This window comes from Maribacter thermophilus, from assembly GCF_001020565.1.
GTDB classification, from domain to species: Bacteria; Bacteroidota; Bacteroidia; order Flavobacteriales; family Flavobacteriaceae; genus Maribacter; species Maribacter thermophilus.
The window spans coordinates 3,717,173-3,774,843 of record NZ_LDAS01000001.1 but is presented as its reverse complement, the minus strand read 5'-3'; the positions used below and the strand labels follow the sequence as shown (position 1 = coordinate 3,774,843).

Annotated in this window: 49 protein-coding genes (2 of these 49 running past the window's edge); 31 read left to right on the top strand and 18 right to left on the bottom strand. The window is 38.4% G+C overall.

Translation table 11 applies throughout. The features are described from left to right. From AB657_RS16410 to AB657_RS16390, 5 genes are all read right to left on the bottom strand, one after another. Window positions 1–397, bottom strand: partial view of an RNA-directed DNA polymerase gene (locus AB657_RS16410; RefSeq protein WP_047247490.1) — the start only. It extends 2,600 nt beyond the left edge of the window; 397 of the gene's 2,997 nt are visible here — the first part of the coding sequence; it begins with the start codon at window positions 395–397; its stop codon lies beyond the left edge, outside the window. Between the two features lie 221 nt (window positions 398–618). Then, window positions 619–3,726, bottom strand: coding sequence for a type I restriction endonuclease subunit R (locus AB657_RS16405; protein ID WP_047247489.1), 3,108 nt, complete (start codon window positions 3,724–3,726; stop codon window positions 619–621). A gap of 5 nt (window positions 3,727–3,731) precedes the next feature. Beyond that, complete coding sequence (locus tag AB657_RS16400) at window positions 3,732–4,892, bottom strand: restriction endonuclease subunit S (protein ID WP_047247488.1); 1,161 nt, start codon at window positions 4,890–4,892, stop codon at window positions 3,732–3,734. Then, window positions 4,889–6,436, bottom strand: a complete 1,548-nt coding sequence (locus tag AB657_RS16395; RefSeq protein WP_047247487.1) for a type I restriction-modification system subunit M — start codon at window positions 6,434–6,436, stop codon at window positions 4,889–4,891. Before AB657_RS16395 ends, AB657_RS16400 begins: the two co-directional genes overlap by 4 nt. Before the next feature lie 528 nt (window positions 6,437–6,964). Beyond that, complete coding sequence (locus AB657_RS16390; RefSeq protein WP_047247486.1) at window positions 6,965–7,558, bottom strand: hypothetical protein; 594 nt, start codon at window positions 7,556–7,558, stop codon at window positions 6,965–6,967. Between the two features lie 438 nt (window positions 7,559–7,996). Here AB657_RS16390 and AB657_RS16385 point away from each other — a divergent pair, with 438 nt between their 5' ends. The 6 genes from AB657_RS16385 (at window position 7,997) to AB657_RS16355 (ending at window position 14,020) form a co-directional block, all read left to right on the top strand. Beyond that, a complete protein-coding gene (locus tag AB657_RS16385; RefSeq protein WP_047247485.1) occupies window positions 7,997–8,398 on the top strand; it encodes a hypothetical protein in 402 nt (133 codons plus the stop codon). Window positions 8,399–8,568: 170 nt separating this feature from the next. Further along, the gene (locus tag AB657_RS16380) at window positions 8,569–9,369 is read left to right on the top strand and encodes an endonuclease/exonuclease/phosphatase family protein (RefSeq protein WP_047247484.1); all 801 of its coding nucleotides are present in this window, start codon (window positions 8,569–8,571) and stop codon (window positions 9,367–9,369) included. Between the two features lie 271 nt (window positions 9,370–9,640). Beyond that, window positions 9,641–11,266 carry an AMP-binding protein gene (locus AB657_RS16375; RefSeq protein ID WP_047247483.1) on the top strand — a complete coding sequence of 542 codons (1,626 nt, stop codon included), beginning with the start codon at window positions 9,641–9,643 and terminating at the stop codon, window positions 11,264–11,266. Between the two features lie 337 nt (window positions 11,267–11,603). Further along, a complete protein-coding gene (locus AB657_RS16365) occupies window positions 11,604–12,383 on the top strand; it encodes a copper resistance protein NlpE N-terminal domain-containing protein (protein ID WP_052958736.1) in 780 nt (259 codons plus the stop codon). A gap of 64 nt (window positions 12,384–12,447) precedes the next feature. Next, the gene (locus AB657_RS16360) at window positions 12,448–12,990 is read left to right on the top strand and encodes a GNAT family N-acetyltransferase (protein WP_047247481.1); all 543 of its coding nucleotides are present in this window, start codon (window positions 12,448–12,450) and stop codon (window positions 12,988–12,990) included. Between the two features lie 196 nt (window positions 12,991–13,186). Beyond that, entirely contained in the window at window positions 13,187–14,020 is an 834-nt protein-coding gene (locus tag AB657_RS16355; RefSeq protein ID WP_052958735.1) for a hypothetical protein, read from the top strand. 108 nt (window positions 14,021–14,128) lie between these two features. Here AB657_RS16355 and AB657_RS16350 read toward each other — a convergent pair whose 3' ends face one another. The 6 genes from AB657_RS16350 to AB657_RS16325 all read right to left on the bottom strand — a co-directional run bounded on the left by AB657_RS16350 (window position 14,129) and on the right by AB657_RS16325 (window position 23,218). Continuing rightward, on the bottom strand, window positions 14,129–15,316 hold the full coding sequence (locus AB657_RS16350) for an FN3 domain-containing metallophosphoesterase family protein (protein ID WP_052958734.1): 1,188 nt from the start codon (window positions 15,314–15,316) through the stop codon (window positions 14,129–14,131). Window positions 15,317–15,412: 96 nt separating this feature from the next. Next, window positions 15,413–16,270 (bottom strand): endonuclease/exonuclease/phosphatase family protein, encoded by an 858-nt coding sequence (locus tag AB657_RS16345; protein ID WP_084696448.1) that lies wholly within the window; start codon window positions 16,268–16,270, stop codon window positions 15,413–15,415. A gap of 20 nt (window positions 16,271–16,290) precedes the next feature. Then, window positions 16,291–18,024 carry a RagB/SusD family nutrient uptake outer membrane protein gene (locus tag AB657_RS16340; RefSeq protein WP_047247480.1) on the bottom strand — a complete coding sequence of 578 codons (1,734 nt, stop codon included), beginning with the start codon at window positions 18,022–18,024 and terminating at the stop codon, window positions 16,291–16,293. 11 nt (window positions 18,025–18,035) lie between these two features. Further along, window positions 18,036–21,533 (bottom strand): SusC/RagA family TonB-linked outer membrane protein, encoded by a 3,498-nt coding sequence (locus tag AB657_RS16335; RefSeq protein ID WP_052958732.1) that lies wholly within the window; start codon window positions 21,531–21,533, stop codon window positions 18,036–18,038. Between the two features lie 74 nt (window positions 21,534–21,607). Next, window positions 21,608–22,534, bottom strand: coding sequence for a FecR family protein (locus tag AB657_RS16330; RefSeq protein ID WP_047247479.1), 927 nt, complete (start codon window positions 22,532–22,534; stop codon window positions 21,608–21,610). 63 nt (window positions 22,535–22,597) lie between these two features. Then, window positions 22,598–23,218, bottom strand: a complete 621-nt coding sequence (locus tag AB657_RS16325) for an RNA polymerase sigma factor (protein ID WP_084696447.1) — start codon at window positions 23,216–23,218, stop codon at window positions 22,598–22,600. Between the two features lie 156 nt (window positions 23,219–23,374). Between AB657_RS16325 and AB657_RS16320 the strand changes: the two genes are divergently transcribed. The 5 genes from AB657_RS16320 (at window position 23,375) to AB657_RS16300 (ending at window position 26,772) form a co-directional block, all read left to right on the top strand. Beyond that, entirely contained in the window at window positions 23,375–24,346 is a 972-nt protein-coding gene (locus tag AB657_RS16320; RefSeq protein ID WP_047247477.1) for an NAD(P)-dependent alcohol dehydrogenase, read from the top strand. Between the two features lie 64 nt (window positions 24,347–24,410). Next, entirely contained in the window at window positions 24,411–24,755 is a 345-nt protein-coding gene (locus AB657_RS16315; protein ID WP_198146933.1) for a tRNA-binding protein, read from the top strand. A gap of 71 nt (window positions 24,756–24,826) precedes the next feature. Continuing rightward, window positions 24,827–25,411 (top strand): ASCH domain-containing protein, encoded by a 585-nt coding sequence (locus AB657_RS16310; RefSeq protein ID WP_047247476.1) that lies wholly within the window; start codon window positions 24,827–24,829, stop codon window positions 25,409–25,411. Window positions 25,412–25,550: 139 nt separating this feature from the next. Next, the gene (locus AB657_RS16305; protein ID WP_047247475.1) at window positions 25,551–25,934 is read left to right on the top strand and encodes a hypothetical protein; all 384 of its coding nucleotides are present in this window, start codon (window positions 25,551–25,553) and stop codon (window positions 25,932–25,934) included. A gap of 265 nt (window positions 25,935–26,199) precedes the next feature. Next, the gene (locus AB657_RS16300; RefSeq protein ID WP_047247474.1) at window positions 26,200–26,772 is read left to right on the top strand and encodes a hypothetical protein; all 573 of its coding nucleotides are present in this window, start codon (window positions 26,200–26,202) and stop codon (window positions 26,770–26,772) included. Between the two features lie 3 nt (window positions 26,773–26,775). On the opposite strand, the gene AB657_RS16295 is transcribed toward AB657_RS16300, so the two are convergent. The 5 genes from AB657_RS16295 to AB657_RS16275 form a co-directional block, all read right to left on the bottom strand. Beyond that, on the bottom strand, window positions 26,776–27,540 hold the full coding sequence (locus AB657_RS16295; RefSeq protein ID WP_047247473.1) for a helix-turn-helix domain-containing protein: 765 nt from the start codon (window positions 27,538–27,540) through the stop codon (window positions 26,776–26,778). A 118-nt stretch (window positions 27,541–27,658) separates the two neighbouring features. Further along, the gene (gene can, locus AB657_RS16290) at window positions 27,659–28,300 is read right to left on the bottom strand and encodes a carbonate dehydratase (RefSeq protein WP_047247472.1); all 642 of its coding nucleotides are present in this window, start codon (window positions 28,298–28,300) and stop codon (window positions 27,659–27,661) included. A 12-nt stretch (window positions 28,301–28,312) separates the two neighbouring features. Further along, entirely contained in the window at window positions 28,313–29,872 is a 1,560-nt protein-coding gene (locus tag AB657_RS16285; RefSeq protein WP_047247471.1) for a SulP family inorganic anion transporter, read from the bottom strand. Window positions 29,873–30,004: 132 nt separating this feature from the next. After that, a complete protein-coding gene (locus AB657_RS16280; RefSeq protein WP_047247470.1) occupies window positions 30,005–30,274 on the bottom strand; it encodes a hypothetical protein in 270 nt (89 codons plus the stop codon). A 249-nt stretch (window positions 30,275–30,523) separates the two neighbouring features. Beyond that, window positions 30,524–31,666 (bottom strand): MFS transporter, encoded by a 1,143-nt coding sequence (locus AB657_RS16275; RefSeq protein ID WP_047247469.1) that lies wholly within the window; start codon window positions 31,664–31,666, stop codon window positions 30,524–30,526. Window positions 31,667–31,928: 262 nt separating this feature from the next. Between AB657_RS16275 and AB657_RS16270 the strand changes: the two genes are divergently transcribed. The 4 genes from AB657_RS16270 to AB657_RS16255 all read left to right on the top strand — a co-directional run bounded on the left by AB657_RS16270 (window position 31,929) and on the right by AB657_RS16255 (window position 36,154). Further along, complete coding sequence (locus AB657_RS16270; RefSeq protein ID WP_047247468.1) at window positions 31,929–33,098, top strand: nSTAND1 domain-containing NTPase; 1,170 nt, start codon at window positions 31,929–31,931, stop codon at window positions 33,096–33,098. A gap of 258 nt (window positions 33,099–33,356) precedes the next feature. After that, window positions 33,357–34,007 (top strand): hypothetical protein, encoded by a 651-nt coding sequence (locus AB657_RS16265; protein ID WP_047247467.1) that lies wholly within the window; start codon window positions 33,357–33,359, stop codon window positions 34,005–34,007. A 389-nt stretch (window positions 34,008–34,396) separates the two neighbouring features. Further along, complete coding sequence (locus tag AB657_RS16260; protein WP_157491786.1) at window positions 34,397–34,573, top strand: hypothetical protein; 177 nt, start codon at window positions 34,397–34,399, stop codon at window positions 34,571–34,573. Between the two features lie 453 nt (window positions 34,574–35,026). Beyond that, entirely contained in the window at window positions 35,027–36,154 is a 1,128-nt protein-coding gene (locus AB657_RS16255; RefSeq protein WP_047247465.1) for an FG-GAP repeat domain-containing protein, read from the top strand. A gap of 66 nt (window positions 36,155–36,220) precedes the next feature. On the opposite strand, the gene AB657_RS16250 is transcribed toward AB657_RS16255, so the two are convergent. Then, window positions 36,221–37,120, bottom strand: coding sequence for a helix-turn-helix domain-containing protein (locus AB657_RS16250; protein ID WP_047247464.1), 900 nt, complete (start codon window positions 37,118–37,120; stop codon window positions 36,221–36,223). Window positions 37,121–37,345: 225 nt separating this feature from the next. On the opposite strand from AB657_RS16250, the gene AB657_RS16245 reads away from it, so the two are divergent. From AB657_RS16245 to AB657_RS16205, 9 genes are all read left to right on the top strand, one after another. Next, the gene (locus AB657_RS16245) at window positions 37,346–38,515 is read left to right on the top strand and encodes an efflux RND transporter periplasmic adaptor subunit (RefSeq protein WP_052958731.1); all 1,170 of its coding nucleotides are present in this window, start codon (window positions 37,346–37,348) and stop codon (window positions 38,513–38,515) included. A 14-nt stretch (window positions 38,516–38,529) separates the two neighbouring features. Then, a complete protein-coding gene (locus AB657_RS16240; RefSeq protein WP_047247463.1) occupies window positions 38,530–41,685 on the top strand; it encodes an efflux RND transporter permease subunit in 3,156 nt (1,051 codons plus the stop codon). Between the two features lie 10 nt (window positions 41,686–41,695). Next, window positions 41,696–43,105: an efflux transporter outer membrane subunit gene (locus tag AB657_RS16235; protein ID WP_047247462.1), complete on the top strand. Its 1,410-nt coding sequence runs from the start codon at window positions 41,696–41,698 to the stop codon at window positions 43,103–43,105. 26 nt (window positions 43,106–43,131) lie between these two features. Further along, the gene (locus AB657_RS16230; RefSeq protein ID WP_047247461.1) at window positions 43,132–44,445 is read left to right on the top strand and encodes an MATE family efflux transporter; all 1,314 of its coding nucleotides are present in this window, start codon (window positions 43,132–43,134) and stop codon (window positions 44,443–44,445) included. A 90-nt stretch (window positions 44,446–44,535) separates the two neighbouring features. Beyond that, window positions 44,536–45,207 (top strand): hypothetical protein, encoded by a 672-nt coding sequence (locus tag AB657_RS16225; RefSeq protein WP_157491784.1) that lies wholly within the window; start codon window positions 44,536–44,538, stop codon window positions 45,205–45,207. Between the two features lie 215 nt (window positions 45,208–45,422). Beyond that, on the top strand, window positions 45,423–45,986 hold the full coding sequence (locus AB657_RS16220; protein WP_047247459.1) for a hypothetical protein: 564 nt from the start codon (window positions 45,423–45,425) through the stop codon (window positions 45,984–45,986). Beyond that, window positions 45,983–46,426: a hypothetical protein gene (locus AB657_RS16215; RefSeq protein ID WP_047247458.1), complete on the top strand. Its 444-nt coding sequence runs from the start codon at window positions 45,983–45,985 to the stop codon at window positions 46,424–46,426. Before AB657_RS16220 ends, AB657_RS16215 begins: the two co-directional genes overlap by 4 nt. Before the next feature lie 307 nt (window positions 46,427–46,733). After that, window positions 46,734–47,495: a DUF6090 family protein gene (locus tag AB657_RS16210; RefSeq protein ID WP_047247457.1), complete on the top strand. Its 762-nt coding sequence runs from the start codon at window positions 46,734–46,736 to the stop codon at window positions 47,493–47,495. A 358-nt stretch (window positions 47,496–47,853) separates the two neighbouring features. Continuing rightward, window positions 47,854–48,918 (top strand): serine hydrolase domain-containing protein, encoded by a 1,065-nt coding sequence (locus AB657_RS16205; RefSeq protein WP_047247456.1) that lies wholly within the window; start codon window positions 47,854–47,856, stop codon window positions 48,916–48,918. 133 nt (window positions 48,919–49,051) lie between these two features. Here the strand turns inward: AB657_RS16205 and AB657_RS16200 are convergent, their stop codons facing one another. After that, the gene (locus AB657_RS16200; protein WP_157491782.1) at window positions 49,052–49,522 is read right to left on the bottom strand and encodes a hypothetical protein; all 471 of its coding nucleotides are present in this window, start codon (window positions 49,520–49,522) and stop codon (window positions 49,052–49,054) included. A 336-nt stretch (window positions 49,523–49,858) separates the two neighbouring features. Here AB657_RS16200 and AB657_RS16195 point away from each other — a divergent pair, with 336 nt between their 5' ends. The 7 genes from AB657_RS16195 to AB657_RS16165 form a co-directional block, all read left to right on the top strand. Beyond that, window positions 49,859–50,662, top strand: a complete 804-nt coding sequence (locus AB657_RS16195; RefSeq protein ID WP_047247454.1) for an SIR2 family protein — start codon at window positions 49,859–49,861, stop codon at window positions 50,660–50,662. A gap of 137 nt (window positions 50,663–50,799) precedes the next feature. Further along, on the top strand, window positions 50,800–53,067 hold the full coding sequence (locus tag AB657_RS16190; RefSeq protein WP_047247453.1) for an AAA family ATPase: 2,268 nt from the start codon (window positions 50,800–50,802) through the stop codon (window positions 53,065–53,067). Window positions 53,068–53,305: 238 nt separating this feature from the next. Beyond that, entirely contained in the window at window positions 53,306–53,881 is a 576-nt protein-coding gene (locus tag AB657_RS16185) for a DJ-1/PfpI family protein (protein WP_047247452.1), read from the top strand. Between the two features lie 191 nt (window positions 53,882–54,072). Then, window positions 54,073–54,510 (top strand): hypothetical protein, encoded by a 438-nt coding sequence (locus tag AB657_RS16180; RefSeq protein ID WP_047247451.1) that lies wholly within the window; start codon window positions 54,073–54,075, stop codon window positions 54,508–54,510. A gap of 168 nt (window positions 54,511–54,678) precedes the next feature. Beyond that, window positions 54,679–55,359 carry a hypothetical protein gene (locus AB657_RS16175; protein ID WP_047247450.1) on the top strand — a complete coding sequence of 227 codons (681 nt, stop codon included), beginning with the start codon at window positions 54,679–54,681 and terminating at the stop codon, window positions 55,357–55,359. Between the two features lie 119 nt (window positions 55,360–55,478). Continuing rightward, window positions 55,479–57,521, top strand: coding sequence for an amidohydrolase family protein (locus tag AB657_RS16170; protein ID WP_047247449.1), 2,043 nt, complete (start codon window positions 55,479–55,481; stop codon window positions 57,519–57,521). An 88-nt stretch (window positions 57,522–57,609) separates the two neighbouring features. Beyond that, window positions 57,610–57,671 carry the 5' portion of a hypothetical protein gene (locus AB657_RS16165; protein ID WP_047247448.1) on the top strand. The gene runs 859 nt beyond the window's last position, so 62 of the gene's 921 nt are visible here — the first part of the coding sequence; the start codon lies at window positions 57,610–57,612; its stop codon lies beyond the right edge, outside the window.

Here is a 57,671-nt window from a genome sequence, read left to right as displayed (position 1 = left end):
ACAATTTATGCAAAACATAACCTTCATTAGTAATCCACAGGATAGAAATAATGTGAAGTTCTACAGGCCCCTCAAAAAAGTAATTAACTTTTTTTAAATCATAATGAGTTGAACTAAAATTATTACTTATTACTAGTTGCTCTTCCGCTCTTAACGGAGAAAATCTCTTTGGAGCTGTGTAATAGCCAATTTCAGATAATAACTTTTTAAAATATTTCTTTTCTCCTTCTGGATTACTTAAAAACTTTGCTAAATCTTTAAGTTTTAGTTCAAAATCTTCTGAAGATTCAAAATGGGCAATTTGTTGTCTAAGTAGCAGCGAAAAGTTGTCATAGTACACATAACTTTTTAACTTTCTATAAGCAACTTCAACATCTTTAACCGTAAATTTTGGCATTTTTTGGTTTGGTTTTTTAGGTTCTTAAGCTCTATCAATAAATCTTTGCCATCATCATTGGCAAGCAACTACTCCACAATCTCCTCTCTAAAGGACTTATGTAAAATACCAAGGGGCAATAGGTGTTTTTCTAAAAGTATTATATTTTCTCTTTATTGTTAAATAAATACTCATAAACCCAATTTACCGAGTGTTGTCTTTTTATCGCTTCTATTTTCATACTACAACCGCCCTCCTACACCTTTAAATTTCTCTACAAAGGCTGCTATTTTTTGAAAAACATTTTGTTTTTTGGTTAAGTATTGTGGATTTAACGGACTCATTTTAGGCAAAATGGAATTTAACTCTGTACCATTTTCACTAGCATATTCTCGTTTTAACGAATGCATAATATAGCGTTTGGCTTCTTCTTCGTTTAAATTTTCATCGGTTATTAATTCTTTGGCTTCTTTTTGCTGTTTGCCTTGTGCGTATTTAAAGAAGGCATCAATAATGCTGGCTTTGTCGTTTATTTTATCTAAATCGGTAGCGTTAATAAAATCTATCACTAAACTTTCTTTAGCTCTATTACCAACACTGGCACGTATTATGCGTCTTATTTCTTCTACTAAATCTTCTTTGTTTGCCGTTTTTTTATGGTTATCAAAGATTAATTCTAGAATATAGTCTAAGTTTATTTCTTGCGATTTTAATAAGTCTACTTCAAACACCACATCGTCCCAATCAATATCAGATTCTTCTGATGCTTTGCCTTGTTTTTCGCGTCTTAACCAATCTCTAATATCGTTGTAAGTAGAGCGATAATCTTGTATGGCACGTTCTGTGGGCAACTCAATGTCTTTCATTATGGCTATTTCCTCATCCCTCACAAAGTGTTCTTCTTTAAAGGCTTCTACAGCTTCGGGGTCGTCTGCATCTATGGCTTGAAATGCTTTTAGATGCGTAAACTCATCATAGTTTTGAAGAATGTTCTCTACACGTAAATATTCACCAAACAGTTTTGAAAATTCTTTTTTGTCTTTTTCTGTGTGGATCTCTTCGGGGTTTGGAAATTTTTCTTTTAGCTCATTGATGACTTCTACATAACCTCTACGGGCTTTTCCGGTAACAATATCGGTAAAGCCTTCTAAGTATTCTTTATAGCTTTTTTCTAATACTACGTTTCTGGTGTTGCTATCTCCAAAAAGGGTAATGGCATCAATGGTGGCTTGCTCCAAATCTCTAAAGGTAACAATGTTACCAAAGGTTTTTGTAGCATTATAAATTCGATTGGTACGCGAAAAGGCTTGTATTAAACCGTGATAGCGTAAATTTTTATCGACGAACAAGGTGTTAAGGCTTGGAGCATCAAAACCTGTTAAAAACATACCCACCACAATAAGTAAGTCTACCTCTTTATTTTTTACACGTTTGGCGAGGTCACGGTAATAGTCTTGAAAGCCTTTACTGTCTATACCATAATTCATTTTAAATAGAGAATTATAGTCGTTAATAGCAGCGGTTAAAAATTCTTTGGCACTGGTATCCATAGCCGTTGGCTCAAAGGTTTCTTCTTGTATTTCTCCAATGGCATTTTGTTCTTCATTGGCGGCAAAGGAGAAAATAGTGGCTATTTTTAAGGGCTTTTCAGCAGCTTTCTGTAAACGGTTTAGGCTTTCGTAATAACATTTTGCAGCATCTACACTACTAACGGCAAACATGGCATTAAAACCACTATTGGCACCTTCGGTACGGTGGGTTTTTTGTCTGTAATGTTTTAAAATATACTCCGATATTTCGTTAATTCGTTCTGGATGCAACAGGGCTTTTTTATTTTCGGCCGCACTGAGTTTCTTTTCGTCAATTTCGGTTTCTAAGGCTTTAAATTTTGGGCGTACATCGTTATAATCTACTTTAAACTTTAGCACTTTTTCATCTCTTATGGCATCGGTAATAACATACGAATGCAGCTCTCTGCCAAATACACTTGTCGTAGTTTCAGCTCCTAAGGCATTTTCAGGAAAAATAGGTGTTCCTGTAAAACCGAATTGGTAATACTTTTTAAACTTCTTTTTTATGTTTTTTTGTGCTTCGCCAAATTGCGAACGGTGAGCTTCATCAAAAATAAAGACCACCTGTTTTTGGTACACCTCTAAATTCTTTTCGCTTTTTATGAGGTTGTTCAGTTTTTGAATGGTGGTAACAATAATTTTATTGTCGTCTTTATGGATATTCCGTTTTAAACCTGCCGTGTTTTTAGAACCATTAACGCTATCGGGAGAAAAACGTTGGTATTCTTTCATGGTTTGATAGTCAAGGTCTTTTCTATCGACCACAAAAAACACTTTGTCTATAAAATCGAGTTCGGTTGCCAAGCGTGCGGCTTTAAAACTGGTAAGCGTTTTACCCGAACCTGTGGTGTGCCAAATGTAACCACCGCTTTCGGTAGTAGACCATTTTTTGGCTTGGTAGGAGCTTTTTATTTTCCATAAAATACGTTCGGTTGCCGCAATTTGATACGGTCGCATCACCAAGAGTGTATTGTTGACATCAAACACCGAATAGTTAAGCACCACATTCAATAAGGTGTGTTTTTGAAAGAAGGTAGCTGTAAAATCTTTAAGGTCTTTAATGGCATTATTGTCAACTTTTGCCCAATTCATGGTAAAATCGAAACTGTTTTTATTTCTATCTACCGTATTAGAAAAATAACGACTATCGGTTCCGTTAGAGATTACAAAAAGTTGTAGGAATTTAAATAGCGAATTTTCGGTATTAAAACTCTCTTTGGTGTAACGGTGCACTTGATTAAAGGCTTCGCGGATGGCAACACCACGTTTTTTTAGTTCTACCTGAACCAATGGCAATCCGTTGACTAAAATAGTGACATCGTAACGGTTGGCATGTGTGCCTTTTTGTTCAAATTGCGAAATGACCTGTACTTTATTGCGTGTAATGTTAATTTTATCTACCAAATAGATGTTTTGGATGCGACCATCGTCAAACACAAAATCGTAGATATAGTCATCGTGTATTTTTCTTGTTTTATCTAAAAGATTATCACCTGGTTTATCTAAATATGTTATTACAAACCGCTCCCATTCCGCATCTGAAAACTGTACGTTATTAAGTATTTGCAATTGCACACGCATATTGGCCAACATGGCTTTTGGCGTTGTAAGGTTACTTACATATTCATAGCCTTGATTTTGCAAATCTTTAATAAGCTCTTTTTCTAAATCTGCTTCGTTTTGATAACTTGCAGGTACCTCATTAACTTCTGAAAACTTTTTATAGTTTTCTAAAACAATAAAGTTATTAGATTCTGCTATGGTTTTATAGATACTCATTATTATTATTCTGGTTTTGGAAACGTCAACAGCATTTCACGGTAATACTCATATTGTTTTTTACGCAATTCTATTTCTTTTGGCAAGCCTTCGCTGATGGATGTGGTAAGCGTATCAAATTTATCTAAGATGGAAACGATACGTTCTTGCTCTTTGAGTGGTGGGATTGGGATTTTGTAATTTTTAATAATACTTGAGTTTAAATCACCTCTAGCTCCTCTACCTAACCCTTTAAGATTTTCATAGTTAAAACTAACCCAATGAAAAACATATCTATACAATGCTTTTTTAGAATTTATTTCTAAACACAAGCAGTGTTGATTTGTTGTTAGTGGAATTTTATTAATAGCTGAACGCCCTGCTGTTGCACCAGAAATGGCAATAATCACACAATTAATAGGTATCCATTTAGTAGCTGTATTATCAACAGCAAATTCAGTGATTTTAATATCTGTAGTGACAATATCTGTGAATTTAACTTCTTGAGTTCTTAACCAAGGAATTGTACCATTATTATAATATTTTGGATTACCAGATTTAGGCGTGCTTCCTGAATATGTTTTTATAATAACCTCCCCCAAAGTTTTCCATTCCACTTCATTATCCTTAAAAGTCAATAGTTTTTCACGATAAAAGCTATATTGCTTTTTACGAGCGGTAAGCTCTGTGGTAAGCTCTGTGGTAAGCTCTGTAAAGGTATCTAAAATTCGAACGATTTCTTTTTGAACCGATAGTGGTGGGATGGGGATAGGAACTTTAGCCATTTGATTGCTCATCAATTTTGGATTACCCATCCCTGAATAAACATGTTTTTTAGCTTCAATAGATAGCCAATAAAACAAATATTTATAGTCTAATTTTTCTAAATCATTAATTTTTATTAAGCCACATACATTTGTAATTGAAAATTTACCTTTTCGATGAAAAACTGTACCGGCATTAGCACCATCAGTAGTCCATGTAACTGTTTCACCATCAAAATCGTAAGTTTTTATTTTTCCTATTTCACCATTATTAGCTGTTTGAGAACTATAAACTGAATATTGACCTGCATTTTCAGCTAGATAAGTTTTTGACATTACACGTCCTCTCTTAAGTTCACAAACATCCCCCAACGGTTTCCATTCCACCTGAACACCTTGTAACAATTTTTCTAAATACTTCATGCTTCAATCTCTTTTACAATGGTATCAATATCGGCACGTAGCTGGTCTATCTTTTTTACGGTAGTAGATAGCTCGGCATTTAGTTTTACAATGTCTATCTTTTCTCGGGTATCTTTGGCTTCTACATAACTGCTTACCGAGAGGTTGTAGTCGTTTTCGGCAATTTTGTTATTGTCTATAGTGGTGGCAACATGGGCAACTTCTTCTTTGGTATCAAAGCATTGCATAATCTGCTCTATATGAGAGTCTAAAAGCACATTATTATTGGTTTCTTTTTTAAAGAAGTCTTCGCCACTTACATCAATAAACTGGGTTTTGGTATCGGTTTTGTGTTTAGACAATACCAATATATTAACGGCAATAGATGTTCCAAAAAACAAATTAGGAGCCAAAGAAATAACAGTTTCTACAAAGTTATTATCTACCAAATACTTTCTAATTTTTTGTTCGGCACCGCCACGGTAAAAAATACCCGGAAAACACACCAATGCAGCTCTACCTTTAGGAGACAAGTAACTTAAGGCATGTAATACAAAAGCAAAATCGGCTTTTGATTTTGGTGCCAATACACCTGCGGGAGCAAAACGGTCGTCGTTAATCAACGTAGGGTCGTCATTGCCAATCCATTTTACGGAATATGGCGGATTGGAGACAATGGCATCAAAAGGTTTTTCGTCACCCAATTTAGGGTCTATAAGCGTATTGCCCAACTCAATATGAAACTTATCGTAATTTACATTGTGCAAAAACATATTCATACGAGCCAAGTTATAGGTGGTATGGTTAATTTCTTGCCCAAAGAAGCCTTCTTCTATAATATGGTTGTCAAAATGTTTTTTGGCTTGTAAAAGCAAAGAACCCGACCCCACTGCTGGATCATAAATTTTGTTTACTTTTTCTTGCTTGTGCATTGCCAATTGGGCAATTAATTTAGAAACGCTTTGCGGAGTAAAAAACTCACCACCAGATTTACCTGCATTGGCGGCATAATTAGAGATTAAAAACTCATAGGCATCACCAAACAAGTCGATTTGATTGTCTTCAAAATTGCCAAATTTTAAGCCTTCTACACCTTTTAAAACGGCAGCCAAACGGCTGTTTTTATTTTCTACGGTATTTCCCAATCGGTTACTGGTGGTATCAAAATCGGCAAACAGCCCTTTAATATCTTGTTCTGACGGATAGCCATTGGCAGAACTTTCAATAGCATTAAAAATAGCTGCCAAATCGGTATTTAAATTAGGATTGGTATTGGCATTTTTAGCCACATTTACAAACAGCTGGCTTGGATAAATAAAATAGCCTTTGGTTTTAATGGCGTCTTCTTTTATTTCAGGAGTGATTACTGAATCTGGAAGTTCTGTATAATTTATACTATCGTCACCTGCTTCAATATAATTGGTGAAATTTTCACTAATAAAACGATAAAAAAGAGTGCCTAATACAAAGTGTTTGAAATCCCATCCATCTACGGAACCACGTACATCGTTGGCTATTTTCCAAATTTGATTTTGTAATTCGGCTCGTTGGTTGTTGCTTGTCATTTTATAGTTTAGATTGTTAGTTTCTATTATTTGAATTTAGTTTTATTTCCTATGCAGCAATAAAGCAATTTCTAATTTCTAGATAGCTTCTCGTTTACTTTTCACCAGTAACCAAGTCTATTTCAGCAAATACTTTCGTATCATATATAATTCTCAAAATTTATGGACATACTATTGGCCACCCCCAAACCTTATCTTAATATGAAGAGCTAGGTAGTATAGGACAATACGTTTTTAATGAGATTTTTTTCGGCCATGTGGTCATGGTAAAAAGCACAAATCGATTATCTTTTTTTATAAGTACAATAAAATATTATTTGAATCCCCTAAGGTACAAGCTTTATTAATTTTCCGAGAAAGTTAACAATTATCTTACTTTTTAACTATTAATCATTTTTGGAAAATCAGGTGAAGTATTAAACAGTCCTAACATAATATATGAACCCCTAAACCGCTATGGACTTAACTAAAACCCATAATATTTTTCAATCAAATATATCTTCTCAAAAACCAAGTTAAACTAGGTCCTTACCCCAAACGTTCTTGTATTTCATATACACTTGATTCAAAAAAATCTTGATACCCAACTTCCCCCAGTGCCAAAGCCTTATCCAATCTAAAATGAGAATACATGTTATATCTACCCGGCTGTAAACGAATATTAACAACATGCCGATCATTCTCAAATGAATGACTAATGTCCTTGACATAAAATAAAGAGGTTCCTAATTTACCCCTAAAAAAAGGTATATCAATTTGTTCACCTTCTCTTGGCACAAATCTTAAATCTTTCGTTCGAAAAGATGCATATGTCTTTAAAAATTCAGCAACGAAAATGACTTCAGTTTTATTGAAATTAAAACAAAAACCATTTACTTCATTAACCAACCCCATATACAAATTCTTGATCAACCCTCTTAACTTATTTATCGGGATACCTGTTTCCTCGGATATCTCCTTAAATGTAGGTATGGGCAACTCATCATTTAGATAATAATTTTTATCGTTTAAAAAATTCAGCAATTCATTGAACTTCTCATCACCCCTAGCATATGAATTTACTTGAGGCAGAATAAGCAAAAGGTCTATAAACATTTGTTTGATGGATACTCGTCTTTTCATTTTAATGAAGTTTTAAAATATTATCATAAATCTGCTTTAAGATATCACAAAAAACATGTAATTTTCGACTCAAATCATATTACTAATCAGCGTACATAAAAACGTACCTGTTTTCACACCCAAAAGCTTTGAAACAAGCGGTTTAGGAAACCCTTCCGTGAGCTCATAACCCGAAGGTCACTGGTTCGAGTCCAGTTCCCGCTACAAAGGCCCATGGGCACAAAAAAAGGTTCGTGATTCACGAACCTTTTTTGTTTTACACTTCTCGTAACCTTAACAGTTAACCGCTAAAAAATAAATACCTGCTCTATACACCTACATCTATTTCTACTTCTACATAACAATCTCACAGCGCATCCTAAAATACATACATGGTAAATTGGCATAATATTTCACCAAAAAGTTTGAGTATTTTTATGAAACCTCAAAACTAGTCCTATGGAAAGTATTTCAATTCCCTATCATTTAATTGTTCCCTCGGTTATCGGTTTTTTAGGTATCTGCTTATTGATCCTATTTAAAAAAAGATTTTGGACAAAAATTTACCAAAAAAGCTTTTGGCTTAGTGCCATAATGTTTTTTGCACTCTACACTATTATTGTTGGATGGGCGGCGTACGAAGATATTTGGCTTCAAATTGAACTTAATAAATATGACCTAAACGGCAATCTATTATTTGATGGCGATGAATGCACCAATGAGCACTGTAAAGAATTAATGAGAAAAATAGTCAATGATATCGGAAGAAATTTATCGGTATTTACAGGAGGTGTCAAAGCATTGGCTATTGCCCTACCCGTTTTATTAGTGGGAATTACTACTGAGCGTTTAAAAAAATGAAAGCTTAAACAACCACCATAATCAGTACAAAACTAGTATTTCACCAAAAGGTTTTTAGTATATTTATAAAGTCTAGATCGTTTGTAGACCTCTTGATCGAGATTGCGGAAATCAAACGTTAATTTGCTCTTTTACTTCAAACCAAAATTATTGTTCCTATAAATAAAAAAATGAAATTGAATATTTGTATTACCCTGTTCCTATTGGCCATCTGTCATAACATATCATCTCAAAAAACGGCCGTTGATAGTACTAGGGTCGTAAAATTACTTACCTTCAATATTCTTCATGGGGCCACTACCAAGGGAAATTTTGACCTGGATATCATTGCCAAGGTTATTATAGATGCGGATCCCGATTTTGTAGCTCTACAGGAGGTGGATTATAAAACAAAAAGAGCTAAAAACTATGATCTGGTCACAGAATTGGGATGGAGGACCAAATTGGCACCTATCTACGCAAGGGCCATGCCTTACGACGGAGGTGAGTATGGAGAGGGTGTACTTTCCAAATACACTTTTTTACGAACAAGAAATGTGGCCTTACCTTTTATTCCCGGTGACGAACCCAGAGCTGCTTTGGAAATCACCACCGTATTGCCTTCCAAAGACACCGTTTCATTTATTGGCACACATTTGGACCATCAAAAAAACGAATCCAATAGAATTATGCAGGCCAAACATATAAATAAAGTGTTTTCGGCCAATCCCTATCCTACCATTTTGGCCGGAGATCTGAATGCAGAACCCCAAAGTAAGACCATGACCATTCTTAGCGAATTATGGTCCGCTTCCTATCCAAAAGGCAAACCACAACCCACCTATCCATCAGACAATCCTATCAAAAAAATAGATTATGTTATGTTCTATCCAAAAAACAGATGGAAAGTACTTCAAACAGAAGTCATACAAGATTCCATTGCCTCGGACCACTGCGCATATTTGGTAACTCTTGAGCTACTACCAGAATAAAAAAGACGTATAACATACACCGTCTGTAACTTGTTTTTATATATTTTTTCGGTTTTGGACATCGTATAAATACCGTGTCCGCTAATTACATCAGCACTATAGTTATTATTTTAGTTGCACAAAACACATCACTAATAGGAATATTGGTTGTTTTTGGGTTTTTGTTCATAATTCCACTACATACCATATTTCTCTACTATAGAAACAAAATAAAACTACAACTGCCTTTTGTGAATAATGAAAGGACCATTACAAAATAGTATTAGAATTCATGAAGAATAAATCTTACGAGCAAGGGTTAAGCAATACCCCTTTACTTGGAGAAACCATCGCGGAAAACTTAAAAAGAACGGTCGACAAATACCCTAACAGAGAAGCATTGGTGGTTCCTTATCAAAATTACCGAGCTACTTATTCGGATTTCTGGCGCCAAGTGGGCCAAGCAGCCAAAGGTCTGTTGGCCTTTGGCATAAAAAAAGGAGATCGCGTTGGCATATGGTCGCCCAACCGTTTCGAATGGGTCATCATACAATATGCCACCGCACGAATCGGGGCCATTATGGTAAATGTGAATCCGGCGTATAAGGCACAAGAATTGAGTTTTGCCTTAAAACAATCGGAAATTAGCCTATTGATCATGTCCAAGGGCTTTCGCCAAACAAACTACATACACATTTTAAACGAAGTAAGGTCTTCATGTATTCATCTAAAAGATGTATTGGTCATAGACCATGATTGGGAGAAACTGAATACCATGGGCACCAAAATAACGGATGAGGAGTTGGAGGCCATTGAAGCCACTCTCGAATTTGACGACCCCGTTAATATACAATACACCAGTGGCACTACGGGGTTTCCGAAAGGGGCCACCCTATCTCACCACAGTATTTTAAACAATGGTTTTTTTATCGGCGAACGTATGGGTTATACCGAAAATGACCGGGTATGTATTCCGGTTCCCCTATACCATTGCTTTGGCATGGTCTTAGGAAACCTCGCCTGCACCACCCATGGCGCCTGTATGATTTTTACCGGAGAAGCTTTTGAAGCGGCTACCGTACTAAAAACCGTGCAAGATGAAAAAGCCACTTCGTTATACGGGGTTCCGGCTATGTTCATTGCCGAATTAAACCATCCGGAGATAAACGATTATGACCTTTCTAGTTTGCGTACCGGTATTATGGCAGGTTCGCAATGCCCTTCGTCCGTTATGCGCGATGTTAGGGAAAAAATGCATATGAAAGAAATAGAGATTTGTTACGGAATGACGGAAACTTCTCCTGTAAGTACCCAAACATTTTTAGATGACAATGAAGAAAGACGATGCACCACGGTCGGTAAGGTACACCCGCATCTGGAAATAAAGATCATAGATCCAGATACGGGAAAAATAGTTCCGAGAAACACACCCGGAGAGCTATGTACTAGAGGATATTCCGTAATGTTAAAATACTGGAACAACCCAGAGGCTACGGCCATGGTACTAGACGAAGGCCGTTGGATGCATACCGGTGATATGGCCGAAATGGACGAACATGGGTACGTAAAGATCGTAGGCCGGATAAAAGATATGATCATCAGGGGCGGAGAGAATATTTCTCCCTATGAAATAGAGGAATATCTACAAAATCACGACGACATTTTCGATGTACAGGTAATAGGGGTAGCCGACAAAAAATATGGGGAACAGGTAATGGCATGGGTAATTCTTAAAGATGGGGCCACTGTTACCGAAGAAGAGCTCAAGAACTACTGCAAAGGTCAGATTGCCACCTACAAAATACCGTATTACTGGAAATTCGTAAATGAGTTTCCTGTGACCGTAACCGGCAAAATACGTAAGGTCGAAATGAGGGAAATAGCAAATAGGGAATTGGGACTTTTAAAACGTACCTGAAAAACAATCCTAGGCCGCTTGTATGGTAACACAAAAAACAGCTCCTATAAAATAGAGGTTCTTAGCCATAAATACCTATTAAACAAAACAATAAAAACCGGCGTGTTTATACCATTCAACACACCGGTTTATTTTTTTAACCACAAGAGCATTAATATAGAAAACATTGGCACGAAAATGGTTATAACCTTTACGATACCAAAAAGAATGCTTTTATCTTTGAACCAAAAATCTGCAAAATATATTTTTCCATATTTCATATTGGTACACGAACAACATACAATCTAGATTAGCACCTTAGACTATACACATAACACAAACCATTAAAAGATTACAAATGACAAGAACATCTTTAAAATTTTTCTTGGCCCTAACAATAACAACAGTCGTAATATCTTCTTGTTCTGTACAGAAAAGCAACAAACCAGCAGAAAGTTTTGAAGACCACCATACCGCCGAAACAGCATTGGATTGGCAAGGAAGCTATTATGGTATTTTACCTTGTGCCGATTGTGAAGGCATTACTACACAGCTACACCTGAACAATGACCTCACCTTTGTTTTGACCAAAGTTTGGAAAAAGAACTACAAAGTCTTGTCCGATACCTTAAAAGGAAAATTTACATGGCAAGGAAATAATATAAAGCTAGAAGGTATTGCGGATAAAAGTAGCGCAGACACCTTTAAAGTAGAGGAAAATCGTCTTCGTCAATTGGACATGGAAGGAAATGAAATCACTAGCGAACTGGCAACACATTATATACTATCTAAAATGGGAAATTCACAAATAGAGGATAAAAAATGGCAAATAGTTGAACTGAACGGAAAGCAGATAACCGGCGCACCTGAAACACATTACATTATTTTTAACTCTAAAGAAGGTCGCCTAGAGGCCAAGGCAAATTGCAATATACTATCTCGAAGCTACAGGATTACCAACCAGTTCAAGATTACCATTGACCAAGGCATTTCTACCATGATGGCCTGCCCAGATAATTTAGACACAGAATTGAACAAGGCCCTTGATATGGCGGACAATATTTCTGTTGGTGACGGAACTTTGACCATTAACAAAGCCAGAATGGCTCCCTTGGTACGCCTTAAGCTTGTGGAATAAAAACTTTTATCAACTATATACCATTATAAAGCAACCTTTGCTGTAATTAAAACGACACGGCCAATTGAAAAAAGACTATCTGTTTAAATCTCAAAGACTTGGGTTTCGCAATTGGACAAAAAATGACCTTACTGCCTTTGCGGAAATAAATGCAGATTTGGAAGTGATGGCACATTTTCCAAAACCTCTGAGCAAAGAAGAAACATTGAAGCTTATAGATAGACTACAACAACATTATCTAAAAAATGGATACACCTACTTTGCTACCGAAATTTTAAAGACAGGAGAACTAATTGGTTTTATAGGTTGCCTTTACCAAGATTATACAACAGAGTTTACACCGGCAACGGATATTGGTTGGCGATTAAAAAAAAGTAGTTGGGGCAACGGATATGCCACCGAAGGTGCCCAAAAATGCCTTGAATTTGTATTTAACGATCTGCACTTAGAAAGGATTATCGCAGTTTGCACCCTACAGAATTCAGCATCGGAAAACGTGATGAAAAAAATTGGAATGAAAAAGATAGGAACGTTTGATCACCCGAAACTAAAAGCATATCCGGAACACCAAAAATGCATCTGCTACGAAATAAACAATCCTCATTAAAAATAGGGATCTTAAGAAAACAAGAAAATCGTTTTATCTAAGACATTTCTTCTTAAAAAAGGTAGACATTAGTGATTATTTCATGAATTTTGCACTCCCTAAAAAAGGGCGTACCCCTAAAAACAACTTACCTACTCATATTTTTGATTTGTTGGGCTAGCGGTATGATTACCATTAATATCAAGATCAATAAAAAATGATGGAACTATTATTCGCAATTAAATTAATCGTTGCTATTGTCTTTGTTATCGGCTTATCTCTTCTTGCTGAAAATGTGAGTCCGAAAGTTGCCGGAATTTTATCAGGATACCCTACGGGTTCCGCCATAACATTATTCTTTTTCGGATTGGAAGTAAACCCCGATTATGCCGCCACAAGTGCCGTTTATAACATGATCGGCCTTACCGCAGCCCTATCTTTTGTGTATGTCTATTATATGGCCTCAAAATACTTTGTCAAATTAAACATACTGCTTTCTTCATTATCCGCAATACTAGGGTACTTCATCATAGTCTGGCTATTGCATCTTATTGAGATCAATATTTTTATAGCGATAACCATACCCATTGCCTTTGCTTTTCTTTACATCTATCTATTTAAGAACATAAAGAACATAACTATAGAGACCAAGGCAAAACTCAATTTTAAAATTCTCTTTGTAAGGGCGTTTTTTGCCGCTTTGATCATTTTACTGATTACCAGTGTACCAAAATTCGTGGGACCTAACTGGGCAGGACTTTTTTCCGCTTTCCCCACGACCCTATTCCCATTAATGTTGATCATTCATTATACCTATTCAAAGGAGCATGTACATACTGTTATCAAAAATGTTCCCATAGGGATGTTTTCATTGATTATCTATTCATTAACGGTATCTATCGTTTATCCCTTGTTCGGCATCTATCTAGGTACTCTCATATCATTTGGCACAGCTACCCTGTACCTATTGGTGTATTCAAAAATTAAAAGTATGATGAAAAACCAGCGTAAACGGGTGATGGGTTTAAAAAAATCTCACCAATCTTTATAACCTCCTTGTAAGAAAAACAAGAAAATCGTTTGGGGGACGGATCCCCCGAAACGATTAACGTTCAACAACAATATTTTCGAATATTGCCAAGCCATAAAAAAAGGCCGGTTATTTGTCTTCGAAGAATACTTCTGAAAGTAATTCAGAATCCATCCCGATTCTTTTTGCCCTGATACCAGAGCTATCGATTGTCAGGTCTACACGTGACTCGTGATCTACAATCAAAATAGGAAAATTGTTACGGCCTGTGGCCTCTGGCACTAATGCATAAGAATGTGTATGGCCACATACCATCAGATCAATAGCTGCCTTGTTTAAAATGGGCATAAACTTTTTTCTCACTTCCAGCTCGCCATGCCACTCCCTACCTTGTTTTTTATTATAAGGAGGAATGTGCATAAACACCACTTTGCGTTCCGCCTTCTTAAAGACTTCCGATGCCACTACCTCCGTAAGCCATTGGGCCTGCTTGCTACGGTATGCATCAAAATCGGCCATACCGCTATATTCTATATCGGAATCGGGCTTATCCTCACCTGAATCCAACACAATAAAAAAGGTGTTCCCAGATGAAAATGTATAATAGTATTGATTATTGGGGAAATGAAAGTATGAATCCAATTTGTGTGCTACCGCTCCCCTTGTTTCATGATTTCCACGTACCATATAGAGTGGTTTTTCTTGCGCAAATATGTCTACCATAGTATCCAATACACTATAAATGGCCTCTTCTCCTGTAGCATTGTTTACAAAGTCACCGTCCATTATTACAAAATCGGTTTTGTTCCATTCCACGTTCTCCAATAGCTTCCCTACTTTAGGACCATTTTCATGCATATCGCTTAAAACAACACATGATGTTCGTGATTTTTTAGGAGCTGCAGTTGTAAAATAAAGCGGTTCTTTTTTATATACCCTTGTAGCCGCCACTTTACCCATATCGCCCTCTTTGGTTATTGCTTGTGAGTACACCCGATAGGCATATTTTGTTTGTGGGGTAAGCCCCTCTATGGTTACCGATTGTTGCTTGCCAATATTTTTTAATCCACCTGTGGCATTGTATACTTTTATACGTTCTTTTTGGTAAAAATAAGAGCCGTCCTCTTCGTAATATTCTACCCACGAAATACAATCTACAGAGGAGCTCCAGTTGATGACCACACTATTGGCCGTTAAATGTTGAATAAACGGGCCATGGGTAATGGCCACATCTTGGGCATAAGTAAATTGAACCGCACATAAGATCAAGATCACGACCTGGCAGAAACGCTGCATCCTGTTTTTCTCTTTTTTCATTTTTATGTGTTTTAGAGCTTTTTATTTTAAGGACATGACCCATTGGGACCATAAAAAAGCCGCCCAACAAAATGGGCGGCACTCAAAAAAATATTATTAGAAACGCGCATCTACCAAAATGGGAAAATGATCGGAGATATATGTATCTCCTCTTTGCCCATCTATAGTGTGGTGTTTTAAAATGTTTACATCTTCACTAGTAAAAATGTAATCTATTCGTTCCCTCTCTTGGTCGGGCTCCAACATAAACCCGTTAAAGGTATAAGACGGACCGTACACCATTTTTGCACGCGTCTTACTATCCACGATCTTCGCATCGCCCTCTTTCGGGCTCAACAATTCGGAATAGGGTGCCGCGGAAGGCGGAAAGTTAAAATCGCCACTGATCAAAAACGGATCGTCCTTTGCTATTTTTTGAACCATTTTTTTCAAAAGCTTTGCACTTTCTAAACGAGCGGTTTCCCCTTTATGATCAAAATGGGCATTAAAAAAGTAGAACTCCTTACCACTGGCCAGATGTTTTAGCTTTACCCATGTTATAATACGTGGCAAAGCGGCATCCCAACCTTTCGAATTCACCTTGGCAGGCGTTTCAGACAACCAAAATGTACCGCTGTCCAATAGGTCAAAGGTTGCCTTTTTGTAAAAAACAGGGCAAAATTCACCTTCGTTACCTCCATTTCTACCTATACCCACATATGCGTATTGTGGCAATCTTACCACCATATCGTTCAACTGACTTTCGATTACCTCTTGGGCCCCGAAAACATCTACCTCAAAAAAATTGATGCTGCTACAAAGCCAGTCGCGCCTATTTTCCCAGATATTGATTCCATCCTTCGGACTCGCATATCTGATATTAAAGGTCATTGCCTTTATATCGGTTTCTTTTTGGGCATACATACCCAAAGAGCCGATCATAAAAACCAATATTATAAATCTTGAAATCATCATTTCCTTTTTTGTGGTTCAAATTATTCCCAGCCGGGGTTTTGGGTCAGATTTGGATTCAATTGCAATTCTACCCTTGGGATAGGATACAGATAATCTCTTTCCTCGTTAAAAGACCTAGTATTAAAATCGGGTTGAGGGTTGATCAGGTCATTTTCATCAAAAAATACATCCGAACCAATTTTGATATATTGTACACCCGTCATTTGTCCGGCTGGATCATCCCCTTCAAACAGTACTACATCTATATTACCGTCTGAATCCAGATCGTACTCCCCTGCTCCAGGAAAGTACATACCCCTTAGTGGTTGGGTCAATGTTTGGCCAGATTTCCACCTAACTATATCGTCCCACCTAAAGTTTTCCATATAAAGTTCTATTCTACGCTCTCTTCTTATTTCTAGAATCACCCCTTTGTTGGCTCCGGTTACGGTAGGATATTGATCTTCTAAAAATGAATCGGGATCGCTATTGGCATCGCTTAAGTTCATGGCAGGCATACCTACCCTGTTACGCAACAATTGTATGGATAGATCCAAATCGGATTGTTCCATTGTTCCCAATTCCGCTTTCGCCTCTGCATAATTCAACAAAACTTCACCGAACCTTAAAATCGGAAGATCCCCAATAGACTCATCGTAGGTATCATAAACAGGCTCTGTAACATACTTGGTAAGTTGGTATCCTGTCATGGTAGCACCCAAATTAGGAACCAACTCCATACTTTCACCTTTTCTGGTATACCCTGGGGTTCTTATGGTCTGTGATAATCGTGGATCCCTATTCTGAACCTCATCTGTAAAGAACATTTGATCATAACCGGCATTGTCCGTAAATCTAGACCCATCTGTCATTAAATAACTGTTCACCAAATCTTTGGGCATTCCGGGTCTACCGTACGAAGAAGTTGTAGTGTAATAATTTACATTATGATCTACTGCCACGGTCTGTGAAAACTGCCTGCTTAAAATAACCTCAGCGGTCTGGGCATCGTGCGAGTTGAACAGGTTCATGTAATCCTCTGCAGTGTTTCCTGTGCTATACACCGCGTATGGGGAATCTTCCATTAATTGTAAAGAAGCTTCCACAGCCGCGTTCAAGTATTTTTCATACCCAGAAATGTCACGATACTTCTCATAGGTCCCCTCATATAGACCCACACGGGATTTTAAGGCCAAGGCACTGTATTTGGTAATACGATATGCCTGTACCTCTTCGTTTAGATTATCGATGGCCCGGTCCAAATCTTCCAGAATCTTATCGGCTATAAACTGTCTGCTTTCCCTAGGGGCCTGAAGGCTCTCGGTATCGTCCGCTTCAATTGTACCTTCGTAGTAAGGCACTTCTCCAAATCGCTTTAATTTTTCAAAATAGAAGTATGCCCTAAAAAAATAGGCAACCCCTCCATAATGCAATTTGGCCGCTTCATCTTCACATTTCTCGTAATTCTCAAGAAAATAATTAATATCCCGAAGGTATTCCCAATCCCATCCGCCACCGGTAGTAGGTACGGTTCTGGCACCACGCATCTCTTCACTTAAGGTTGTGGCTATAATGTTATCGGCCCTTTCATCACCGTCATATATACCAGTACTTGGAAACATTCTATAAAAACCGTTGGTATAAAGTTCCAAGTCACTGGACTTTAAAAAGAAAGTGGTCGGTGTAACGTCAGATAGGGGCTCCTTGTCTAAAAAGTCATCACTACAACTGCTTAATATCAGCATGCAGATCAATATTAAATAATTAAATTTCATAATGTATGTTTTTAAAATTGTAATGAAACACCTAGTGAATAAATTTTTGAAAATGGTACGCTCTGTGCTGTACTTCTATTTGTAGAGGTAGAGGGAGAGTTTAGGTTAACCGAGTTACCAGCGGCCTCGGGATCTATATAATCGGTAAGCTTGGTAAAGGTCAATAAATTTTCTCCACTGAAATAAATTCTTAGCTTACTTAAAGGCAAACGATCTATAACCTTGGCCGGCAAGGTATACCCCAGCGTAATGTTCTTCATTCTTAAATAGGCAATGTTTTGTAGATACCTGTTGTTAACGGCTCCTAGGGCATCGCTATCGGAAAGGGCTATATAACCGAACAACCTTGGATAGTATGCATCTGTATTCTCGGGAGTCCAGATATCATTGACCAAATCTTTTCTGATGTACGAATCGTAAGGTCTATTGTACATGGCCCAGAACAATCTAGAGTCTCTGTTTGGATACCAATCTTGTTTACCCACCCCTTGAAAAAAGGCGGACAGATCAAAACCTTTGTAATCGGCATTTATCTTAAAACTATAGAGATATTGTGGTGCGGTATTACCAATGACCCTACGATCACCAGGGTTGTCCAAGGTATTTTCACCTTCGTCTATAACACCATCGTTATTTAGGTCGTTATACTTTACATCTCCTGGCTGAAGACCTCCAGCGGCCACAATTCTATTGGAAACCCTTGTTTGATCGGCATGTACTGCAACTTCTTCTTCCGATTGAAAAAGACCGTCTACATCATAGCCCCATAACTCACCAATGGTCATACCCTCATAGTAATCCAATAAGCTATTGGTTGGGTTATCAAATCTGGTGATCTTGGTCTTGGAGTTAGATAGAGAACCTACGATAGAGAAACTAAATGTGTCTTTACCAAGTTCAAAAGAATCATGATACCCTAAAGACCATTCAAACCCACGGGTTCTTAGATCGGCAGCATTTTCTTGCGGAGATTCGGTACCCAATACACTTGGCAAGGTGGCACCTTGGGTAAGCATACCTTCAGTATCTCTTTGAAACCAGTCGAAATTAGTGGTCAGTCTATTCTTAAAGAACGCAAGATCCACCCCAAGGTTCAAGGTCTTTACCTCTTCCCAAGTTATTTCCTTAGGATTTAAACTAGGGGATTCTATATAGTCCAAAGTACTTCCGTCAATGGCATAGCCGGTATCTATGTCTTTGTTCAACGTAGGTATATAGGCATAATCATCTATATTTTGATTTCCTAGAGAACCATAGGATGCCCTTAATTTAAACTGATCTACAACATTGCTTTCTTTCAGGAAATCTTCGTTGGATACGATCCACCCTGCCGATACGGATGGAAAGAACCCCCATCGATATTCTGACGGAAATCTTGAAGAACCGTCGTATCTACCGTTCAGCTCTAAAAGATATTTTTTCTTGTAATCGTAAGACAACCTGTAAAAAAGACCTTGTAAACCCCATGCCGAAGCACTGCCCGTAGCCTCTGCATTGGAAGTTGCCAAGCCCAATGAATTTAGGTCATCGGATATACTGTTCAACTTACTGGCCTGTATATTTTTTATTCCGTACGACTCTTGGTTAAAACCTACCATGGCACTCACAAAGTGATCTGACAACTGCTTTCTATACTCACCATAGATATTAAAAGCATTATAGCTAGCCTGGCTATTGTACTCCGTTAACCGATCGCTACCCATAATACCCACTTCATCGGTAAAAATGGAATAAGGTATTCTCGTTGATCTTTGATACCTGTTGTAAGTCATTTTTCGCAAGGCATAACTCGCTGTTATCTCCATTCCCTCGAAAGGCGTAACAATCGCCGTTGCAATATTGGAAAACTCTTGGTTATCGGTTTCCTGTTTTGATTTGCCATGCAAAAGAGCTGCATATACCCCATCACCAACGGTATAATTATTCAGCTCCGTTCTCCAGAGGGCATTACCATCTGGATTAACGGGCACGTAGGCAGGTAATGCATGTACCCATATAAGGCTGCTCCACGGATCGGAATAACTACCGTATTGGCTACCGCCATGTTGTAGGTCGCTAGAACGGTTGTATTGCATGTTATTGCTAAAGGTTAACCATTTTTTGGCTTCCACTTCCAACTTTCCCCTAACATTGTACTGTTTGTAGATATCATCTTGAACCTTAAGAATTCCTGTAGATTGGTAGTTTCTGTAAGAGAAGAAAGTTCTTACTTTTTCGGACCCTCCAGATAGCGATACATTGGTGATATTGGAAGGTGAGGTTTTTCTAAAGAAGGTGTTCCACCAATCGGTGGCCCCATAATGTACATATTGTTCCCTACCATTACGAATATCGGTTACTACCCTTGCCTTTGATGGGTCTTGCGAAACCTCTAAAAGGGCCGCATAATCTTGTTCGGTATAACCGGTATACGATCTTCCTACAGCGGTTCTAAAAGCCTCGTCCACCAACATGGTAGACTCATAGGGGTCGGTTAAAAAATCGGTATTCATTGTAGGCGAACTAAAAGCAGTGGTATGGTTTACGTTAATGGTAAAGTCTCCCTTTCTTGCTTTTTTGGTCGTTACCAACACCACCCCAAATGCACCTCTCGCACCATAAACGGCAGAGGCGCCGGCATCTTTTAACACACTAATGGACTCTATATCGTCCGGGTTCAGGTTGTTGATATCCCCTTCTACACCATCTACCATTACCAATGGCGAACCCCCATTTATAGTAGTAAATCCTCGAATATTGATAATAGGTGCGTCTCCAGGTTTACCGCTAGACTGTACAATGTTCAACCCGGGGCTGGCACCTTGCAATGCATTGGCCGCATTGGACAACGGTCTGTTTTCTATAGTAGAAACATCTACTTTGTTAACGGCATCTATTAATTTCTCCTTACTCTTTTTTCCGTAACCAACGACCACTACTTCTTCCAAAGCGTTGGCATCTGGCTGTAATTCCACTACAAGACCAGTGCCCATTGTAGCGCTAACCTCTTGTGTTTCAAATCCGATATATGACACCAGTATGGTAGCAGTGGCTCCCGATATTTTGATGGTGAAATTACCATCAAAATCGGTCGTGGTTCCATTCGTGGTTCCTTTTTCCATAATAGTGGCGCCCGGTAACGGGTTGCCCTCATTATCTATTACCGACCCTTGGATCACTGCTTCTTGTTGTACCATACCCTTATCAGAGCCCTGTGCCACCAGTACTTGTCTCTGATTTACTTTATAGACAAAATGCGCCTTTTTCGAAAGTTCTTCGAGCACTTTTACCAACGGACTATTTTCTTGGATTACGGAGTATTTTTGTTTGTTTTCAAGTATAAATTGTCCGTAACTGAATTCATAATCCGTCTTTTCTTCCAGCTCGGAAAAAATATCTACAAGCCTAGCATCTTTAAGTTTAATACTTATATTTGGCCCGTTTGAACTGCCAGAAGCATAGGCCCCTACGAAGAATAGGAGTGCCAATATGGACAGTTTAGGTTTTAAAAAATTAAATTCTATTTTCATATTAAGTGTTGTTTATTTTTTTGACATTCGACGCTTACATCGGAGGGGTCTGTGGCAGCAGACCCTTCTATTTTTTATTGGTTTTTAAATTTGGCTTCTATTTCATTCTGTGGAGTTTTGGTTAATTCTAATTCAGTGATATAGTTGATTGTATCTATTACCTCGGCCAAGGTTTCATCTTTAGAGATAGACAATGTCATTTGAACGGCCCCAATGTCTTTGTGTAGAAAATGTATGTTTACACCATACCTTTTTTTTAGGTACACGGCCAAGTCGCCCATTTTAACACCGTTAAAATCAACCTTTTCCTTATACCAAGAAGTATAGAGATTATGGTCTGTTTCGGACCTCCGCAAAGATTTGGACCTTGTATCGTAAACCACCCTTTGGTTGGGGCTCAACCGTACCGCGTTATCCACATCGGAAACCTGCACCAGCCCTGTAGCCACGGTAACGTTTATCGCACTATCGGTTTCCTTAATATTAAAACTGGTACCCAAAACCTTGGTACTAAGGTATCCTGTTTGTACAACAAAGGGTTTTTGCTCGTTCCTGGCCACCTCAAAAAAGGCCTCACCTTGCAATTCTGCATGCCGTAGACCATTATGATCATTGGTAAATCGTAATGTACTATTGGTATTCAGCGTTACTCGACTACCATCTTTTAGGGTAGCCACTTTAAAAGTTTCTGTTGTATTGGCAATTACAACTGTCTTAGGAAAAACCGTATTGTAGAAAAAGCCGGCAAGTCCTAAAAGGATAGCCAATGAAGCCGCTACCCCCATCCATTTCCATTTAGTTGTACTTTTTTGGGTCCGTGCCTTTATATTAGTATAAATCTCTTGCTGTACCTTTCTTTGACCCTCCTCGGTTTTAAAAACATGCCCTTCTGCTCGGGAAATGGCATACTCTTCAAAATCATTTAAGATTTTTTCTTCCTCGGGCGTTGTCTTTCCTTGTAGATATCTATCTAAAAGGTCTTGAAATTGTTTTTCGGTCATTTTCTGTGTTCTACCTTTATATACCAGAACACGGCAACCACACGTAAAAGAAATTTGATTTTTTTAAAAAAAAGAAAAACAGAGTACCAGTACAGATATCGTAAGCTCTCGTTTTATGCGAACTATGGCGTTGGAAATATGGGTCTCAACAGTTCTTTGGGATATATTCAACATTTTAGAAATCTCGGCGTTCGCAAAACCTTCTTCCCTACTCAAACAAAATACCTGGTTGCATTTTTTGGGGAGCTTACCTACCGCTTCCTCAATTCTAGAAGCTGTTTCCTCCTCGTATATTTTTTGCAAGGCACCTTCGGACTCAGGTGTTTTTAATTGCTCTAAAAAAAGTTCGGTAACGGCACTCGTCTTGGTCGTATCCCTTAAGGCCTTATATACCTTAAACCTTGTAGCCTTCATCATATAGGCTTCAATATTCTGGTTTTGAACCGTACTTCGTCTTTCCCACAGATCTATCCATACTTCTTGCACGATATCTTTAGAAACCGCTTCGTCACGTAAAATACCGAAGGCCAATACATACATTTTTTTCCACAATCTATCATATAGGATTCGAAGCGCCAATTCGTCAGAATCTTTAATTCGTTCCATCAGTTCATAGGAAGAAATCCGGTTTGTATCGCTTATATGCATGGACACAAATAAATCAAAAATCCATCTACGGGACATTAACTAAAAGTAAAGATTAAATTATGTGCATATTATAGATATGTTCTGTTTCCCCTTTAGTTTTTATTAAAAAGCATTTCAACTATATTTATAGTCCACCTCAAACAACATCTTACACACGTGCGGCCATACCGTATTAGATAATGATCAATAAAAATGAAAGCAGCGATACGTAGAAATTATTGTTCCCCAAGACAATTATGCGTTAAGGAGGTAAAAAGGCCTGTCCCAAAAGACAATGAAGTATTGATCAAGGTTTATGCTACCACAGTAAATAGGACAGATTGTGCCAATCTTACCGCCAAACCATTTATCATGAGGTTTGTTCTGGGCCTGTTTAAACCAAGAAAAATTATAGTCGGGACCGATTTTTCCGGGGAAGTGATTTCTATTGGTGCCAATGTTAAGTCTTTAAATAAGGGAGATAGAGTATTTGGCTTCAATGACACTGGATCCGAATCACAAGCCGAATACTTAACCACCACAGTAAAAAACCTTTTTACCGTACCACAGAACATTGATCATAAACAAGCTGCCGCAAGTTTAGAAGGTGCGCATTACGCCTACTCGTTTACACATAAGGTAAAAATTAAATCGGGACAGCGTATCTTGATCAATGGGGCAACAGGGGCGATCGGTTCTGCCCTGTTACAATTTGTTAGGCAATATGATGTAAAAATAACCGCTACCGGCAACACAAAGAACGCACAACTTATAAAAAGTCTGGGTGCCGATAAATTTATTGATTACACTAAGGAAAATTTTACCGACCAAAACGATACTTATGATTTTATATTCGATACGGTCGGCAAAAGTACTTTTGGAAAGTGTAAGCCGATATTAAATAAAAATGGGGTTTATATCTCTTCTGAATTAGGGCCTTATTCCCAGAATGTTTTTTACCCCTTGCTCAATGCCATTAACAACAAAAAAGTAATTTTCCCCATACCTTTTGACAAACAGAAAACAATACCATATATCAGTAATCTTTTGAAGACAGAAAAATTTAAACCGGTCATAGATCGCGAATATCAATTGGATGATATATCAAAAGCCTACGAATATGTAATAAAAGGAGAAAAAACAGGAAACGTTTTAATATATATTGCAAACAACCACCTTGCTTAAACACAACTTAACCAACTATCATATAATAAACCTTAAGATTACTTTATTAAACACAACCATGAAAATGATAGAAAACCAACAATTGACCTGGAACGAGTTTATGAAAGTTGAAATGAGGGTAGGCACTATTATTAACGCCGAAGAATTTAAAGAGGTAAGAAATCCGGCCTATAAAATGACCATCGATTTCGGGGAATTGGGCACAAGAAAAACATCTGCCCAGATCACCAAGCTATATTCCGTTAACGAATTAATAGGAAAGCAAGTAATCGCAGTGGTCAACTTCCCTCCCAAGCAAATAGCAAATATGATGAGCGAATGTTTGGTCTTGGGCGGTATCGGCGACAATAAGGAAGTAACTTTGATACAACCCGAAAGAGCGGTAAAAAACGGAACACGGATCGGTTAAAAATTACCAGTATCAGCTGTCCAATAAATCTATCGGTATGTATAAACACTACTAGCTACAACATTAAAACTATGAGAAACCTGACGATTGCCCTTTTATTCATCTTTATAGGCTGTAAAAGCGAAACCAAAACAAAGACAACTGAAGAAACACCTTTAAACCTACAAACGGAGGCCCAAAATGAGGTGGACAAATCCGTTTATGAAATGTGGAGCGACTATGTAACGGCAAATCCGAAATCAGAAAACGAGGAAATACCCGAATCCGATTTTTTTCATGATAACGAAGACGACGCGAACAGATTGGCAGAACTGACACTCAACGGAAAAAAGAGTGCTTCTTCCGGACTTCTTAGTCTATACAAAAAATATAAGGTGGATTTGCCAAAAGTGGGCGCCAAACAAATTGTAACCGATTATAACGGGAAAGCGATAGCCATCATCGAAAATAAAAGTGTGGACCTTATACCATTCAACGAAATTTCAGAAACATATGCCCAATCGGATATGGGAACGGATATTGAACCGTTAAAAAAATGGAAAAAAGCTCATTGGAATTTTTTTAAAGCCATCTTAGAGGAAAGTGGTGACAGTCCTACAGAAGAAATGCCCGTGGTCTGTGTAAGGTTCAAGACCATATGGCCCGCTAACCCATAGTTACAAAAATAGAACATCTATGAATCCAATCGTTCGGTAGCCTAAAACCTTTACACATCAAAAATTTAAGACTACACACGACCGTTATTACTCAAATATCCTATTTTTAAGAACACAGCCAGTAATTCATATAATTTTGATGTCCCGCTATTATAAAGAAAAAGAGTTAATTGTGGTTAGGGCCAGAATTAGGTCTACCATAAGAAACTCGGGCTTTTTTGTAAAAAACTTATGGAAAGTAATAGGGTTCGGAATCTTTTTTGCCATCTGGGCGCCTACCTATGTAAGCGTGGATCAATTGGGCAGAAGTAAATCTGCGATGGAGACAAGCGGTCTCGAATATAAAGAGCTTGTAATATTAACGGCGGTACTCTATACCTTTTTCTCATTTTTGGCACACTTTATTTGGCAAAAACAAGATAGAAAAAGGCTAAACAGATTGGAACAAAGAAAACGCGAACTAGAAAATGAGCTGGGCCTTAACATAAAAAAGACCCAACAGAAAAAGTCGAAAGAATCTTAAAAGCCTAACTATTAGCACCTTATAAAAAAATCAGATATAGCAGTAATAACATATTGGATTGCAAACCCACCAGCACTATCACATATTGCCCAAACCATTAGAACATAACTGAATTAGAACTCCCTCATTTATAATTAATTACAGGTGGTTAATATAATTCAAAAACATACCACCCAACTTTGTTATCTTTGATATAAAAGCCCCCCAAATCCTCTCAAATCACTGATAATAAGTGTATTATTATATTTTACCCAATAAATAATAGATGAACAAAATTATCATAACATTGCTTTTCATGCTTACTGGATTGGTATCCTGTAAAACTTCTGAAAAATATTTTTATAAACTTGAAATCGCAAAAAAATATTATAAGGCACTTGATGACTCAGATGATTCTGAAATAGCAAATATATTGTCGGACACCATTTTGATCAGGGAAAATGAGTATGATTACGAAGAAGTTTTTCCATTAAAAAAATATGTAGAATGGATAAAATGGGATTCTGTTTTTGACCCAACTTACGAAATTCTTGTAATGGAGGAAGTAAATGGAGTCGTAAGGGCAAAAATTTCTAAAACGGACAAAAGAATTTCATTTCTACACAACGGGCCAATCGTAACCAATGAAACCATTCTCTTTAACAACGATAAAATAAATAGGGTCGAAAAAACCAAATATCTGATATTTAACGAAATAACATTTGTTAAAAATAGAGATGAGCTAGTAGATTGGATCCAAAAAAATCATCCAGAACTTAATGGATTTATAAATGACCAAACCAAAGACGGAGGATTAAACTATTTAAAGGCCATAGAACTTTACAAAAAAGCCCATTAAACCCTATAGGTGCTTATCTTTGAATATAGAAGGGTTTACCCCTACATTTTTCTTGAAAAAGCGCGAAAAACTACTCATAGAATCAAAGCCCAGCTCAAAGGCCAGTTCTTTCACCGAAATATCGCTTTTTACCAACCTTCGTTTTGCCTCGGTAATCTGGCGCTGCCGAATGACCTGTTTTGCGGTCATTTGCAACTTTTCCTTAAGTATTTGGTTCAACCGTTTTACGCTAACCCCTAGTTCTCGGGCATAAAACGCTGCATTGGTCTGTTGTAAAAAATGGGTCTCCATGAGTTCTAAAAACCTAAAAACCCTTTTTTGTTGCAGGTCTTGTTGCAAAAACCCATCGTTTTGATAACGGATCAGGTGTAGCAGCAAGACCTTCAACAAGGTCTTGAGCATTACATACGAGGCCGAATCGCTATAAAACTCTTCCTTCAACAGATCCAATAGCTTATGTAGCTGTCTTACCTCATCATTCTTACGCAAATGAAACTGCGGATATCTATTAAAGAGGAACATAACGTCCAAGGCATATTCAACATCATCCTCATCTATAAGGTCTCGTTCAAAATTTAACAACGTCCCTGGATTATCGTTAAAGACCTCGTTCTTAAAAACCTCGTTTAACGGTTTAAAATGAACCAACAGGCCATTTTCTGCATTGCGCTCAACATAAATTCCCATAGAGTTACCGGAAAGCAATTCATCATTGCTTTCGAAATTCTCTAAAATCAGAATTTTATCTTTCCAATTAGGTGTATCCATTTACTTTTGGGATTGCCCCAAAAGTAAATAGAATTTCTCCGTTCTACCTTTTAAGCCCTATATTTTATATCATTTGAGATAATCTAAAGATCTAAACAAACAAGGTATGGTATCTACCTTAAACAACCGCAAGCCTATAAAACTCTTCCAGTTGCGAGTTACAGTTAAAATTAACCTTCAGATCTTTGACAATTCCCGTTCCTACACCATATACCCACCCATGCAGGTTTAGGTCATGTCCCCTTTCCCATGCATTTTGAACAATTGAAGTCTTTGCCAAGTTATACACTTGCTCCATCGTATTGTACTCAACAAAGCGATCAAAAAGTTCAGAATTATCCTCTATTTTAGCCAAAACATCTTGATGTTGTCTATAGACGTCTCTTATATGACGAATCCAATTATCTACCAAACCGTACGATTTATTTCCCATAGCAGCTTGTACACCTCCGCAACCATAGTGCCCGCAAACAATAATATGTTTGATCTTTAAGGCATTGACGGCATAATCCAATACACTGAGCATGTTCATATCTGAATGTACCACCATATTGGCAATATTTCTATGTACAAATACCTCTCCTGGCTGTGCCCCAATAATCTCATTGGCAGGTACACGGCTGTCTGAACAACCGATCCATAGCAATGGTGGTTGTTGTCCTTTTTTCAGTTTTTCAAAAAACTCAGGATTATCTTCCAATTTAGACTGTACCCATTTTTTGTTATTCTCTATTAAGCTTTTATAAAAGTCCGATTTCATAGTTTTTCAGTTTCAATGTTCCATTTGAAACACTTGGTGGCCAAAGTATTTTCTAAAACTTTCCGGATTGTCCAAGGTTTCTTTTTCCGCAATTATTTTAATATGTATGTTGTTGTTTTTTGCCTTGACGGAGAACTCGTCCAGGTATTCCAAAATATCATAGTCCAACACCTTGGTTTTTCTAAAGTCCAATTCTAGATAAGCTCCTTCTTCCAAAGCATCCAGCTCCTTAATAATTCGCCCCTTGTTAATGAAAGTAACCTCTTCCGCAAAATTGATATGAAAAAGATTCTTTTTGCCCTTGTACTCCTTTAATAGCAACTGGTGCGAATTGTAATAAGACTTTAAAAGAACGGTGATCAGCCCTACGGTCAACCCGACCATTATTCCCTTTAACAAATCTGTAGACACAATACCCACTACGGTTATAATAAAGGGTATAAATTGGGTCTTTCCCAATTTATACATTTGCACAAAAGCCTTGGGATTTGCCAATTTATAACCGATTACCAAAAGTACACTGGCCAAGACTGCCTGTGGTATAAGGTTCAGCAAAGTAGGTATGGCAATAACACTCAGCAAGATCAACAGACCGTGTATAATTGCTGACAATTTGGTCATTGCGCCGCTCATTACATTGGCAGAACTACGTACGACCACTTGCGTAATGGGAATACCACCGATCAAGCCCGAAACCGTGTTTCCGACTCCTTGTGCAATCAATTCCCTATTGGTAGGTGTCTGTCGTTTAAGAGGGTCCAGTTTGTCGGAGGCTTCAACACTCAATAAAGTTTCCAAACTTGCTACGATGGCTATGGTGAATGCCGTTACGTACACATTGCTATTGGTCAGGGCCGAAAAATCAGGAAACGTAAACTGTCCAAGAAAAGACGTCACATCTTGTGGGACCGGTACCCGTACCAGTTGACTTTCATGAAGGGCGAACAAACCGGATTGCCCTATGGTAACATAGATAATAATTCCAAATACCACAGCGATCAACGGTGCCGGAACCAGTTTAAATATTTTATTTTTCTTGGCTAAAATACCGTCCCAAAACAATAGTATACTCAACGATATAAAAGTAACGAATACCGCCCCTAGGGTAATCTGGTCATGGAGACCGCTAAAATCGATCCGATCGGTGTTTACATCACCGCTAAAACCAAACGCCAAGGGTATCTGTTGTACAAAAATCATGATTCCGATAGCACTCAACATTCCCTTGATTACGGCCGAAGGAAAATAATAACCAATAATGCCTGCGCGAAATACGCCCAATAAAATTTGTATGATACCTGCCAAGATTACCGAAGTAAGAAACAGTTCATAACTGCCCAAATCGGTTATGGCATTTAAAACAATGACCACCAAACCGGCTGCCGGGCCACTTACCCCTATAGAGGAACCTGATAGGTAACCCACCAAGACCCCTCCAACAAAACCGGCAATAAGACCGGCAAACGGTGGTGCCCCGCTGGCAAGGGCTACACCAAGACATAAAGGTAACGCAACAAAGAACACAACAAGACTTGCAGGCAAGTCCTTTTTCCAGTGTTTAAATAAATTCATGAAAATATAGGTTAAGAATATAAAGTCTATGTACCACTAGTACCACAAAGGGGCCAATGGTATATATGACCAATAATTAGTAAACGGATTAAAAGTGTATATGCCCCCTTAGGGATATATACATATCATATATTAACCTATGTATTCTGGAGGAGGGGTGGGTTGTGATGTGCCCATTCTTTGACTGGCACCATCTGAGTTTATAGAAATCTCAGTTCTATATAACATTAAAATAGTATCGGCTAGTAGTGTTTCATTAAAAGGTATGTCCAAGCCTAGAACATCTTCATCAATATCAGGTTCGGGTTCAGAATCATTTTGACCATCATGGTGTTCCAATTCCATGACAATAGAAGAATCATCGGAATAGGCCGCGATGGTTCTCTGGGTCAGTCCCATCATAAAAATAAGGACTAAAAGAATAGATATAGTAGATTTAGACCTGATTATCATATTTCTGCCAAATCAACCATTTTGATAAATTATTTTTATTAAAATTATGACTACAATGAAAAAATCAAATAAAAATACTGTTAAATAGAATGTTAATTATCATATTAACAAATACCATGTCTCCCTTTTAGGTATAAGACAAGAAACAGCACCCAAGAAATTGAATTCTACAATTGGTCAACCAATCTGGAATATCATTCAGTTCTTATTTATTTTTTGAAACAAAAAGTAAATAACAAATCCAATAATTAGGGCCATAGTAGCCGCCACGGTATAAACGGCCTTGTAATCGTTGGATATATACTCTATAAAGGTGGATAAAAACTGTCCGCCAAAAACCCCCATCGAAAACAAGCCCAAATTCCGCCCTTGGTTTTTTGGGGTGCTCGCCTCTAGCATCATATGGTTTAATAAGGGAATGGTAAAACCAAAACCGACACCTATAAAAAGAATGGTAAACAATAAAAACAACCAACTGCTAGATACTGCCAAGACCACATACCCAAGCATAAAAAACAAAAATCCGAGTGCTACTGTTTTTCCATCTCCCACTAAATGCACCATTTTTGGCATTTGGCTGGCCGTTAAAATGGCCACTACCGATATGGCCGCCATAAAATAACCCGTTTCCGACTCTCCAAAACCAAAGGAACCTGGCAAGTACAAGGGCAAGGTAACAAAACCGATAAAGAAGAGCATCATGGCCAATAGCGAGGACCCGAATATGAGCCACACCTTAGACGAGCCCTTACTTTCCGCATCTGAAACATCCTCTTCATGTTCTTTTACAGAAGGCGTTTTGGGCAATGTTTTCAATACCAATACAAGACATAGTAAAGCAACTAAGTAAATGTAAAAAGGAAATTGCCAGTTTATTTCTCCGAGTATACCACCAATGGCCAAGAAAACAACCCCACCCAATTCTATAGCCATACCTTGCCAAGCAATCATCTTCATCCGCTCTTTGCCTGCAAAACACTCCGCAATATAGGCCGTTACCGATACCTGCACGGCCACCGTTGCGGCACCCAACAGAAAGCGATCTAAAATCAATAAAAAGTCATTGGATATATAGGCTCCTATAAACCCCAAAATGCCATACGGTATTAAGCCCAAACATAAGAGTCTTATAGTGCCCAACCTGTGCAACAATTTACCTACAAAAGGGGCAAAAACAACCACTCCCAAAGAGGGCAAGGTAATTAACCAACCGGGCGAAAAACCTAAGTTCTTGTGTTGTACGATACCCGATAGCGAAGGTGCTATAACCGTACCCACCATAATCGTTAAACTACTTACGAACAGTATGGTAAATATTCCGATGTTAGCTATTTTTTTCATACAGCAAAATTCCCGCTATTCTTCTAGAAGCACTTTACCCATTTTCTAAATAAGTTGTCCAAAATGGAAATTAGGTGGAATACGTTGTTTCGTTTTCTTATTTGGGGATTACGCTTTTCTGTAAAATAGAATAGGATAGGGTTTTTAAATTGCTCAGTGATGGAATAAACCAAACTTTAATTTTATACAAGAATAGCGGTATATATGTACTATGGTAGGTATATACAGTTGTTAGTTGCAATTTGAACACAACAAAAACCTAATGACAAAAGAAGAAAAATTACAAGCATTAAAATGGGTATTTTCACCAGTTACACCAATAAAAAAAGAAGAATTTTTTTACGGAAGAATAAGTCAACTTCAAAAAGTCTGTGATGCAATAAAAGAATCAGGGCAACACGCTATTGTTTATGGTGAAAGAGGCGTTGGCAAAACTTCTCTTGCAAATATAATGTCAGAATCTATTACAAATCTTTACCCAATAAAAATTACTTGTAATAGAAAAGACACATTTGTTTCATTATGGCAACAGGCGTTTAATAAAATTCAATTTTCTAAAACTACAAAAGGAATTGGGTTTAATGCTGCAGAAAAAAAGAGTTTAGTTAATCTTGGTAATAACCTAAATCCTCAATCATTAAATTTTGAAGCTGATATTATAAACATTATTTCGTCTTTAAGTCATTACTTCTTATTCATTTTTGACGAATTTGATAATATAACTGACCAAGAAACCAGAGAAAGTTTTGCTGATTTAATAAAATCATTTTCTGACAATGTTCAAAATTCAACAATCGTTCTTGTAGGAATTGCGGACGACATAGAAAGTCTAATTGGTAATCATCAGAGTTTAGAAAGATGTTTAAAACAGGTTAAAATGCCTAGAATGTCTGAATCTGAATCAACTGAAATCATTGAGAAAGGACTTGAGAAATTAGAAATTTCAATACCGAAAAGTGTTAAAGAAGAAATTGTTGAATTTGCATCAGGATTCCCTCATTACATACATCTAATTTGTAAATATGGTGCAAAAGAGATAATTGAAAATAATAAACAAGAATTTTCTAAATCGTATTTAAATATTGCCATCAAAAAAGGGATTGAAAATACTAATGAGCAGTTAAAATCCTCATATAGATTGGCTGCAATAAGTAGTGCTACTTCTTCTAAATGGCAATCTATTCTTTATGCCTGTGCACTATCACCATTAGACAACTATAATTGCTTTAGTAAAGCAGACATATTAGAAAACTACAATAAACTAACAGGAAAAGATGTAAAAGGGGACTCTATTTCTTATAATTTAAAACAGTTGTGTGAAGCTGAAAGAGGTAATGTATTAGACAAAATTGGTAAAGGAATAAATTCAAGATATAGGTTTGCGAATCCAATGATGAGAGCATTTATTAAATTAAAAATAAAAAGTAACTAACAATGGTACCCGTTGCACAACTCTTCTTTTCTTATAGATTGATGATTTTAAAATTGTTTAAAAACAAAAACCACTAATAATCAGTTTTTTATAATTTTAGTAATTTAGGAAAAATGGCCATAAGTAATTACTTATTCTCGCCTACTTCTGAAAACCCTAGCGGATTTTCTATTCGGTCTTTCTTTCTTTGCTAAAATTAGTTGTTTAACCACGTAACAAATCATATACAAACACGTCGCCTGTAATTTCCCAAATTAAATGAAACTAGATTGGATTGACTTTAATATTGGGCTACTTGTCCAAACTAAAAAAGGACAAGGAATTGTTCAACTAATAGACAAACCAAACAATTCTGTTGGGATTTTATTAGAGGGAAAAGTTCAAATGTTCGGAATTGAGGAAATCGGAATGCCTTTAGGCAGTTTAAGTATAAATCTAACTCAGCAAATTGGTCAATATATTTTACTTTTTCAAAAAGTTGAAAACAGGTTAAGGGACTTTACAAATGGAGTTTTAGGACTAAATGAAGTTCAAAAAACGGAATTGACAACATTTTTTACAGCCGGAAAATTAATCGACAAAATATATTCGATAATTAAAATATATTCCAATTCTGAAATTATTGGTGTTTGGAAAAAAATAAACGCTGAATTGAAAGACCTTAACAAAATTAGAAATACAATAGTTCACGGATATTTGTTTCATTATAGTAAAAGTGGGGAATTAGATTTTAAAAACATTAAGATAGAAAACGCTAATGGAAATGTAGAATTATTGGATTTCGATAAACTTTATGAATTAAATATTAGAGCAACTAATATCCATAAATCCATTAATAATTTCATGCTTCTTTATGCAAAAACAATTGAAGACAATATAAAAAACTACCGCCAACAACGTATCCTATAAAAAACCTAGTCCAGTTCTTTAATAGTTAAAACAAAGGATTGAGACTTTGGTCTAGTCAGTAGTAATTATTGCCTTTTTAGTAAGCACAATACTTTCTATAGGCACCTTCGGTATTTTTATTTCATACATCATTAGAAAAATAAACCAATCTGCATAGCAATACGGTTGCCTAACACAACCTATAACAAACAGCGTATCAGATTCTAAATGTAATGGTTAGGGCGCATGTACATCTTCGTTTCGTGCACAAACACATTACCATTTTTAGCTCTACAAACATTTAATCCAGATATTTATGTAACAATATTTTATTTTTTCTACTTATACAGTAGATAACTACCTATATGAATAATAACAGTCTACTACAAAAAATTGGTTTTGGTATAATTATGATAGCATTAATAGCTAGAATAGGTCGCAAATTTGTAGATGCAGAGCTAGCTGAACTTCTATCTTTTTCTCATTATTTAACCCTTGTAGGTGGTATAATTTGGCTTGTAGGTTTTTTTATTCATAAATACAACGACAGAAAACTAAAGAAAAACAATATTGACCATTCAAATTAAATAAAACCTAAAAACGTAAGTGTACGCGGACAGTCTTCTTAGCTTGTTGGCCCAAATGAACCTTAGACATTGGCGTTACAAAACTTCAAATATGCACACTCTAAAAGGAATGGGCCCCAAATAGATCTGCAATCTACAAGAGCTAATGTGCTTACCTATACGCTGACCTACCCATCACCTATAATAATAGGGTCTTCTGTCTTAAACACTACGTCTTTGTACATTTATAAAGTCCGCCTGTAAATGGTAGATCACCTTCTAATTCGGTAAGATCAGTTCAACGACAGTCATGTTTTATATAGGCCAAGCGTTTATATTGCCCCCCTACACCACTATACGGCCAAACCGTCCGTAAAAACACAAACAGTCTCCTTTGGCGCATATTCACCAGCTTTATGTATTTTTATGACATTAAAAAACGTCTAAGAACACTGCCCTAAAACTCTTTTATCTATGTTGAGACTTGCCCTACTTTATCTTCTTCTAACCCCTTTATTATCCTCATCGCAAGAACGCGGTTTTTATGCCAGGAACGATATGAGTAGTGAGGAGCCTAGGTATAGTTTCGGCACTAAAAAACAACGCAGTGCCTCTATCGATTTTGGTGACATCAACAACGACGGACTAATAGATGCCGTTGTGGCCAATGGCCGACATTGGCCAGAAACCAATTACATTTTCTACAATTACGGCAAAGGCTTTAATGAAATGACCCCCATCGGAAAAATAAGTGCTACCAGTTATGCGACTGAATTAGTGGATTTGGACAACGATGGTGACTTGGATCTTCTTGAAATAAACGATAATGCCCCACATAAAATTTATTTGAACGATAGTAAAGGAAACTTTCAATTCCATTCTACGGTCGCCGAAATCTCCAATGCCAGAAATGTAGCTTTGGGAGATATTGACAATAATGGATATATAGATTTTATAATAACCAATAGAGGACAAAAAAATATTATCTGCTATAACAATGGCAACCTTAAGTTTGATTGTGTAAAATTGGATGCCAAAAAAAATTCTACCATAGATATTGCCATTAAAGACCTAAACAACGATCAACTACCGGATTTGGTCCTCGCAAACAGAGACAATATTCCCAATGAAATATTTATTAACAAGGGCAATCGGAAATTTGAAAAAGAACTGGATTTTGGAACGGGATCTTTTGAAACCAGATCTGTTGCCATAGACGACATGAACAACGATGGTTATTTGGACATTGTTACCGGAAACATCAATGGATCCAATAGTATTTATCTGGGTAGCAAAAACTTCTCTTTTATGACAACCGTCGCCTTTGGCGCCAATGATACGGACACCTATAGCATTGCCCTGGCCGACTTTAACAAGGATGGCCTCATGGATATCGTCACGGGCAATTACCTTAAACCAAATATTGTTTTCTTGAATATTGACGGAAATCGTTTCAAAAAAATAGAGCTTACAAACAACAGCTCAAGGACGTACGATATTGTTGTAGTAGATATAAATTCTGATGGTTGGATGGACATCGCAGAAGCTAATTCCGATGATTTCAACTTGTACTACCTAAATATATTTAACCAAGAACCTTAATAGCATACCATTGAAACTACATTTTAGTAGAAAATTATTTTTCCCTTAAAATTTTACAAAACAGGTCTACTCTCCCTTTCCCAAATTACGAAATTGGCTGGCAGTCATGCCCGTATTGCGCTTAAAAAACTGGTTAAAATTGGCAACTTCATTAAAGTTTAATGCATAGGCAACTTCAGATACCGATTTATTCATTTGATGCAAAAGTGTTTTTGCATACAGTATTTTGTAATCGATAATAATTTTCTGAGCACTCTTTCCTGTTACTTTTTTCACGCATTCGGTAAGGTAAATAGGGCTAATATGCATTTGTGATGCATATTCATTTACAGATAAGAATTTATTACTATTGGACAGAATGACCTGCTCAAACTTAGACATTATGTTTTGGTACCTATTTGTTGTAACTATCCCATTATTGTCTTGGGTAAAGCGCTTAACCTTATATAGAAAAACAAGGAGCAAAGACCTCACAATCTCAAAGTTGTGCATTTCACCACTTCTAGATTCTTTGTATAAAACCTCAACAATATCCAATAAATCCTTAAAGTTACCATCTGATAATTGATATATGGGCATGGTATGAATTTTAAAAAAAGGAAACTCATTTTGTAGCTCATATGACTGGTTTAAATTAGTGAAGATAGAGGCGTTGAAATAAATAATATAGCCATAATCATCATTGGGTGGAACTCTACTATAATTAATGACTTGAAAAGGGGAAACGATGGCCAAACTGTTTTTTAGCTGATTCATCGTTTGATTGCCGATTTGGATATTGGTGTTACTTGACTGAAGAATGGCAATCTCAAAAAAATCGCGCTTATGAGGCCCCCAAAATTCATCATCGGGTTCCGCATATTCCATATCCTTGGCTATTCTTCGTATAAAAAAACTGTTAGCATAATCATTTGCTGGTTGTGTTCGGTTCAAAAAATAAGAGTTGATATCTCTAAAGATTTTCATTCAGCATTTTTTTATAGCAAGTTTCAATATAGAAAAACTTAAATAATAATCTAATTATCCAAAATAATAATTCACAATACAATATAATACGAGCATACCTTTGTCCTTTCAAAGAACAGTATTGGCCTACCTGTAAAAATCGATACCCAAAAACAGGCACGGTACATCTTTAAGATATGAATGTATGAATTCTAAAGTTGAACAAAAAGAAACAATAAAATAGAGATGAAAACTAGAAAAACGAAGCTTTTTACCTGGTGCCTTGGGATATTCATAGGGCTGCTTTCCCTCTCGTGCAACAACAAGGAAGCCCGTCCTAACGGGGGCATTGCCGAATACAAGGTTTTAACGGTAGCACCAAAGAACATAGGCCTCTATAGGGAGTTTCCGGTAACCATCGAAGGTACCGAGAACATAGAAATTTATCCTAAAATTGAAGGTTTTATAGAGAAAGTGCTTGTAGACGAAGGAGAGTATGTGCAGAAAGGGCAAGCGCTTTTTTTATTGAACGCCCCTGAATATGAACAGGAGCTTTTGAGCACCAAGGCCGCGATCAGCAGTGCAAAGGCCGATGTAAGCTCTGCGGAGGTCAATGTTGAAAAAGCAAAGCCTTTGGTTGAGCGGGAAATTATCAGCAAGTTCGAATTAACTTCCGCCGAAAATGCACTTACCGCCGCAAAGGCGGCCTTAGAGCAGGCACAGGCCAATTATTCGAATGCACAAACCAACTTTGGCTATACCAAAATTACGGCCCCGGTTTCGGGTTATATAGGTTCTTTGCCCTATAAATTGGGGAGTCTGGTAAACAGCAACATTACCGAACCTTTGACCACGGTGTCGAATATAAAACAGGTGTACGCCTATTTTTCCATTAACGAAAAAACATATCTGGAGTTCACAAGAGAAGGCCTGTTGAGCAATATGAACGAGGTCTCTCTGTTACTTCCTGATTATACCTCGTTTGACCAAAAAGGAAAAATTCAAACAGTGAGCGGTCAGGTAGACGAAGAAACGGGATCGTTTAATGTTCGTGCTGTTTTTGACAACCCCGATAATTTACTTAGAACGGGCAACAGTGCCACCATACAACTTCCCAGAACCATTGAAGGGGCCTTTCTTATCCCCCAATCGGCTACCTACGAGATCCAAGGTGGCGTATATGTGTATTTGGTAAACGGGGAGTCGCAGGTACAATCCACTAAAATTACGGTAACAGCCACCAATTCTGGGCAGGCTTACATTGTTACGGACGGACTCAAAGACGGTGACCAAGTGGTTCTTGAAGGAATCGCAACCTTGTCCAGCGGTACGGAAATAAAACCTGTTCAGGTAAAAGAGAGTGATATAAGTGCCTTGCAGCAAATTACCGAAAAGGTAACAACTACCAACAATTAAAATATTAGATAACCATGTTCAACAAATTTATAAAGCGACCGGTTCTTTCGGCGGTAATTTCTATCATCGTATTGATTTTAGGAATTATCGGGATTACGACCCTGCCGATATCCCAATATCCAGATATAGCACCTCCAACAGTACAGGTTTCAGCCTCTTATGACGGTGCCAACGCGGAAGCGGTATTAAACAGTGTCATCGTTCCTTTGGAAGAGGCGATCAATGGTGTTGAGGGCATGACCTATATGACCTCTACAGCAACTAGTGGTTCGGCAAGTATAACCGTATACTTTGAACTTGGCACCGATCCCGATATTGCAGCGGTCAACGTTCAAAACAGTGTGTCAACGGCTTCCAATTTATTGCCTTCCGAGGTTATACAAGCGGGTGTTACTACAAAAAAACAACAAAGTAGTAATGTATTTATTTTTGGGCTGTACAGTGAAAATGATAACTATGACGAGGAATTTATTCTGAATTATGCCCAAATTAATTTAATACCTGTACTAAAAAGGATAGATGGGGTTGGTAGTGCTTCAGCATTTAGCTCTAGAGATTACAGTATGCGCATATGGCTAAAAGCCAATATTATGGCCAACTACGGTTTAATTCCATCCGATATTACTACCGCACTAAATGACCAAAATCTTGAAGCAGCACCTGGTGAATTAGGTTTACAAGGAAATCAAGCCTATCAATACACCTTAAAGTACAAAGGCAAACTACAAAATGTTACCGATTTTGAAGAAATCATTATCAAGACTACCGATGATGGGCGTATTCTACGCTTAAAAGACGTCGCTAGAGTAGAATTAGGATCACAATCGTATAGTTCAATAACCACTATTAATGGTAAACCAGGAACAGGTGTTGCTATAGCACAATCTGCCGGATCTAATGCGCAAGAAGTAGTAGCAAAATCCATTGAGACGCTAAAAGAAGCTTCTAAAAATTTTCCTGAAGGTATTAAATATACAGAAATGGTGAATGCCAACGACTTTTTAGATGCCTCTATTGAGAAAGTAATCCATACCTTGATCGAGGCTTTTTTACTGGTGTTCCTTGTGGTATTTATCTTCTTACAAGATTGGCGATCTACACTGATTCCTGCCATATCGGTACCGGTGGCCGTGGTGGGCACCTTCTTTTTCCTAAGCCTTTTCGGGTTTACGATCAACTTGTTGACCCTATTCGCCTTAATGCTTGCCATTGGTATTGTGGTCGATGATGCCATTGTGGTGGTAGAGGCCGTACACGCCAAACTGGACTCGGGGTATCAATCGGCCCGAAAAGCGAGTCTGGACGCCATGGGTGAGATTTCCGGGGCCATTATTTCCATTACCCTGGTCATGTCGGCGGTGTTTATTCCGGTAACATTTATTAGTGGATCCTCAGGGGTGTTCTACCAACAATTTGGTATAACCCTTGCCATTGCCATCATTTTATCGGCCGTTAACGCATTGACCTTGAGTCCTGCCTTATGCGCCCTTTTGTTAAAACCGCACGAAGAACATAAATCAAAAAGTTATCTGCAACGTTTTTATATGGCGTTTAACGTCGGTTTTGAAAAAACAACTTCAAAATATAAAAGTGCATTAAACTTCTTAATTCGTAAAAAGGCTCTTGCCGTTGGTCTTATAGTAGTTTTTATCGGAGTTTTCGTTTACCTAATGAATACCACGCCAACAGGCTTCGTACCCGATGAAGATCAAGGTACCGTTTTTGCCGATGTCAGTTTACCCGCGGCATCATCCATGGAAAGAACGGATGAAGTTTTGGATGAATTACAGAAAATAATTGAAGACATTCCAGAAGTAAACGCATTTTTACGATCTACCGGTCGTGGTTTTTTAAGCGGTACAGGATCTAATTATGGTATGTTTATATTAAAACTGAAATCTTGGGACGAACGTAAGGGAGAGGGGCAAAGTGTACAGGATATCATCAATCAGTTGTTCGCAAGAACGGCTACCATGAAAGATGCCAGAATTATATTTTTTGCTCCACCAACCGTTACAGGATTTGGCTTAAGTAACGGATTTGAGGTACAGTTGCAAGATCAAAGTGGTGGTACGGTAGACCAGCTTTACAACGTAAGCCAGGATTTTATTCAGGCCCTAAGCAAACGCCCTGAAATACAGTATGCCAACACAACATTCGACCCTACTTTTCCACAATACGAAGTGGTAGTGGACGTGGACAAAACCAAATTGGCCGGATTGGATGTGGAAGGTGTTCTAAGTGTTATGCAAGGTTATTTAAGTGGGGTGTATGCCTCTAACTTCAATAAATTCGGAAAGCAATACCGTGTAATCTATCAAGGGGAACCCAACTTTAGGGCCAACCTTGAGAGTTTGAACGCCATAAAAGTTAAAAACAGTAATGGCGTCATGGCGCCCATAACCGAGTTTATAACCTTAAAAAGGGTGTACGGCCCACAAAGTTTAACCCGTTTCAATCTATTTACAGCGGCAAAAATAAGTGGGGCGCCCAATGATGGGTATAGTTCCGGTGATGCCATTAATGCCATTGAAGAAGTAGCTGCCGAAACATTGCCAACGGGTTATGGATATGAATATTCCGGTATAACCAGAGAAGAGATTTCCGCCGGTAGCCAAACGGTTTATATTTTTATGCTGTGCTTCATATTTGTTTATTTCCTATTGTGCGCACAGTACGAGAGCTTTATTCTTCCTATTTCCGTTTTGCTATCTGTACCGGCCGGACTTTCGGGGGTTCTGATATTTGCCAATCTATTTGGTATCAGCAACAATATCTATATACAAATCACCCTGGTGATGCTGATCGGGCTCTTGGCCAAAAATGCCATTCTAATTGTCGAGTTTGCCATACAGCGTAGGCGACAGGGCGAAACCATTGTTCAATCTGCCATAGACGGTGCCATTGCCCGGTTCCGACCTATTTTAATGACCTCATTTGCCTTTATCTTCGGATTACTACCCCTTATGATCGCAACAGGTGCGGGTGCTGTAGGTAACCGTGCCATTGGTACGGGAGCCATTGGAGGTATGTTGGTCGGTACCATATTGGGTGTCATGGTTATACCGGTACTGTACATCATTTTCCAACATCTACAGGAAAAATTAGTGGGCATACCCGATCACGATTGGGGAGATGAAGAAGACGAAAAACTTCCTTTGAACAAATAAAAAAACGGATATGAAATTTAAATCTATAAAATATATCGTTCCCATTACGATGACACTCTTACTGTTAGGGTCTTGCGGTGTGGTCAACAAAAGATACACCACTCCCGACATCGAGTTTTCGGAAAATTACAGGGACACCTTGGTACAAGACTCCACATCTATAGCAACCCTGCCTTGGAAAGAAATGATATCGGATACCATCTTGCAAGGTTTGATTGAAGAAGGCCTGCAAAACAATCTGGACCTAAAGACGGCCCTGGAGAACATCAACCAGGCCCGAGCCAGTTTGGCACAGGCCAAACTCTCCTTTTTTCCCAGTTTGGAAGGTAGTGCCCAGGTAACACGATCTAAAACATCGGAAGCGGCCCTGAACTTTGGTGGGGTTAGTGGCATTAATCTAAACACCACTACCTATACGGGGCAATTGAGCAGCAGCTGGGAGCTTGATGTATGGGGAAAACTACGAAGCAACAAACGCTCGGCTTTGGCCTCTTTCTTAAAAACGGAAGCTGCGGCGAGGGCGGTTCAAACCCAATTGATATCGGATATAGCACAGAGCTATTACAGTCTATTGGCCCTTGATGCCCAATTGGCCATTACCAAAAAAACCCTGGAAAACAGGATAAAGGACCAAGAAACCATGAAATTCCTGAAAGAATCGGGCGTGGTAGATGGTGCCGCCGTGGTGCAAAGTGAAGCCAGTAGATACGAAATAGAAACATCTATTCCGGATATAGAAATATCCATTTTAGAACAAGAAAATGCTTTAGCCATTTTGTTGGGCAGAGTACCTGGCGCTATTGAAAGAACATCTTTAAAAGAACAAGAGGCCTACGCCGATTTAAAAATAGGAGTACCATCTTCCTTGTTAAGAAACAGACCCGATATACAAGAGGCGGAAATGGCTTTTAGAAGTGCTTTTGAAGATGTAAATGTTGCAAAAACGAATTTTTATCCATCTTTGACCATTACAGCAAGTGGAGGTTTGTCTTCATTAAGTTTGTCCGATTTTTTCGATAATTCTATTTTCTATAATTTAATAGGCGGCTTAACACAGCCAATTTTTGCGAACGGAGAAAATAAAGCAACACTGAAAATCAATAAATCGGTTCAACAACAATCGTTTTATGATTATAAAGCAGCATGGTTGAATGCAGGTTCAGAAATATCGAATGCCCTTTATTCATATAATAAGACCAAGGAAAAGCAAGAGTCTAGAGCGCAACAAATAGCTGCTCTTGAAAAATCTGTAGAATTTACAGAAGCTTTACTAGAATATTCATCTAGCACTAATTATACCGATGTATTAACTACAAAAAACAGTTTGTTATCAGCACAATTAGAGGGTGTAGAAGATAAAAAAGAAGAGTTACAAGCCATAATTGAATTGTACCGCGCCCTTGGTGGTGGTTGGCAATAACAGAGCCGGTATAGCATAGTAAAACAATGGCACCAAAAGAACAAACTGTACTAAAACAGTTATTTGTATATGTCGGACCCGCCGTTCTGGGCCTGTTGGTAAATGCTCTCTATAACATTGTAGACCGTATTTTCGTAGGGCATTTCGTTGGGGCCGACGGCCTTTCGGCCGTGACCATGGTATTTCCCATTTCGCTGTTGAAATTCGGTTTTGTACTGCTTTTTGGAAGCGGTGCCGGAGTGTTGATAGCAAAATATTTAGGGGAATCGGACCCCGAAAAGGCAGAAGTTGTATTGGGGAACATGATGGCCGGACTCTTGGTAACCATTGTCCTATTTACTTCGGCCGGACTGTTTTTTTACGAACCCCTATTGGAACTTATGGGTGCACGGGGCGAGTTACTCCACATGTCGGCGGAGTACTTAGTGGTCATCATACTCGGGTTCCCCTTGTCATTTTTTATCGCCCTGGAATTTACTTGTCGTGCAGAAGGAAATCCGCGCTTGCCCGCCCTACTTATTTTCGTCTCGGCCCTTATCAATATCTTCTTGGATATCGTTTTTATGAAGGGGCTCGACATGGGGGTACGCGGGGCAGCCCTCGCCACTATCATCGCCCAAGGGGTGAACGCCCTGCTCTTGCTTAGATATTATTTTTTGGGCAAAAGCAAGATCGCCCTAAAGTGGAAGAACATCCGGCTACAACAAAAAGTGATTTCCCCCATTATGTTACTGGGGCTGGCACCCTTTATTATGGACAGCGCCACCAGTCTACAGAACATGATCGCCAATAACTTGTTGCTCCAGGCAGACGGGGCACCGGCAGTGGCGGTAATGGGCATTATCTATGGCGTCAACGTAGTTTTTATGATGATCGCCCTAGGTATCGGAGACGGCATACAACCCTTGATCAGTTTCAACCTCGGTGCCAACGACCACGACCGAAACCGAAAGACGCTGCGCTACACCCTTATCATCGTGGGTTTGGTAGGGCTTCTAGGAATGCTCTTTTTAGAATTGGCACCGAATGTAATCGTTGGTATTTTTATAGACAACAACGAAACTATCGAAAACATGGCCAAGGTGGCCTTGCGCATTTTTGCCCTATCCATCCCCTTTTACATGCTGCAGATCATAGCAACACGCTATGTACAGGCCCTGCAAGAGAAGAAAATCGCTATTTTTTTCGCCCTCCTCCGCCCTATCCTACTCTATGTTCCTATCGCTTACGGACTCAACGCAATGTTCGGTCTCAACGGAATTTGGAGCTCTTTTGCGGTCAGCGATGCCTTGTCGGCACTGGTATCCTTTATCATTGTCAGAAAAACGACCGGTCTTTAAGCCCTCGTCCCTCCAGTTCCTTAAAAATCAGGTAACCATATACGAAATAAGTCTTGGACCCGTTATTTTTTAAAACCAACCACTTTTCTCATGATGAGATCTAAAATATTACTACCGTTACTTTTTATTTCTTTTTTTGGCTGCAAAGAAATCCCCTACGATATCAGCACCTTCGAACAAAACGAACTATTAAAGTACAAAGTCGATGAAGACCGTTTTGAGCTCGGTTGGTTTCCTGAATCAACCACCGAAAAACCTTTGTTTCGCGATTATAGCATATTGGACAAAGAAATTACACCCGACCCGAATATCGACTCTACCTCTATTTTTCACCCATCCAACCAACCCATAAAAACAAGCCTAAAGTTAATGACCGACAGCATATCGTTGGATAACAGAAAAAAACTGTTTTCCATACATGGTAAAATAACACAGGGGCACGATAACACAAAACCTGAAGACTTTAAGGTATATATAGGAAAACGAAAAGACACCACGGTGAATGTCAGCTATATGACCACTCCCCATATCGACAATTACTACAAAGGCGAAAAAATAGAGCGTGACATCGATTTTGAGGTGCCCGCCTTTTATTTGATCGACCCAGAGGAATTCCCTGTTGTAAAAAGTAGTGATACCAAGGAAAACCTTTTGCATATCACTACCCTGATCAACGAAAAAAGTGTACTTGTTCTTGCCTTGAACAACTGCTATGTGGAGGTTTTTGAAATTGGAAAACTGATCCACTCATCAAAAAATTAGATTGTTGCACACGTACTTGTACCGGCACAAAACCCATTAATGGCATACACCAACGTCCTAAGCTACTTATTTTATTAAGAAAACCGGTTGTAAGGTTTTTTGAGCGGGCCGTAATTCTTAATTTAGTGCCCTCATATGTACTTTGCAAGTAAATACACCCCCAAAAGAGCCGTTATCAAAACCGATACACCGCTACCTACAAACAATCTTGATCGATGAGAAAACACAAAGCCATAAGAATTTTTATGGTACTGACCGTATTACTGATCCAAGTAGCATTTTTGACCACCATCGCAAAAGAGCAATTCGAAACCGGCAATTTTACGGCACTACTGTCGATGCTTCTTTTGGCCTTGACCCTCTTTTTTGGATATCGATATGTAGACCTGCACCACGAAAAATACGAATATGAAAATATATGGGTAATCGTTTGGGTGCCCGTAGGTGCTATCATTTGTTACCTTATAAATGTAATTGGTGGATTGGGCAGTGTATTGTCCGCTGGTATTACAGGTACCGTAGCATCTTTTATTCCCGAAATCAATAAAGAATCGGGTTATTTAAAAAAATTGCCTGCAGCCATCTATTGTGGTGTTTTCGTAGGCATGTCGAGTGCAGAAATCGTACCCTCTATCGGTTTTGTGATTGCAGCCGGTATGTTGGCAGGTGTATTTCTAATGCTGTCAAAAAATATGTTTCTTGGCTTAGGGGGCAAATTGGGCACCGTGGCCTTCGGGGGCGTCGTTATTGTATCATTACTTTATGGATTAATGGCATGAACTACGTTATCATTATTACCACTGGTATTTTGGGGGCGTGGCTTACCTTCTTTGTCAGCGAGCGCCTAAAACAAGGTCCCGTTAGGGCATCGGCCGTATTGGCCCTTATGGTGGGGCTCTTTTTCCATTGTTTTCCAGACCTTTGCAACGCCTACCTGACCAAAAATATCCCGATCGTGTTCATCGGCACCTCGTTTATTGGTATGGTAGCGCCCCGGGCAAGGGGCAATTACATCCGTTTGGCGATCGCCGCAGGCCTTTTCAGTGTTATCTATCTTAACAAAGGACACTTTTTTGAAGGATATGGCGGGGCGCTCGGTGCCTTGGCATTTATTGCCCTACTTTCGGCCATGGGGTTTTCGGTGATTATTTCGCGAAGTTTTCTACTAAAAAAGGGCATCGTAAAGGTGAGAAAAAAGGTATTGAAGCCTAAGAGGTAAAACCCATCACTCCATGTGCCAAAAAAACGGCCGTATAAATCTTACGGTTTCCGGTAGCTATCCAATACCGGTTTTCACAATACAAAAGAGGTGGACACTAAATACCAAGAAATTTTTGAGTTAAAACCTGAACTGCGTAAATTACTGTCCCATAACATTTAGTAACCAGTTAACTACAAGTAAAACCCTTACCAAAAACATATATGCTTTGTACGAAATAAAGTTTAAATCTTTTCTTTCTTTTGTACGGTAAAGAAAACCATAAACAAGCTACCTTTTTTATGTATGACCGACCAAACCAACCGCAATGAAATTTTTTAGAAAAATACGACAGCGACTACTTTCGCAAAACAAGTTTCGCCAATACCTCGTGTATGCCATCGGCGAAATTATACTTGTGGTCATCGGTATTCTGATCGCCCTGGCCATAAACAACAAGAACCAAGATCGCGTAACCCAAGAAAAGGAAAATATTTATTTGCAGGGATTGCGGAAAGAGTTCGAAATAAGCAAAACCAAATTGGCCGAGCTGATCCAGGTCAACAAAGACAACTTTAACGGGGCCAAACAACTGTTGCATTACATTTCCTCTGCAGACGAAGTACCGACCGAAAAGCAATTTTCACAACTCTTGTTCAACTCTTTTTCTTCCGATATCCTATTCAACCCCAACAATTCACTGCTGCAAGAGATCATTAACTCAGGAAGCCTCAAGGATATTTCAAATACCGATTTACGCATACAGCTCACCAATTGGGTTTCTACCTTGGACGACATTGCCAAACAAGAAAACGATCTGGGCATTCAAAGAGAAAAGGTGATCGATATGTTACGGACAGAGAACTACAGCCTTCGTACCATATTCGATGATGCCGGGGTAAATCAAGAAATCGGGCTTCCCATATCGGAGGAAAACACCAGTAATTTACCGCTATTGGATTCCAAAGAGTTCGAGAACAACATCTTAATGTTCGTACTGGCGAGCAGTGCCATGGAAAAGGCGCACTACCAACCTTTAATGGACGACCTAAATTCGATTTTACAGCTCATCGAAAGCGAAATCGACTAGTTTTTCGCCTCTATAAGAACCTAATTTTCCGTTCTAAGCCGTAGCATTTGCCGTGTGCCTACATCAAAAGTTGTTCAAAAGAACTATTTCCTGTTTACCGGGTTTTTACGCACAAACTTCCCTACCCTATTGTAACAATACCCTATACACAACAGAAGTAGCAGCACCATAAAGAACATGTGGCCATGGTCATTTAATGCCCTTACCTGCCAACCTTTTAAAAAACTGGGGCTAAAATTAAGGGCGCATAAAACCATAACGTCCCTGAAGAATGTAATACACTTAAAAAGAATACGTTATAACCCATAAGATCAAACCTTATTTGTTTTTATGAGTCCAATCCGTAAACCGATATAACATGAAAAACCATTTATTACCAATTCTGATGATAGCATTGTTAACGGTCGGCTGTTCTTCCAATGATGACAATGATAATGAACCGGTGAATGATACCGACGATATATTTACCACCGAACAACTGGCCGATGCGGCCCACTACTCGGAAGAAAAAGGCGGAAGCGCCGTTTTGGTCATGAGAGACGGCTCTATAATCTTTGAAGATTACCATAACGGTGCCGATGAAGATACCGCACCCCATATCTATAGCGCCACCAAGCTTTTTTGGTCGGCGGTTGCCGCACTGGCCAAACAACAAGGTCTTATAGATTACGAAGAATACGTTTCTAACACCATCACGGAATGGCAAGACAACGGTCTGCATCCGGGCAAAGATGAAATAAAGATCAAGCACCTATTAAACCTTTCCTCTGGGCTTTCCCAGAATTTTTTGACCATATCGGATGAAAGCAACAGGTACCAATATGCCATAGATGAATTGGACATGGTAAGCACGCCCGGTGAAAAATTCTCTTACGGCCCCAGCAATTATTATGTTTTTGGGGTTCTTTTAGAACGAAAGTTGCAAGAGAAAGGTATTTCTCAAAACCCTTTGGAATATCTAGAATCGGAAATTTTTGACAAAATAGGGTTGCACTATGAAAGCTGGACCCACGACGAGGCCGGAAACCCCAATATACCCAACGGCTGCTATGTAACCCCAAGAAACTGGGTAAAGTTCGGTCATTTTATGCTCGACCAAGGTAGCTGGAACGGCACACAAATTATAGAATCCTCGCTATTGGAAGCCATGTTCGTTGCCACCGGCCCCAACGCCGGGCACGGTAATTTTTGTTGGCTGAACAACGTAAACGGTTATGCACTCACCCCCCTCGATACCGCACCCGAAGGCTCCACCGGCGGTATTATGTATTACAGTGGCTATACCGAGATCATTGGCGGTTTGGGGGCCGGTAAAAACAGGATGTATTTAATACCATCGCTACAAACCGTAATTATTAGGCAGACCCAACTTGGTGAAGACACTTTTGAGGACAACGATTTTCTAGCACTTTTATTAAACTAGAAAAGGCACAATACACCGCTCAACAAATACCGATTAATTTCGGCCATAAAGAACGGGGAAGGTAGTTGCCATACCAACGTAAGCCTCTCTCTTGCCCAACACAAGACCAGCCTGTTTTTAACCGATCAGGCTTTTATAATGAAATCGACTTTTTAAAAATCACCCCTTCTTTTCTATACACCAGCATGTAAACCATTTCATTTTCCATAGCGTAGTATTCAGGGGTACTTTGCAATGGCCATTCGTCTCTTCTTATCCGAATTAATTTATCGGGCCATTCTTCAAAACTTTCGGAAGGGTTCACTTTTTCGAACCCTTTTAACCAATTATCCACATCTTCGGAATTAAGCTTTATCACGTATCTGTAATCTCTATATTCGGGCAAATAAAAGGTGTTTACATGAAAGGTAAATCCTTTTGAATTGTACAACAGAAACTCTGCGTTCTCAAAATCACTATGTACTTCAATTTCTTTTTTAAGGGTAGCTACCCGCTCCGCCTTGGTTCCATAATTTAGGCTGTACAGTTCTTTCTTTATTTCTTCATCAGAACAACTACATAGCATTATACAACAGACAGAAACGGTAAAAAACAGTCTATTCATTCCATGGGTGTATTTCTAGTGCAAAAGTAACAAAATCGGTTTTTTGACAACTTGCCCATACCCTGCGTTATGGCACCCTCAAGGGAGCGATTTCCCCTTTGAAGGCGCGCACAAGGCGGGGGATGTTCTACAACACCAACGAAAGCCCCCTCACCTACCCAATACAAAACCAGCTTATTTATAATGGCTTACGCTTTTCTGTAAGAACAATATTGTAAGAATTTTTATATTCGTGCAGGTTAGGGTACCTAACCCTAATTTTATATAAGAATAGCGGTATATAAGTATAAATTGGTATGCACATAAGATTGCCATAAATAATTTTGAACAAATAAATTGAAAGGAAAGAATATAACATTTATTGTCGGTGCTGGGGCTGTTCAAAATGCTTGGACCCCCGTGATAAGGGCTATTAATAAAACAGAAGGCATCGAAACAAATGGTGATGGAGCCAATTTCCTATTCGCACGTTATATCTATTTGTTAAAATTTTACTCTACAATAGCAAAAGCTGGAAAACACCCGGAAATGTTTGAGATAATGAAATCAAACATTAGAGTATTAAAGAAAAATATTGCCGTTGAATTAAAAAAGGCCCAAAATTCGGGTGAAATAAAACCACAAGAAAACTTCAAAGAAATTGTAGACAAATTTGTTATCTCTAAAGTTGACCGAGCTTATTTGGTAACCACTAATTGGGACAACGTAATTGATTTGGAAATAAATAAATTATATCGTTCTAACAATACTGATGCAAATTTTAAGATTGAAAGCTTTCACATTCATGGAAATATTGAATCGCCAGATGAACTTTACTTACCTTCTGAAATTACGCAAGAAATATATAGAACAAAAGAAGAAGAAATAAAATTAGGAAGTAACCATGGTTCATTGATTTCTTTATTGGAACAAGGAAATAAAACTGTTCTTTATGGAATATCTCTTGACCCACTAGATGCTGAATTAAATCAAATCCTCGGAGCAGGTATTTCTTCTCCAAATATTGGAGAAATAATAATTATTAATCCATGTCACGAAATAGTTGCTAATAGAGTAAAACTGCTATTAGACAAAAGATATCCTGCTAAAATATTAGCTTACAATCCAAATGATTTGAGTAATAAAATTGAGTATAATTAAAAACTATATACAACAACAAACTTAGGATGGCTATAAGTGTACTTGCAAAGTTAGTTGCTAAACCGCACAACTGCTCATAGCTTATGACTGTTGAAGAACTACAAAAAAAAATTACTGTGAATTAAATTCAGTGGGAAATGATTAGGAAAATTAATCGAATTAAAAGTTTTGGAATATTTAAAAACTTCACTTGGAATGGTTTAGCTGATTTTAAAAAGAAAAATTTGATATATGGTTGGAATTATTCAGGAAAAACAACCCTTTCAAAGCTCTTTCAAAACCTTGAATTTAAAGATAAAAACAAATATTTTCCTAGGGCTGAATTTGACGTTACAATTGAAAACAACAACACATCAACAAGCTATAGTCAAAATGATTTAGAAAACTTTCCGTATGATGTGAAAGTATTCAACGCCAATTATATAAAACGAATTTTTACATTCGATGAACCAAATTCAGATATAAAACCCATATCATTTTATCTTGGTGATCCATCGGGCGAACTGGATAAAAAAATTAAAAAATTAGACAAAAAAAAGGCCCAATTAGAAAACATTAAAGATAATCGTTATCAGAAAATTGTTGATGAATTTAATAGCTACAATAAAGCAGGAGGTAAGTTTTCGGTAAAAGCAAAAGACATAAGAGAAAATTATCTTGATAATAAACTTGACCAAAACAAGTTGAATAAAGGTGTAATTCAGCAAATCACAGATAAAATAAAGAGTGATTTGCAAAAATATATTCTATCTCCAACTGAAAGAGATAAGACAAAAGCGGAGGCAATTGCAGAAAATACGTTTGAAAAGCAGCAGGAAGATTATAGTTTTACAGAAAGCCTCGAAACACTTGCGGAAGACGTAAGAATTATTTTGGAGGATACTGCACCAAAATCAATACCGTTTCCTGAATTAGATGAAAATGAAGTGTTATTTGACTGGGTTCAAACTGGAATCAAGCTTCATGAAGGCGAAACTGAATGTAAGTTTTGTACGCGAACTTTACCCGAAAATAGAATTAGTGATTTAAACTCATACTACTCAAAAAAACTAAAAGAAATACAAGGTGGTATTGCCGCTGCTCAAGGGAAAATAAAATTAGAAAAAGAGAAAATAAAAATCACTTTTCCAGATAAAAAAAATTTGGGTAACCGATTTCAATCTGATTATCAGAAAGCTGTTAAAAATTATAAAGAAACTGTAAAAAAGTACAAAACACAACTATCAATCTTAGAATCTGATTTAAAACGTAAAACCTCAAATTATTTCAATAATATTTCTTCAACCGAAATTGAACTAGTAAGTTTTGAAGAAGACTTTAAGGAAATTAAAAACGCTGTAAAAGCTCATAATAATTGGTTGTCTGAATTCGATGATAATAAGAAAAAGGCAATTGCCAAAATCATTAACCATTATTTAGCAGAATATTTGCAAGCAGAGGATTACAACAAAAAAGAAGCAGACAAAGAACAGGCTTTAACTATTATATCAAATATCAATTCAAGAATAACTACAAATAAAACTAATAAATCAGTTCTTGAAGCTCAGTTAAAAAGTAGTGTAAAAGGTCAAACAGAGTTGAACGATATATTAAGAATATTACTTCATCGCGATGATATAAAAATTGAAATACGAAACGATAAATTCACCCTTGAAAGAAATGGTCACCCAGCAACTAATTTGAGTGAAGGTGAAAAATCTGCAATTGCTTTTGCCTATTTTTTGACAGAACTAAAAGCTCTCAGAAATGATGCCCCTCCAAAATTGCCAAACACAATTGTTTTTATTGATGATCCTATTTCAAGTTTAGACAGTAATCATATTTTCCAAATTAGGTCTTTACTTCAAAACTTTTTCAAGAAAAATGATGAAGATTTTTGTCAGTTATTTATATCTACACATAATTTTGAGTTCTTCTCAATGATGATGGATAGTGAAGAGTTATTCAAGCATCAGAAGAAACCACAAGCAGATTTTTACATGGTAAGAAGGCTTGATGAGAATGCTTCGAAACTAACAAGCTTACCAAATAGTTTTAAGAAATACAATTCAGAATATGTTTCACTTTTTAGTATCCTAAAAGAATATCACGAGCTGGAAAATAAAGAAGCATTTGAGTATACCATAGTACTTCCAAATACAATGCGAAGATTTTTAGAATTATACACAGCAATGAAATTCCCCTCTAGTAAATCTTTAGATACTAGAATTAAGGAAATTTTCTCATCAAAAGATGGCACATATCATAACACCAAATTATTACACTGGTTTTCGCATCAAAACCAATTTGAAAAAGTCCAACAGCACGATGACAAATTGTTACAAATTGATGAAGCAATAAAAGAATTAATGGAGCATATAAAAACGAAAGACCAGTTACATTGGAAAGGATTAAACGGTGAGTAAAAAGCACGACTGCCCCCCCAGTTAGCGCAAGCGTCAAGCCTGTGCCATTATCCTCCTTATAAAACACCCCAACCACCCCATCAAAAATAACGAAACCTTCACTTTATTTTAATAGTTCGTCTTCTATTTTTCGGCACGTATTTGCTAAATTAGATGCTACGCCCGTACCACCGATCTAATCTTAGAAATGTGGGCGTATCACCTTAAATATCTTTACTAATAAATACAGAATAGAAAAATGAAAAAAGTACTGTTCCTAACAGGAGATTTTACCGAAGATTATGAAACCATGGTACCCTTTCAAATGCTGCAAATGGTAGGCTATGAAGTGCATGCCGTCTGCCCCGACAAAAAAAAGGGAGATACCGTTAAAACTGCCATTCACGATTTTGAGGGCGACCAGACCTATACCGAAAAACCGGGGCATAATTTTGCCCTTAACTATAGTTTTGACGATGTGGTCGCCGAAGATTACGACGGCTTGGTCATTGCCGGTGGTAGGGCCCCGGAATACTTAAGGCTCAACAAACGATTGTTAGAGATCACCACGCATTTTTTTGATGCCAATAAGCCGGTGGCCGCCATTTGCCACGGTATTCAGATATTAACGGCCGCCAATGTGGTAAAGGGCAGAAAACTGACCGCCTACCCTGCCGTGGGCCCAGAGGTGACCTTGGCCGGGGGTGAATTTCAAGACATACCTGCAGACGGGGTATTTGTAGACGGTAACCTGGTTACTTCCCCTGCATGGCCCGGACACCCAGGGTTTATACGTGAGTTCTTAAAAGTTATGGGGGCTACCATTACCCTATAAAACCGTATTCCTTCATTTTAAGGAAAACTCTATTGTAGGCCAATAGAACGGAAAACATAAAAAAGAATCCGTATCGCATACTCCTTTTTACATATCTTGCTGCCCCACGACCCAAGGCAGGGGATCTTTAAAAAGTTGGCGAACGGGTTCTTTTTGTTTTTAACCTTATTATTACAGACCGCAGACATGCTATGATCTTTAAGATTCTAAACCCCATCTTCAACATCGCTTTCTACCTAATGTTCCTTTTTCTACTATGGAGCAGCTCTCAGGTGATCTTAAGCAACATTAAATATCCGTATGTAATTAAAACGAGGAAGATCATCGATATTGAACCAGAAAAAGGAAGTGAATCGGAACCCTCAAAGGTCACTTACAACAATACGGTCTTAACAACGGACCAACATACGGTGCAAAGCGGAACGCAAAAACTATATGAAATTGGCGATAGCGTCACCTTAAGATACCGGGGGAAAGTGCCTTCGGTTATTTTTAAGGTGAACAACAAAAGCATAGGGGACAAATACGATATCTGGGACCTACTCTCGCCCGTATTGTTCTTGTTCTGCCTGTTTATGCTCTACAAACTTACCAGAATATGGATCTCTACATTTACCCAAAGGTCTTAAGCCATAGCCGTATTCTTTCCGTTCAATTTTAAAACAGAACGCACTTACCATTAGGTATGTTTTTGTAATTTAAGAGTGATTTATTTTTACTATATTCCGTTTATAATCAACAAGCTACAGTTTACAATTGGCTAGTTGTTATTTTGACACGCTAAAAAACCATCGATCATGAAAAATACGATTCCCGCATTACTGATCACGACAATGTTGATTTCTTGTAACCTGTCCGATAAAACAAAAAATCCGGTAACGGAACCTTCGGAAACGGAAACCATGACCGATAGTGCCCCAAGTGATGATAAAAAGCAATTAAAACCCATTGAGACCGATGAAGACCTGGTCGCCACGGCATTAATGGCCGCCCCCAAAGCCAGTAGAGACAATTGTACGGTGATCGGCTATAATATGGCGGGTGAATTTGTAACCCTAAAAGAAGGGGACAACGAGTTTATTGTACTTGCAGACGACCCTAAAAAAAACGGATTTAATGCCGCCTGCTACCACAAAGACCTAGAGCCTTTTATGGCCAGGGGCCGGGCCTTGCGGGAAGAGGGCAAAACAGCGGAGGAAATCTTTGATATTAGAGAGGCCGAAATGAAATCTGGTAAGCTGAACATTCCCACAGGGGCCACCTTGCACATCTACTACGGGGAACAAACCATGTACGATCCCGAAACCTCTGAAGTGGAAGGTGCCAAATTGCGCTATGTGGTGTATATGCCCTGGGCCACGGCGGCATCTACCGGCTTGCCCGAAATACCGGCAGCCCCCAATCACCCTTGGATCATGAACCCCGGTACCCATAGGGCACACATTATGATCTCTCCCCTGCCCTCACCGCAAGAGTAGTCATAAAAGAGGCCATCCATTTTATTTTTTGTTCACAAAGCCCGTTTCATGGGCTTTGTGCATTACATTATAGCTATAAATTAGTATCTTCATTCTATATTAACTACCAACCTTTTATTATGAAGATTCGATTTCTTTATCTGGGCCTTGCCCTATCATTATTCATTGCATGTAAACAAGAACCTGCCGAGGAATCTTCCTTGGCCAATTACCAAGGAGACGAGACCTATACCGTTATTTTTGGCAGCACCGCCGTAGGTCACCTAAAAACACACACGGTAGGCGACACCATACACATAGATTACGATTATAAGAACAATGGCCGTGGTCCTACGATGAAAGAGACCATAGTACTGAACAAAGGTGGTTTTCCCGTGCAATGGAACATTACAGGAAATACGACTTTTGGCAATAGCGTAAACGAAACATATTCATTAAAAGAATCTACGGCCTCTTGGACAGATGCCACTGGTAGCGGCAGTGCCTCCGTAGATAATGCCATGTGGTACGTAAACCAATCAGGAAGTCCTTATTCGGCCATTCTTACCGCACGCAGTCTATTAAAGTCAACCGATTTTTCGGCCGATGTATTACCTGCCGGAAAATTACAGATCACCGAGATGGAAAAAACCAGCGTAACCGTTGATACTGCCACTGTGGATCTTACTACCTATGCCCTTTCGGGTGCAGATATGAATCCCTCTTATTTTATTGCGGATAACGATATGCGTCTCTTTGCCGTGATCAGTCCAAAATTTGTAGTGGTACGTGAAGGGTTCGAAGCCAAAGAGAAAGAATTGCGGGCCTATGCCGAAAAATATTCTACCGAACGGTTTGAATCCATACAAAAGGAATACGCCCATAACTATGGAAAAAAAGTACGTATCGCCAATGTAAAGATTTTCAACCCCAATACCTTATCGCTGACACCTCTGTCATCGGTATTGGTAGATGGCGAACGCATTGTTAGCATCGATGCCCCCGACACCACAGGTGAAGACGAAGTGGTCATTGATGGGGCCAACGGTACCTTGGTGGCAGGTATGTACGAGATGCATGCCCATACCGGAGACGAACGCGCCTTGTTAAATGTTTTGGCAGGGGTGACCACTTTTCGTGATATGGGAAACAACAATGAGGTACTGGAAGATCTGATCAAAAGAATAGATGAAGGTGTTTTGGCCGGCCCTCGGGTACATAGGTTGGGCTTTATTGAAGGAAAAAGTAAATACAGTGCCAATAACGGTATATTGGTAGCAAGTGAAGAAGAAGCCTTGGCTGCGGTAGATCGCTACCACGATATGGGCTTTTATGGGGTAAAACTATACAATTCAATGAACGGCGATTGGGCTCCCGCCATTGTAAAAAGGGCACATGAACATGGCTTGTTCGTTTGTGGGCACGTACCTGCGTTCAGCAATGCCAATGCCATGCTAAGGGCCGGTTTTGACGAAATGACCCATATTAACCAAACCATGCTGGGATGGGTATTGGAGCCCGATGAGGATACACGTACCTTGTTGCGCTTAACGGCCCTAAAAAGATTTCCAGGTTTAGATTTGAACAGTCCTAAAGTGCAAGAAACAATGGACCTGTTTGTTCGTAATAAAACCGCTATAGACCCTACCTTGGCCATCCACGAAGTACTGATGAAATCTAGAAATGGCGAGATATGGGAAGGCACCAAGGATTATATAGACCATATGCCGCCGAACACACAACGCGAATTTAAGATCGCCAAGGCAGACGTTGCCTCCCCCGAAGATGACAAGGCCTACCGTGAAGGGTACGATAAAATAGTAGAGGCCCTAAAAATGATGAAAGAAAAAGGAATCTTTATAGTGCCCGGTACGGATCTGGGAGGCGCTTTTTTCTACCATCGCGAACTGGAGCTATACCAACAATTGGGGTACACCCCGGCAGAATTGCTAAAATTGGCATCCTATGATATGGCCCAATATATGGGGGACAAAGACCTTGGCAGCATCGCCCCCGGTAAATTGGCCGATTTCTTTTTGGTGCCCGGCGATCCCGTCAAAGACATTAAGGCCATTAAAACAATTTCTATGGTATCTAAAGGTGGTACGTTCTACTACCCTAGCGAGGTGTACCCTGCCTTTGGCATTACCCCTTTTACCGATATACCCGAAGTAAAGGAATAAAAAAAAGCGCTGAACAGCCTTAATTATCTTAAACGAACAATAAGCGGCAGTTACACTGCCGCTTATTGGTTTTGTAACCGTTTGATCTATGAAGAAACTTATAACAATTGCCATATCGGCCCTCATTTTTACTTCTTGTAAAAATGTAAA

Excerpts from the sequence above, each read along its gene's own strand:
- AB657_RS16405 (WP_047247489.1), bottom strand. The coding sequence starts at position 3,726 with ATGAGTATCTATAAAACCATAGCAGAATCTAATAACTTTATTGTTTTA.
- AB657_RS16400 (WP_047247488.1), bottom strand. The coding sequence starts at position 4,892 with ATGAAGTATTTAGAAAAATTGTTACAAGGTGTTCAGGTGGAATGGAAA.
- AB657_RS16395 (WP_047247487.1), bottom strand. The coding sequence starts at position 6,436 with ATGACAAGCAACAACCAACGAGCCGAATTACAAAATCAAATTTGGAAA.
- AB657_RS16390 (WP_047247486.1), bottom strand. The coding sequence starts at position 7,558 with ATGAAAAGACGAGTATCCATCAAACAAATGTTTATAGACCTTTTGCTT.
- AB657_RS16385 (WP_047247485.1), top strand. The coding sequence starts at position 7,997 with ATGGAAAGTATTTCAATTCCCTATCATTTAATTGTTCCCTCGGTTATC.
- AB657_RS16380 (WP_047247484.1), top strand. The coding sequence starts at position 8,569 with ATGAAATTGAATATTTGTATTACCCTGTTCCTATTGGCCATCTGTCAT.
- AB657_RS16375 (WP_047247483.1), top strand. The coding sequence starts at position 9,641 with ATGAAGAATAAATCTTACGAGCAAGGGTTAAGCAATACCCCTTTACTT.
- AB657_RS16365 (WP_052958736.1), top strand. The coding sequence starts at position 11,604 with ATGACAAGAACATCTTTAAAATTTTTCTTGGCCCTAACAATAACAACA.
- AB657_RS16355 (WP_052958735.1), top strand. The coding sequence starts at position 13,187 with ATGATGGAACTATTATTCGCAATTAAATTAATCGTTGCTATTGTCTTT.
- AB657_RS16350 (WP_052958734.1), bottom strand. The coding sequence starts at position 15,316 with ATGAAAAAAGAGAAAAACAGGATGCAGCGTTTCTGCCAGGTCGTGATC.
- AB657_RS16345 (WP_084696448.1), bottom strand. The coding sequence starts at position 16,270 with ATGATGATTTCAAGATTTATAATATTGGTTTTTATGATCGGCTCTTTG.
- AB657_RS16340 (WP_047247480.1), bottom strand. The coding sequence starts at position 18,024 with ATGAAATTTAATTATTTAATATTGATCTGCATGCTGATATTAAGCAGT.
- AB657_RS16335 (WP_052958732.1), bottom strand. The coding sequence starts at position 21,533 with ATGAAAATAGAATTTAATTTTTTAAAACCTAAACTGTCCATATTGGCA.
- AB657_RS16330 (WP_047247479.1), bottom strand. The coding sequence starts at position 22,534 with ATGACCGAAAAACAATTTCAAGACCTTTTAGATAGATATCTACAAGGA.
- AB657_RS16325 (WP_084696447.1), bottom strand. The coding sequence starts at position 23,218 with ATGTCCCGTAGATGGATTTTTGATTTATTTGTGTCCATGCATATAAGC.
- AB657_RS16320 (WP_047247477.1), top strand. The coding sequence starts at position 23,375 with ATGAAAGCAGCGATACGTAGAAATTATTGTTCCCCAAGACAATTATGC.
- AB657_RS16315 (WP_198146933.1), top strand. The coding sequence starts at position 24,411 with ATGATAGAAAACCAACAATTGACCTGGAACGAGTTTATGAAAGTTGAA.
- AB657_RS16310 (WP_047247476.1), top strand. The coding sequence starts at position 24,827 with ATGAGAAACCTGACGATTGCCCTTTTATTCATCTTTATAGGCTGTAAA.
- AB657_RS16305 (WP_047247475.1), top strand. The coding sequence starts at position 25,551 with ATGTCCCGCTATTATAAAGAAAAAGAGTTAATTGTGGTTAGGGCCAGA.
- AB657_RS16300 (WP_047247474.1), top strand. The coding sequence starts at position 26,200 with ATGAACAAAATTATCATAACATTGCTTTTCATGCTTACTGGATTGGTA.
- AB657_RS16295 (WP_047247473.1), bottom strand. The coding sequence starts at position 27,540 with ATGGATACACCTAATTGGAAAGATAAAATTCTGATTTTAGAGAATTTC.
- can (WP_047247472.1), bottom strand. The coding sequence starts at position 28,300 with ATGAAATCGGACTTTTATAAAAGCTTAATAGAGAATAACAAAAAATGG.
- AB657_RS16285 (WP_047247471.1), bottom strand. The coding sequence starts at position 29,872 with ATGAATTTATTTAAACACTGGAAAAAGGACTTGCCTGCAAGTCTTGTT.
- AB657_RS16280 (WP_047247470.1), bottom strand. The coding sequence starts at position 30,274 with ATGATGGGACTGACCCAGAGAACCATCGCGGCCTATTCCGATGATTCT.
- AB657_RS16275 (WP_047247469.1), bottom strand. The coding sequence starts at position 31,666 with ATGAAAAAAATAGCTAACATCGGAATATTTACCATACTGTTCGTAAGT.
- AB657_RS16270 (WP_047247468.1), top strand. The coding sequence starts at position 31,929 with ATGACAAAAGAAGAAAAATTACAAGCATTAAAATGGGTATTTTCACCA.
- AB657_RS16265 (WP_047247467.1), top strand. The coding sequence starts at position 33,357 with ATGAAACTAGATTGGATTGACTTTAATATTGGGCTACTTGTCCAAACT.
- AB657_RS16260 (WP_157491786.1), top strand. The coding sequence starts at position 34,397 with ATGATAGCATTAATAGCTAGAATAGGTCGCAAATTTGTAGATGCAGAG.
- AB657_RS16255 (WP_047247465.1), top strand. The coding sequence starts at position 35,027 with ATGTTGAGACTTGCCCTACTTTATCTTCTTCTAACCCCTTTATTATCC.
- AB657_RS16250 (WP_047247464.1), bottom strand. The coding sequence starts at position 37,120 with ATGAAAATCTTTAGAGATATCAACTCTTATTTTTTGAACCGAACACAA.
- AB657_RS16245 (WP_052958731.1), top strand. The coding sequence starts at position 37,346 with ATGAAAACTAGAAAAACGAAGCTTTTTACCTGGTGCCTTGGGATATTC.
- AB657_RS16240 (WP_047247463.1), top strand. The coding sequence starts at position 38,530 with ATGTTCAACAAATTTATAAAGCGACCGGTTCTTTCGGCGGTAATTTCT.
- AB657_RS16235 (WP_047247462.1), top strand. The coding sequence starts at position 41,696 with ATGAAATTTAAATCTATAAAATATATCGTTCCCATTACGATGACACTC.
- AB657_RS16230 (WP_047247461.1), top strand. The coding sequence starts at position 43,132 with ATGGCACCAAAAGAACAAACTGTACTAAAACAGTTATTTGTATATGTC.
- AB657_RS16225 (WP_157491784.1), top strand. The coding sequence starts at position 44,536 with ATGATGAGATCTAAAATATTACTACCGTTACTTTTTATTTCTTTTTTT.
- AB657_RS16220 (WP_047247459.1), top strand. The coding sequence starts at position 45,423 with ATGAGAAAACACAAAGCCATAAGAATTTTTATGGTACTGACCGTATTA.
- AB657_RS16215 (WP_047247458.1), top strand. The coding sequence starts at position 45,983 with ATGAACTACGTTATCATTATTACCACTGGTATTTTGGGGGCGTGGCTT.
- AB657_RS16210 (WP_047247457.1), top strand. The coding sequence starts at position 46,734 with ATGAAATTTTTTAGAAAAATACGACAGCGACTACTTTCGCAAAACAAG.
- AB657_RS16205 (WP_047247456.1), top strand. The coding sequence starts at position 47,854 with ATGAAAAACCATTTATTACCAATTCTGATGATAGCATTGTTAACGGTC.
- AB657_RS16200 (WP_157491782.1), bottom strand. The coding sequence starts at position 49,522 with ATGAATAGACTGTTTTTTACCGTTTCTGTCTGTTGTATAATGCTATGT.
- AB657_RS16190 (WP_047247453.1), top strand. The coding sequence starts at position 50,800 with ATGATTAGGAAAATTAATCGAATTAAAAGTTTTGGAATATTTAAAAAC.
- AB657_RS16185 (WP_047247452.1), top strand. The coding sequence starts at position 53,306 with ATGAAAAAAGTACTGTTCCTAACAGGAGATTTTACCGAAGATTATGAA.
- AB657_RS16180 (WP_047247451.1), top strand. The coding sequence starts at position 54,073 with ATGATCTTTAAGATTCTAAACCCCATCTTCAACATCGCTTTCTACCTA.
- AB657_RS16175 (WP_047247450.1), top strand. The coding sequence starts at position 54,679 with ATGAAAAATACGATTCCCGCATTACTGATCACGACAATGTTGATTTCT.
- AB657_RS16170 (WP_047247449.1), top strand. The coding sequence starts at position 55,479 with ATGAAGATTCGATTTCTTTATCTGGGCCTTGCCCTATCATTATTCATT.